This is a genomic window from Marinobacterium sp. xm-a-152 (assembly GCF_013282965.1).
Classification (GTDB): Bacteria; Pseudomonadota; Gammaproteobacteria; order Pseudomonadales; family Balneatricaceae; genus Marinobacterium_E.
In genome coordinates this window covers 57,672-115,342 of the sequence record NZ_WBYI01000006.1, presented here as the reverse complement: position 1 = coordinate 115,342, position 57,671 = coordinate 57,672, and the positions used below count along the sequence as shown (strand labels likewise).

The following is a 57,671-nucleotide window of genomic DNA, read 5'->3' as shown; positions in this document are numbered from 1 at the left end:
CCTACCCACTCGATCAGGGTGAGACAGAGGGTAAGACCCATCATGTCATTGGTTGGTTGACCAAACCGTCGATCGATCTTAAGGCAGAGCTTGAGGGGCAACTTCTGTCACGCGTTCTGTTGGATAATTCCAGTTCACCCCTGCGAGCCGCTCTAGAGTCAACAGATTTAGGAGCTGCACCTTCACCGCTTTGTGGTATCGAGGACTCTAATCGCGAAATGTCATTCCTCTGTGGTATCGAGGGGAGTGAGCCTGAGCGAGCGGCGCAGTTTGAGCAGCTGGTGTTGGATACGCTGCAAGAGGTGGTTGATCAGGGTGTTGATCCATCCGTTGTGGCCGCCCAACTGCACCAGTTGGAGCTTCAACAACGAGAAATTACTGGTGATCACTACCCCTTTGGTATGTCGCTAATCCTAGCCTCCCTATCAAATGCGATTCACCGTGGTGATGCCATTGCGAGCCTCAATATTGACTCTGTTCTGGATCAACTACGAGAGGAGATTAAAGACCCTCAGTTCATTCCGAATCTAGTAAAAACTTGGTTGCTCGATAACCCGCACCGTGTGCTACTCACTCTAAGGCCTGATACCGAATTGAGTCAGCGTAAAGATCAGGCTGAGGCGGATCGTCTGGCCCAATACAAACAGAGTTTGAGTCGTGAAGCGTTAGAGTCGATCGATGCGCTCGCTAAACAGCTCGAAGAGCGTCAAACCCAAGCCGATGACCCTTCACTGCTGCCAAAAGTGACCTTAGAGGATGTTCCTGTTGAATGTCACTTCCCGGTAGGTGATCAGGTCAATGATTCCACTACTTGGTTTACAGCCGGCACCAATGGCATCGTCTACCAACAGCTGCTGTTTGATCTGCCAGAACTAACGGCAAGGCAGCAGACCCTTCTACCACTCTACACTCAGTGTCTAACGGAATTGGGTAGTGCTGGCCGAACCTACAAAGAGCACCAGGCATTGGAGAGTGCCATCAGTGGTGGAATCTCAGCTTCTATCAATGCGCGAGCGGCGACCGATGATGCGACGCAACTGCGCGCTATCCTGATCTTATCCGGCAAAGGGTTGGTTGTTAATCAAGCGGCACTCTCTGAGTTGATGGCCGATATGTTGGTTTCAGCACCTTTTAATGAGACGGCTCGTATTGCTGAGTTGCTAAACCAGAACGCGTCTCGAAAAGAGCAGTCTGTTACTGGGCAGGGTCACTCGTTAGCGATTTTGGCCGCCAGTGCAGGTCTAGCACCTGGGGCCGGTTTCTCACACGCCTCTAGAGGTTTGCCATCGATTAAATTGGCCCGTGAGTTGGCTGATCAATCCAGTGATGAAAGCCAGTTGAACGCCCTGGCTGAAGAGCTTAGAGGCATTCACCAAGCAATAATGGCCTCTAGCCCTAAAGCGCTGTTAGTGGCTGATTCAGAGCATAAAGAGAGCTGTCTGCGCCAGTTTGAAAAAGAGTTCGCGCGTCTATCCTCTGGTTCGGTCGATAAGCCTTTCCAAGTATCGGCTGAAGCGCCAGTGAAGCAGCAGGCTTGGATTGTTAATACACAGGTAAACTTCTGTGCCAAGGTCTTCAGGACCGTTACTGTTGCGCATCCAGATGCCGCCGCGTTGACCGTTGCTGGTGAGATTCTCCGCAACGGTTACCTGCATCGTGCCATTCGAGAGCAGGGTGGTGCTTACGGTTCGGGTGCTAGCCAAGACAGTGGTGACGGGCTATTCCGTTTCTACAGCTACCGTGATCCCAACAGCATCGAGACGATCAACCATTTCGATCAATCAGTGGCTTGGTTGCTTGACGGTGGTGCGGATTCTGAAAAGTTGGAAGAGGCAATCTTGGGTGTGATCAGTTCGATCGATAAACCGGGTTCACCGGCTGGCGAAGCTAAAGCGACTCACCTGAATGCGCTCTTTGGCCGTACACCGGAACAACGCATGGAGTATCGCTCAAGAGTGTTAGCTGTCACCTTAGGTGATATTGAGCGCGTCGTTAATCAGTATCTATCAAACCCTGAAGAGGGCTATGAAGCGATTGTGACCAGCGCTAAAACGGCAGAGACTCTCTCTGACGACTACCAGCGATTCTCGTTGTGAGTGAGCAGGGGGCGAACCAGCTCTTAAAAGGAGTTCTGTTAGTTATTTTTGCAGAAGCTGTCTTGGTGGCTACCGGTGTGTTAATTCGAACCGTTGCTGAGTCGCTCTCGGTTGCACAGTTGGTCTTCTTACGAAACGCCTTTGGTCTGCTCATTATGCTACCACTGGTGTTGGGTGCGAAGGGGATCTCGCTGAAAACCTCACGCATCAACCTTCATTTGGGTAGGGCTCTGGTTGGTGTCTCTGCTATGTCCTGTCTCTACTATGGCTGGACCCATCTTCCTCTGGGTACGGCAGCCCTATTAAAACAGACGGCACCGCTGTTCATGCCACTGCTGGCGCTCTGGTTCTTGAAAGAGAAGATCCACCCCATTCTTTTTTGGTCCCTACCGATCGGGTTTGTTGGGGTAGCACTAGTCCTTAATCCGGCCAATGCCGGTTTGCAACTGGCAGTATTGATAGGCCTTGCTGGTGCTGTGCTGGGGGCTCAAGCAAAAATTTTCGTGCGTAAAATGAAAGATACAGAACCCTCTCGCAGGGTGGTCTTCTACTTCTCGCTATTTGCGTCACTATTCAGTGCACCCTTTGCACTGCAGGGGTGGGTGGCACTGGGCTGGTTTGAGTTAGCGGGTGTTATTGGAATCGCTGCGCTATCGACCTTGGCGCAACTCTCAATGACTAAGGCATACCATAGCGCCCCCGCTGGTTATCTTGGGCCATTCACCTACAGCTCAGTCATCATAGCCAGTCTGGTCGGTTGGTTGTTGTGGGATGAGACTCTAGCAACCTTAACGATTGCCGGTATGGGGTTAATTGTGTTGGGTGGGGTGATGACGTTGAAAGCGAAAGCGTAGGATTGGCAGTATGCCGGTGACTGGTATTCAGCCTGTCACCCGCTCTTTTAGTTTACTGCCAAGCTCTGCACGTAATTTAAAAGCGGATGACAGGCTTCAGCCTGTCACCAGTACGTTGGAGCCTTATCGAAGATGAGGCGATCTTTTTCGCGACCTTTTCAAGATCGCTCCAACAAAAAAACCGCGGCAAGCCGCGGTTTTTTTATTCACGCTAACCCTTAGGCATCGATGATGCTGTTTAGAGTCTCACTTGGGCGCATAACCTTAGTTACAACGTCTAGCGGTGCATGGTAGTAACCCTGAAGATCCGCTGGGTTGCCTTGAACGGCTGCTAGCTCTTCTAGGATTTTCGCTTCGTTAGCGCTTAGGTCTTCAGCAACTTTAGCGAAGGTTGCTGCTAGCTCTTTATCTTCTTCCTGCTGTGCAAGTTCCTGTGCCCAGTAAAGGCCTAGGTAGAAGTGGCTTCCGCGGTTGTCCAGTTCACCAGTACGACGAGAAGGTGACTTACCACGCTCAAGTAGTGTTTCAGTTGCACGATCGAGTGCTGCTGCAAGAACTTTAGCACGTGGTTTGTTCTCTTTGATGCCTAGCTCTTCTAGTGAGACACCGATTGCAAGGAATTCACCTAATGAGTCCCAACGTAGGTGGTTCTCTTCGACAACCTGCTGTACGTGCTTAGGTGCAGAACCACCAGCGCCTGTTTCGTACATACCGCCGCCCGCAAGCATTGGAACAACGGATAGCATCTTAGCAGAAGTGCCTAGCTCCATGATTGGGAATAGGTCGGTTAGGTAGTCACGAAGTACGTTACCGGTAACAGAGATGGTATCCATGCCACGGATTAGACGCTCACAAGTAGAGCGCATCGCGCGTACGTAAGACATGATGCGAAGATCTAGACCTTCAGTGTCGTGTTCTTGTAGGTAGAGTTCTACCTTCTTACGAAGTTCACGGTCGTGGGCACGTTCAGCGTCTAGCCAGAAGATCGCAGGAGTGTCTGATTGACGTGAACGAGTCACAGCCAATTTAACCCAGTCACGGATCGCAGCATCTTTGGTCTGACACGCACGCCAGATATCACCTTTCTCAACTTTGTGGCCCATCAATACAGTGCCGTCTTCAGCAACGACGCGCATGATGCCATCCTCTTCCATTTCGAAGGTCTTATCGTGCGAACCGTACTCTTCCGCTTTCATCGCCATTAGACCGACGTTTGGAACGGTACCCATAGTCGTTGGATCGAATGCACCGTGAGTCTTACAGAAGTTGATCATCTCCTGGTAGATACGAGCGTAAGTCGATTCAGGCATGACCGCTTTAGTGTCTTTAGTCTTGCCGTCAGGGCCCCACATCTTACCTGAGTTACGGATCATCGCAGGCATAGAGGCGTCGACGATAACGTCTGAAGGTACGTGAAGGTTAGTGATGCCTTTAACGGAATCAACCATCGCCATTTCTGGGCGGTGCAGTGCAGCTGCGTGGATATCTTCTAGGATCTCTTCACGCTTAGAGTTAGGCAGTGTTTCAAGCTTATCAAGAATGTTACCCATACCGTTGTTAGGGTTAACACCTAGCTCTTCAAACAGCTCGCCCCACTTGTCCCATACCTCTTTGTAGAAGACAGTCACAGCGTGACCAAATACGATAGGGTGAGAGACTTTCATCATGGTCGCTTTTACGTGAAGTGACCACATAACGCCAGACTCTTTACAGTCTTGTAGAGTCTCTTCGAAGAAATTGCGAAGCGCTTTAGCGCTCATGAACATGCCGTCAAGCACTTCACCTTTCTGAAGGTCTAGCTCTTTCTTAACGGTGATGTTGCCATCGCCACAGATGAACTCGATACGGACCTTAGTGTCCTTCTCCATCGTTACAGACTGTTCGCTTGAGAAGAAGTCGCCGCCGTTCATGTAGTCAGCGTGTGTACGTGATGCTTTGCTCCACTGACCCATGCTGTGTGGGTGCTTGCGTGCAAAGGCTTTAACAGCCGCTGGAGCACGACGGTCTGAGTTACCCTGACGTAGTACAGGGTTAACAGCGGAACCTAGAATCTTAGAGTAACGATCACGGATCTCGATCTCTTTGTCGTTACGTGGCTCATCTGGGAATTCAGGTACGTGGTAGCCCTGGCCCTGAAGTTCAGCAATTGCAGCTTTCAACTGAGGTACAGAGGCTGAGATGTTTGGTAGTTTGATCAGGTTAAGGTTTGGATCAGAGGTCATGTTACCTAGTTGTGCTAGACCGTCTTCAACCTTCTGTTGATCGTTAAGGTACTCGGGGAAAGAGGAGAGGATACGTCCTGCTAGTGAGATGTCGCAGAGTTCAACATTAATGTCTGCGGTTTTAGCAAACTTACGTACGATCGGTAGTAGTGATGCTGTCGCAAGTGCTGGTGCTTCGTCAGTGAGTGTGTAGACGATGGTACTTGGTTTTTTAGCCATTCTAGTCCCCAAATGTTAACGGTAGGATTCCATCAAATTGAAGTTTGTGACCTCAATTTATTTCCTTCGGAATCTGCGGTGATAGTTTCGCAGCGCGCATTATACTGGGGTGTGTAGTTATTTTACAGAGCGGGACTAAGACTTAAGGTGTAGGAGTGCTAGGTCGATTTGGATCAAGTTAAGTCGGGAAAGTTATAAGGTGGATTGGCGTGGTTTATCCAGAGGTTTTGCTAAGACCGGGTGACTGGCTTTAGCCTGTCATCCGCTGTCTGGTGTTCGCAGAGGTTCTGGAAAACGCTGGTGATGCCGATGACAGGCTAAAGCCAGTCACGGGCACTGCGTTGTTAGGTCATTACAACGGTGACAGGCCTTCAGCCTGTCACCGCATTCAAATCACGTGCTTTTACAACGACTCCGGCTCATACCCTAGATTCGGTGCCAACCAGCGCTCAGCTTCTGACAACTCCATCCCTTTACGATGAGCGTAGTCCTCTACCTGGTCTTCGCTGATCTTGGCAACACCAAAGTACTTCGCCTCAGGGTGGCTGAAGTACCATCCGCTGACAGCGGCGGTGGGTAGCATGGCAAAGCTATCAGTCAGCGTCATGCCGACCTGCTGCTCGACATCCAGAAGCTCCCACAGTAACCCTTTTTCGGTGTGGTCAGGGCAGGCTGGGTAGCCAGGTGCTGGGCGAATGCCAACATACTCTTCGCGAATCAACGCTTCGTTATCGAGAGACTCTTCAGAAGCATAGCCCCAATAATCCCTGCGGACATCTGCGTGCAGTTTCTCGGCAAGCGCTTCGGCAAGACGGTCAGCTAGGGCTTTAACCATAATCGACTGGTAGTCGTCATGGTCTTTTTCGAACTCGGCCACCATCTCGTCAACACCAATGCCCGCCGTGACGGCAAAGGCGCCTAGATAGTCCGGTGTACCACTCTCTTTACTCGTAATGTAGTCCGACAGACAGTGGTTGTATCGACCTTCAATCTTTTGCGTCTGCTGACGTAAGTGGTGAACCGTCGTTAATAGCTCAGTCCGACTCTCGTCCTTGTAGAGTTCGATGTCATCACCGACGCGGTTAGCTGGGAATAGCCCAACGACAGCGCGTGCCTCTAACAGTTTTTCCGAAACAATCTTATTTAGCATCGATTTGGCATCTTCAAACAGTTTAGTTGCCTGTTCGCCAACAATCTCATCGGTCAGGATGCGAGGGTATTTGCCGGCCAGCTCCCAAGATTGGAAGAAGGGTGTCCAGTCAATGAACTCAAGCAGTGATTCCAGTGGAATATTATTGAGGGTGTGGATGCCAGGTTTGTTGGGTACTGGCGGTAGGTAGCCTTCCCAGTTTACCGGTTCTGCATTCGCACGAGCCGCATCGATGTTGACGCGACGCTGCTCATTTTGACGGGCCAGGTGACGCTCACGAACCGCCTGGTACTCTTCACGAGTGTCGGCAATGAACTGCTCTTTACGCTCTTTCGAGAGTAGGGCAGAGGCAACACCGACCGAACGTGATGCGTTGGTTACGTGCACCACTTGGTTGTTCTGGTAGCTAGGTTCAATCTTAACTGCAGTGTGTGCTTTTGACGTGGTTGCACCGCCGATCAACAGCGGTATGTCAAAGCCTTGGCGCTGCATCTCTTTAGCAACATGCACCATCTCATCCAGTGACGGTGTGATCAGTCCAGACAGACCTATAATGTCGGCGTTCTCTTCGCGGGCTGTTTTCAGAATAGTCTCTGCGGGGACCATGACACCGAGGTCGATGATCTCGAAGTTGTTACACTGCAGTACCACCCCAACGATATTCTTGCCGATGTCGTGCACGTCACCTTTGACGGTCGCCATGATCACTTTGCCGGCTGAACTCGACTCGCTGCCATCTTTCTCCGCCTCAATGTAAGGCATCAGATAGGCAACCGCTTTCTTCATAACGCGGGCCGATTTCACCACCTGAGGCAGGAACATCTTACCGGCGCCAAACAGATCACCTACAACGCCCATACCATCCATTAATGGACCTTCGATGACGTGCAGTGGACGATCGTACAGGTGACGACACTCTTCGGTATCTTCATCGATGTAATCGGCAATGCCTTTGACTAGGGCGTGCGATAGGCGCTCTTGGACAGGCAGTTCACGCCATGCCAAATCAGCCCCGTTCGCTTGAGTGGCCGCATCACCTCGATACTGTTCAGCGTGCTCGAGCATTCGCTCGGTACCGTCTTCGCGACGGTTAAGTACGATATCTTCAACATGCTCACGCAGCGCTTCAGGTAGGTCGTCATAGATCGCCAACTGACCCGCATTGACGATACCCATGTCCATGCCCTGTTTGATGGCGTGGTAGAGGAATACACAGTGGATCGCTTCGCGGACCTTGTCGTTACCACGGAACGAGAACGAGACGTTGGAGACACCGCCCGAGATCATAGCGTGCGGTAGGTTCTTTTTGATCCAACCAGTCGCCTCAATAAAGTCGACTGCGTAGTTGTCGTGCTCTTCGATGCCGGTAGCAATGGCAAAGATGTTCGGATCAAAAATGATATCTTCAGGTGGGAAGCCTACGGTATCGACCAGCACGCGATAAGAGCGCTCACAGATCTCAATCTTGCGCTCATAGGTGTCGGCTTGACCCACTTCATCAAAGGCCATCACGACCACCGCAGCACCGTAGCGACGAATCAGCTTGGCTTGAGCTATGAACTTCTCTTCACCCTCTTTGAGTGAGATGGAGTTAACAACGCCTTTACCTTGTATGCGTTTTAGACCCTCTTCGATGATCTCCCATTTTGAGGAGTCGAGCATGATCGGCACGCGAGAAATGTCTGGCTCAGATGCAATCAGATTGAGGAAGCGGATCATGGCCGCTTCGGCATCCAGCATCCCCTCATCCATATTGATGTCGATGATCTGTGCACCGTTATCTACCTGCTGACGAGCGACCTCGAGTGCTGTCTCGTAGTCACCCTCTTTGATGAGTCGGCGGAAACGAGCAGAGCCGGTAACGTTGGTCCGTTCACCGACGTTAACGAATAGAGTCTCTGGCCCAATGTTAAGAGGCTCTAGGCCGGCTAGGCGACACTCAATCGGTAGATCTGGAATCTGACGTGGCGCTTTAGAGATGATCCCTTCGCGAATGACACGGATATGATCCGGGGTTGTGCCACAACAGCCACCCACGACATTGACGAAGCCAGAGTCGACCCATTCAGCAATTTCGCTCAGCATCTCTTCAGGCGATTCATCATATTCACCAAAGGCGTTAGGTAGACCCGCGTTAGGGTGAACAGAGACAAAAGTATCCGCTATACGCGAGAGCTCCTCTACGTACTGGCGTAACTCTTTAGGGCCTAGGGCACAGTTCAAACCGATGGTGAGTGGTTTAGCGTGACGCAGAGAGTTCCAGAACGCCTCGGTTGTTTGGCCAGAGAGCGTGCGGCCTGAAGCGTCAGTGATGGTGCCACTGATCATCAATGGGAGCCTTAAATTGTGATCGTCAAAGTACTGTTCACAGGCAAAAACGGCCGCTTTAGCGTTCAGGGTATCGAAGATGGTCTCGATCAGAATCAGGTCTGCACCACCGGTGATCAAACCATCAAGCGACTCGGTGTACGCTTCAACCAGTTGATCAAAGGTGATGTTACGAAAACCGGGATCGTTTACATCGGGTGAAATGGTAGCGGTGCGGTTGGTCGGGCCTAGCACGCCTGCAACAAAACGAGGGCGGTCCGGTGTCTCGGCCGTCATGCGATCCGCAGCACGACGTGCCACTTTAGCCGCTTCGACATTGATCTCGTGGTTGATCGATTCCATCTCATAGTCGGCCATTGCGATGGTGGTCGCGTTGAATGAGTTGGTTTCAATAATGTCGGCGCCCGCTTTGAGGTACTCGTAGTGAATATCTTCGATGATCTTGGGTTGCGTTAACACCAATAGATCATTGTTACCTTTGACGTCACAGTGCCAATCTGCAAAGCGCTCACCACGGTAGTCGGCTTCTTCTAGCTTGTACCCCTGGATCATCGTACCCATGCCACCATCCAGAATAAGGATGCGCTCTTTGAGTAGCTGTTTTAGTAGTTGATCTGTTGCAGAATAGTCACGCACGCTGTCACGCCTTTTATCTAAACGAATTTTGAGGCGCATATTCTATAACAAGTTGATTGGAATGGTTTTGATTGCATTTCATCTTTGACTGAAATCAGCTCATGTTTAACCTGAATTGACGTTGAATATTGTTAGAACGATTACGCAGGTGCAAAATTTAGATGATAAGAGTAAAATCGCGACCTCGTTCGACTCAGGGATAGAATCCCCAACCAATTCATGGGTTATAGATATGCTACAAACTTTCTTAAAAGCGAAGCTGCACCGCGTGACAGCCACTCATGCTGAACTGCACTACGAAGGCTCTTGCGCCATTGATCAGGACCTTCTAGATGCTTCAGGTATTCATGAGTATGAGAAAATTGAGATCTATAACATCAATAACGGCGAACGTTTTTCGACCTACGTTATCAGTGCTGAGCGTGGCAGCGGTGTAATCTCTGTGAACGGTGCTGCGGCTCATAAAGCGAACAAGGGCGACCTGCTTATTATTGCCGCTTACGTCCAGCTAGATAGTTCAGAACTGGATGGCTTCCAACCAACGCTCTGCTATTTCGAAGGCGCTAAGTTTGATGAGGTAGACGGAGTCTCCGATGAAGAGATCCGCGCTCGTAACAAGTTGACCGGTGTGAAAAAAGCGATTCCTGTTCAGCCTGCTTCAATGTAAGTCGTTTCTAGAAGTAAAAAAAACCCGCCAAGTAGCGGGTTTTTTTGTGTTCAATGTTGGTGTTACTTGTTGGCGTAAGTGCCCGGAAGCGCTCGAGCGACTGCACCTGTTACGACCGCTGCAAGAACGACCTTCACTGCGTCACCTGGAATGTAGACCCACATGATCATCAGTGACTCAAGCCATGTACGTCCAGTGACCAGTTTGAATCCAGCAATACCAAAGAGGTACATCACGACAATGCCGCCAACCAGAGCACCAATGCCTGCTGCAATGGTGAGGGAGAATTTACCTGACAGTGAGCGTGTCAGAAGGCCTGCTGTGAACGCAGCAAATGGGAAAGCAAATAGGAAGCCAGCAGTAGGGCCTGCAAAGACGCCAAGACCGCCACGACCACCAGCCAAAAGGTTAGCACCTAGAGCCACGACGACTAGGAACAGAATCATCGATAGAGCACCATTACGTGCGCCCAAAATCGTGCCCGCTAGCATAACGCCCAGCGATTGAGCTGAGATAGGAACACCCGTCGCAAATGGGATTGGCGGGATAAAGCCCAGTGCTGCTAGCAGCGCCGCGAAGATTGCAATTTGAACAACCTGTTTGTCTTTCGTTATTTCACTCACAGTGACTCCTTTTGAGTTGCTTGAAGCCGAAATGGCTCTCTAGTTTTTAATTTTTGGTATGCCGCCACGAGCGGCGACCGCTTCAGCCACCTGGTCAGACATTCTAAGTGCCTGTACCACTAATGGGGCTATAATTTGCCAATAGCGACGTTGTCCACCACGTGCTCGCCATGCCGCTAACAGGGCATGCATAAACGAGACCAACACAGGAACAAACCGTATCAGTAAAGAGAGTGCAAACGCGATTCGTTGGGTCTGAACACCCAGCCATCGAAGTGGCGTTAGCAAAAATTGAAAAACCGCGTTCATCTCATCCATGCGTGTAGTCATGCTGATGGCATTAGCCAGCAGGATAAGCACCAACATGCGACCCAGTAGTATCCAAGCCTCGGCAAGCCCCATGGTCCAATACTGCAAGGCAAAGATTGCCAGCATCATCCAGAACAGCGGTTTCAATAGTTTCAGTTGCGCCAAGCCAGATCTGCCCAAGCTGACGTAAATCCCTAGCGTTACAGCAACGGCTAATGAGATGATTCCTACCTCTTTTACAGGATAGAGCAGTACCGTGGCGATGGCTAAACAGAGGAGCTTTAGCCCGGCCGGCAGACGGTGCAGCCAGGATATTTGTGCAAGGTAGAGACTCATCATGACTCAGCGGTCTTAACAGCATGCTGTTTATAGTCAGTGATCACCTCTTCAGTGGGACCGTCTTTTACGACCCCTTGATCACCTAGCCATACCAGTCGATCAAACCCGTCAAAACCGTCTAGCTCGTGACTGATCATAATGACCTGCTGGGACAGAGTGCTGATCACTTTCTGAAGCTGATATCGAGTGGGTAGATCAAGTGCAGAGAAGGGTTCATCGAAGACAATAACTTTAGGCTTCAATAGGAGTACCGAGAAAATACAGATCAACTGCTTTTGTCCTTCAGAGAGGCTGTGGACCGGAAGATCTTTCCAATCCAGTCGATCGTGCTCTTTTAATAGTGCGAGTGCTTCGGCTTCTGACTCTGACTTATCTTTGCCCTGGTTTTGCAGACCAAAGATCAACTCCTCAAGCACGGTAGGGAAGATCAGTTGGTGATCTGGATTTTGAAATACAAAACCGACTTCAGTCGACATGGCGGCAGGCCCTTTCGATGGGTCTTTGCCGTTGATGCTGATGGTGCCGCTGTCGGCGGTAAGTAAACCGTTAAGCAGGCGAATCAGGCTGCTTTTGCCACTGCCATTAAACCCGATAATACCAATGCGTGACTCATTAAGTGACAGCGTCAGATCATCGAAGATGGTGCGTCCCTCTCTAGTCAGAGTGACGTGACTTAACTCTATGGATGGGGTGTGCATTAATAAAAGGGTATGTAACTTTTCAAAATGTGGACGCAGAGTAGCCTATGCTTTCGAACAAATCCAACCCAAATAGGGCTGTAGTAGAACTACATGCTGGCGATAAAAGTGCCTTAAATCCATTTATCTGGTTATAAGGATGGATAGGATTGTCGACAATATCGCCATAAGTCGTAAATAAATCCCCAATCTTTTCCGGTAAAGTGTCGACAATCTTATTTTAGAAAAGTGCTCATATCGAGCGTCTAAAAATAATCACATCTCGTCAGTTAATGAGGAATGAGTATGTCTTACCTAAGCGAATACACTAAGTCGATTGAGCAACCAGAAGCGTTTTGGGCTGAGAAAGCGGCGGATCTGCCATGGTTTAAAGCACCAAAAACGATTCTTTCGAAAGATGAGAATGGCATCGATCGTTGGTTTGCTGATGGTGAGATGAACACCTCTTACATGGCTGTTGACTACCATGTCGAACAGGGTCGCGGTGATCAAGCGGCTCTACTCTATGATTCACCAGTAACTAACACTAAACGCACTGTGACCTACTCTGAACTGAAAGATCAGGTGTCACGCTTTGCGGGTGTTTTGAAATCTAAAGGGGTCGAGAAGGGCGATCGTGTCGTTATCTACATGCCAATGATTCCTGAAGCCGTGGTTGCCATGCTGGCGGTTGCACGCTTAGGTGCCATCCACTCAGTTGTATTTGGTGGCTTTGCGCCTAACGAGCTTGCTGTACGTATCGATGATGCACAACCTAAGGCGATTGTGACGGCTTCTTGCGGTGTCGAAGTTGCCAAGGTACTTCCTTACAAGCCGATGGTAGATGAAGGGATTAACCTGTCTGAGCATAAGCCGGAGTCTGTTATTGTCTTCCAGCGTGAAGAGGTGACGGCCGAGCTAACGGCTCCACGTGATTGTGACTGGGCTGAAGAGATGGCTAACGCGACGCCAGCAGAGCCAGTGGCGGTTAAAGGTACAGATCCTCTATACATTCTTTACACCTCAGGTACTACGGGCAAACCTAAGGGTGTCGTTCGTGATAATGGTGGTCATGCGACCGCACTGAACTACTCAATGAAAGCGATCTACAACGTGAAAGCGGGTGATGTTTACTGGGCCGCTTCGGATGTAGGTTGGGTTGTTGGTCACTCTTATATTGTTTACGGACCACTTCTGGCTGGCTGTAGTACGATTGTTTATGAAGGTAAGCCGGTTCGTACACCGGACGCTGGCGCTTTCTGGCGTGTCTGTGAAGAGTACAAAGCTAAGATTCTATTTGCTGCACCGACCGCTTTTCGTGCGATTAAGAAGGAAGACCCCGAAGCTCAGGAAGTGGGTAAATACGACCTGTCTGAACTGCAAACTATCTTCATGGCGGGTGAGCGTCTCGATCCACCAACCTATGATTGGACCGTTGAGAAAACCGGTAAACCCGTTATTGATCACTGGTGGCAGACGGAGACCGGTTGGGCGATCTGTGGCAACTTGATGGGTGTCGAGCCGATGCCACCAAAAGCCGGATCAGCAACGCTGCCAAGCCCAGGCTTTAATGTGCAGATTGTTGACGAAGCGGGTAATGAATTACCAGCAGGTCAGCAGGGATCTATCGCTATCAAACTGCCACTACCACCAAGCTGTTTGCCAACCGTTTGGGGTGATTTCGATCGCTTCAAGTCGGGTTACCTGTCAGATGTCGAAGGTTTCTACACCTCGGGCGACGGTGGCTATAAAGATGAAGATGGCTATGTCTTCATCATGGGTCGTACCGATGATGTGATTAACGTTGCCGGTCACCGTCTATCGACGGGTGAGATGGAAGAGATCGTAGCTGCGCACCCAGCCGTTGCAGAGTGTGCCGTAATCGGTATTTCTGAGCAGCTAAAAGGTCAGGAGCCTGTTGGTCTTGTCATTCTGAAAGACGGAGCTGATATCTCAGATGAGCAACTTTCAGCGGAATTGGTTGCTAACATTCGTAAAGAGATTGGCCCAATCGCCTGTTACAAGCGCACGGCAGTGGTTAAACGTCTGCCTAAAACTCGTTCAGGCAAAATCCTACGTAAGCTACTGCGTCAGATCGCTGATGGCCAAGAGTACACAGTACCATCAACCATCGATGATCCAGCCAGCTTGCCAGAGATCGAAGGCATCATGCGTGAGAATGGAATGATTGCTGGGTAATTGAATTTACCTTGTGAATGAAAAGCGAGCCTCAGGCTCGCTTTTTTGTTTATTGAGCGCAGGTGAATAGTTGGAGCGATCTTGAAAAGGTCGCGATGATGGATCGCCTCATCTTCGATAAGGCTCCTACAGTTCTTCTACCTTTTGTTGAACTAAACTCACCTATTCTGTGAAAAAGCCTCTCTTGCTGACTAATACCTTGGTCGAATATATTAGCGCCAACTTAATTAAACAGTGGAGGATGACCTCATGTCACAGATCCTTGATCAAAAAACACTTCTAGAACTTCTAGACAGCAACGACCTAAGCGAGTCAGAAAAGATCGCTCTGGTTGAGTGGAATGCAAAACAGATTCGTCGCTCTGAATTGGCAGCGCTTGTTGTTCAGGCTCAGAAAAAAGCGTCTAAAGTAGCTGCGCAGGTTGTTAATCATCGTGCTATCCAGCAGGTGTTCAGCTCACCGTTGATGCGTACACAGCACTAATAACTGTCTTGTGCTAGACAATAAAAAACCCCGCTACAGCGGGGTTTTTTTATGGGGCGCTATTAGCGATTAAGCGCGTGGGTGCTTGCGCTTAGGCGCACCAGTATAAAGCTGGCGTGGACGACCGATCTTGTTCGGGCTTGAGTGGAACTCGTTCCAGTGTGAGATCCAGCCGATCGTTCGTGACAGAGCGAAAATAACGGTAAACATAGAGGTAGGGATACCGATAGCTTTCAGGATGATGCCTGAGTAGAAGTCAACGTTAGGGTAGAGTTTACGGCTAACGAAGTATTCATCTTCTAGCGCGATGCGCTCAAGCTCTTTAGCGATGTCTAGCATTGGATCATCCGTGATGCCCAGTTCAGCCAATACTTCATCACAGGTCTGTTTCATAACGCGTGAGCGTGGGTCAAAGTTGCGGTATACGCGGTGACCGAAGCCCATTAGACGGAATGGATCGTTTGGATCTTTTGCTTTCTCGATGAACGCAGGGATGTTCTCAACAGAACCGATCTCAGCAAGCATCTTCAATACAGCTTCATTTGCTCCACCGTGAGCCGGACCCCAAAGTGCTGCGATACCCGCTGCAATACAGGCAAATGGGTTAGCACCTGATGAACCAGCAAGGCGAACAGTTGAGGTAGACGCGTTCTGTTCGTGGTCTGCGTGAAGTGTGAAGATCTTATCCATCGCGCGTGAAAGCACTGGATTGATTTTGTAATCTTCACAAGGTGTCGCAAACATCATGCGTAGGAAGTTATCAGCGTAGCCAAGATCATTACGTGGGTAGATGAATGGCTGACCGATTGAGAATTTGTAACACATCGCCGCTAGCGTAGGCATTTTAGCGATGAGACGGTATGCACAGACTTCGCGGTGGTGAGGATCATTAATGTCCAGTGAGTCGTGGTAGAAAGCGGATAGCGCACCTACGACACCACACATGATCGCCATAGGGTGAGCGTCACGGCGGAAACCGTTGTAGAAAGAGCGAAGCTGCTCATGAACCATAGTGTGTTGGTTCACAGTGTAGTCAAATTTAGCTTTCTGCTCTGGAGTAGGGAGTTCACCATTTAGAAGGAGGTAACACACTTCTAGGTAGTCTGAGTGCTCGGCCAGTTCTTCGATTGGGTAACCGCGGTGAAGAAGAACACCATTAGCGCCGTCAATGTATGTGATTTTTGATTCACAAGAGGCTGTTGATACAAAACCTGGGTCGTAAGTAAACAGGCCTTCACCTGTTAGTGGGCGAACGTCAACAACATCTGGACCTTCTGTGCCGTGATAAACCGGCAGTTCGATCTCTTTATCTACACCGTCTACTACGAGACGAGCTTTCTTATCAGCCATGGTTGGCTCCTATCTATTTCCGTTACTGCTTAATATGGGTATTTAAGCATCTTAGAGCTCTTCTGAGGTTGGCTCAGAACTCTTTAAGGCCTGATCACTATAGTGAGCCCAAAGTGATTGTCAATCGTCAATTGTTGCAGTGCAAAAGCTATAAAGTAAGGACAAAAAGCTATAAGTCGAATTTATGCGCTCTGGCGTATGAATCGCGTCGGAACTGTACATGGCCCTATTAAACCATTGGCTAATAGGGCCTTAGATTGATTGTCAAAAGCCTATCAATTGTTATAATCAGCCTCCGAAAATTGCGCGCTGCAATATGTGAATATTCATATGAATATTTGTCATAAACGTGCAGTTTTAATCGTCGTCCTGAGTAGTTGACTCTGTCACTACCGAATCAGGTACTTACTAGTAAACGAGGCCCCGGAGAGGGCACATAAGTGTGAACTAGAGCCGTGAACAAAAAACGACCTGTAAATCTCGATTTGAGAACCATTAAGCAGCCTCTACCGGCTGTGACTTCAATTCTGCACCGTGTCACTGGTCTGATTCTATTTGTCGGTACCATTTTCATGATGTACGCACTGAGCCTTTCTCTTGAGTCTCAAGAGGGTTTTGATGCAGCAGCTGCACTTCTAACAGAATCATTCATTGCCAAGTTCATCGCTTGGGGTCTGTTGTCTGCACTTCTGTACCACTTCTTCGCAGGTATCAAGCACCTTGTTATGGATGCGGGTTACTGTGAAGAGATTGAATCTGGCAATGCGGCTGCGAAAGCAACGCTTGCGATTTCAGCTATCTCCATTGTGCTAGCAGGAGTTTGGGTATGGTAACTTCGGTAACAAGCTTTGGCCGTAGCGGCCTTTACGATTGGATGATGCAGCGCGTAACTGCGGTTGTCCTTGCAGCTTACACGATCTTCATGATCGGCTACATGCTGCTTAACCCTGAACTAGATTACAACCAGTGGTCAGCACTGTTTGAAGGTACTGCAATGCGTATCTTCACACTGTTAACACTGCTTTCATTGGTTGCGCATGCTTGGATCGGTATGTGGTCAATTTCTACCGACTACATTAAACCAACTGGCATTCGTTTCGTATTCCAATCTGCCTGTGGCCTGCTCGCGTTTGTTTACGTGGTGTGGGGTATTCAGATTCTTTGGGGGGTTTAATAGATGTCTAAGCTACGTACGCTTACATTTGATGCAATTGTTGTCGGCGGTGGCGGTGCAGGTATGCGCGCAGCCCTTCAACTTGCACAGTCAGGTTTAAACACTGCGTGTGTTACAAAAGTATTCCCAACACGTTCACACACAGTATCTGCACAGGGTGGTATTACTTGTGCAATCGCGAGTGCGGATCCAAACGACGATTGGCGCTGGCACATGTACGATACCGTTAAAGGTTCTGACTACATCGGTGACCAAGACGCGATCGAATACATGTGTTCTGTAGGTCCACGTGCGGTATTCGAACTTGACCACATGGGTCTTCCTTTCTCTCGCACAGAGACAGGTCGTATCTACCAGCGTCCATTTGGTGGTCAATCTAAGAACTTCGGTGAAGGTGGTCAGGCTGCTCGTACTTGTGCTGCGGCAGACCGTACAGGTCACGCACTGCTTCACACGCTATACCAAGCAAACATGAAGTCAGGTACAACTTTCCTAAACGAGTGGTTTGCAGTCGATCTTGTTAAAAATGCAGACGGCGCGGTTGTCGGTTGTATTGCGATCTGTATCGAAACAGGTGAAACCGTTTACATTAAAGCGAAAGCGACTGTATTGGCTACTGGCGGTGCAGGTCGTATCTACGCATCGACTACCAACGCATTGATCAACACTGGTGACGGCATGGGTATGGCACTTCGTGCCGGCATTGCTGCGCAAGACATGGAGATGTGGCAGTTCCACCCAACCGGTATTGCGGGTGCAGGTACGCTGGTAACTGAAGGTTGTCGTGGTGAAGGTGGCTACCTAGTTAATAAAGACGGCGAGCGCTTCATGGAGCGTTACGCTCCTAATGCGAAAGACCTTGCCGGTCGTGACGTTGTTGCGCGCTCAATGATCCTAGAGATCCTTGAAGGCCGTGGCTGTGGTCCAGACGGCGATCACGTCTACTTGAAGCTTGATCACCTAGGTGAAGAGGTTCTTCACTCACGTCTACCAGGTATCTGTGAGCTTTCAATGACATTCGCAGCAGCTGATCCTGTGAAAGAGCCAATTCCAGTGGTGCCAACCTGTCACTACATGATGGGTGGTGTGACCACTAACATCGGTGGTCAGGTGATTAACCCAGATCCTGAATCAGGTGAAGATAAGATCGTTGAAGGTCTATTCGCTTGTGGTGAGGTTGCTTGTGTATCGGTACACGGTGCTAACCGTCTAGGTGGTAACTCACTACTAGACTTGGTTGTCTTCGGTCGTGCTGCAGGTCTTCAGATCGAACAGCAGATGCGCGAAGGCTACGAAGTTAAAGACGCTACTGAAGAAGAGATCGAGGCAGCAATGGCTCGTCTAAACCGTCTAAATAACTCGACTGGCGGTGAGAAGGTTGCGGATATTCGTAAAGATCTTCAGCAGTGCATGCAGCTCTACTTCGGTGTATTCCGCGACGGCGATGCGATGCAGGAAGGTTTGACTAAGCTTAAGGCAATCCGTGAGCGTGTAGCGAACGTATATCTTGAAGATAAGACTGGGTCATTCAACACTGCACGTCTTGAAGCGCTTGAGCTTGAGAACCTAATGGAAGTGGCTGAGGCAACTGCCATTGCTGCATACGAGCGTAAAGAGTCTCGTGGTGCGCATGCTCGTAACGACTTTACTGAGCGTGATGATGAAAACTGGTTGTGTCACTCAGTTTACTACCCACAAACGAAAACGCTGGGCAAACGTGCCGTGAACTTCGCTCCGAAGACCATGGAAGCGTTCCCACCTAAAGTTCGTACATATTAAGGAGTCGTTACGATGCTAGTAAGTGTTTATCGTTACAACCCTGAGATTGATGATGCTCCCTTCATGCAGGATATCCAGATCGATATCCCTGGTGGCAAGGACATCATGGTGTTGGATCTTCTACACCTTCTCAAAGAGAAAGATACATCAATGACATTCCGTCGTTCTTGTCGTGAGGGCGTATGTGGCTCTGACGGTTTGAACATGAACGGTAAGAATGGTCTTGCGTGTATTACCCCTCTTTCTGAAGTGGTTAAGAACGACAAGCTGGTTCTTCGTCCACTTCCAGGTCTTCCGGTTATCCGTGACTTGGTTGTCGATATGGGTCAGTTCTACAAGCAGTACGAGAAGATCAAACCATTCTTGATCAACGATACTCCGGCTCCAGCGATCGAGCGCCTGCAGACTCCTGAAGAGCGTGCAGAGCTAGATGGTCTATACGAGTGTATCCTCTGTGCTTGTTGTTCAACCTCTTGTCCGTCGTTCTGGTGGAACCCAGATAAGTTTGTCGGCCCATCAGGCCTTCTACAGGCTTACCGTTTCCTAGCGGACAGCCGCGATACAGCGACTAACGAGCGTCTTGCAGAGCTAGATGATCCATTCAGCGTATTCCGCTGCCACGGCATCATGAACTGTGTGAATGTATGTCCTAAAGGTCTAAACCCAACCAAAGCGATTGGTAAGATCCGTAACATGCTGATATCACGCGCAACCTAAGATTAGGTTGAAGCTCAAAAAAAACCCGCCTTGGCGGGTTTTTTGTTTTCTGGAAATCGCTGTAAGGGTGGATGACAGGCTGAAGCCAGTCACCGTCACTCCGTAGCGAAAATAATACATTGGTGACTGGCTTCAGCCTGTCAGCCGCTATCCAGTCACGGCAGCTCCGTAGCTAGAATAATGCATTGGTGGCTGGCTTCAGCCTGTCAACCGCAATTCAATTACACTCCAAACTCCTCGTACAACACTCCAAAACATGCATTACGACTAAAGTGCAAAAAAAACGTTTAAAAAGCTCTTACTTAATAGCCTAAAAGAACTAAAAACGGCTGTTAAAAGCCCGTAGAATTAACTTATTCCAAAACGCGATAAAACATTGATTACTTTAGTATTAAATCGCTAAAACTGCGGTGTTCAGGGTTGAATAAAAGGCGTAAACTACGCGAGTTTTATTTGGTTGCAACACCGAATAATGCGCTGAAAAATGGAAATTAGAAGCATAAGGGCGATGGATGAAGAGGCTTCACAAGAGCTTCGGAGGTCCCGTACCCCACAACGAGGGTAAATATATAATGCAAGACGGTCTGATGGAGCAGCTGTGGAAGAATGCTCATCTATACGGCGGCAACCTCTCTTACGTAGAACAGCTATACGAAACGTACCTTTTAGATCCAAACTCCGTTCCCCCAGAGTGGCGTGAAGAGTTTGATAAACTCCCTAAAGTCGGTGAAAACATTACTCCTGATGTTCCTCTTGCACCGATTCGTGAACATTTCCAATACATTGCTAAGAATCAAAAACGTGCACAGCCTGCAGCGGTATCTTCTGTCAGCTCTGAACACGAGCGTAAGCAAGTTCGCGCGCTGGCCCTTTTTGATGCTTACCGCATGCGTGGACACCAGATCGCTAAGATCGACCCACTGAATCTGCTAGAACGTGCAGAAGTGGCCGACCTTAATCTGCGCTACCACGAACTTTCAGAAGCGGATTTTGATACAACTTTCCAACTCGGTAGTCTGCAGTTTGGTCGCGAAGAGGCGACACTGCGTGAGATCCTTCAGGATCTTCAAGAGACGTACTGCAGTTCGGTAGGTTCTGAGTACATGCACATTGTGAACACTGAAGAGCGTCTATGGCTTCAGTCTCGCATTGAGCCAACCCGTGCACACCCAACGGTTGAGCCTGAGAAGAAACTCATGGTCCTAGAGCGCCTGACGGCAGCTGAAGGTCTAGAAAAGTACCTTGGCTCCCGCTTTGCTGGTGCTAAACGATTTGGTCTTGAGGGTGGTGAATCTCTGATCGTCTCTTTGAATACTCTGATCCAGCGTGCTGGTAAGCAGGGTGCTAAAGAGGTTGTGATCGGCATGGCACACCGCGGTCGTCTTAATACACTGGTTAACATCTTCGGTAAAAACCCGGCTGACCTGTTCGGTGAGTTCGAAGGTAAGAAGCTGGTTGATTCATCGGGTGACGTTAAATACCACCAGGGCTTCTCATCTAACGTCAATACTGACGGTGGTGAGGTGCACATTGCGATGGCATTCAACCCATCTCACCTTGAGATCGTAGCGCCAGTGGTTGAAGGTTCGGTTCGTGCCCGTCAGGATCGTCGTGAAGATCCAGTCGGTAACACCGTTGTCCCTGTCAACATCCACGGTGATGCAGCCTTCGCGGGTCAGGGTGTTGTCATGGAGACATTCCAGATGTCTCAGACACGCGCTTATAAGACAGGCGGCACGATCCACATCGTGATCAACAACCAAGTTGGTTTCACGACCTCTAAGCAAGAAGATGCTCGCTCTACAGATTACTGTACCGACGTTGCTAAGATGATCGAAGCACCAATCTTCCACGTCAACGGTGACGACCCAGAAGCGGTTCGTTTCGTGACTCAGTTGGCGGTTGATTACCGTAGCGAATTTAAGAAAGACGTTGTTATCGATCTAGTCTGTTACCGCCGTCGCGGTCACAACGAGGCGGATGAGCCAAGCGGTACTCAACCGTTGATGTACGATGTCATCAAAAAGCAGAAGACCACACGCGATCTATACGCAACTAAGCTGATCGAAGAGGGTGTGATCACTGCTGAACAGAGCAAAGAGATGGAAAAAGCTTACCGTGCGGCGCTAGAAAATGGCGAACACGTTGCTCACTCTCTTGTGCTTGAACCAAACACTAAGATGTTTGTCGATTGGGCGTCTTACCTTGGTCACCAATGGTCGTTTGAGTGTGATACTCGTGTCGACATCAAAGTGCTTCAAGAGCTTGCGGCGAACATTGCTGAAACCCCTGAGCACTTCAGCGTGCAGCGTCAGGTTTCTAAGATCTATGACGACCGTAAGCGTATGGCAGCCGGTGCAATGGCCGCTAACTGGGGCTTTGCAGAGACATTGGCCTACGCGTCAATTCTTGCAGAGGGTCACCCAGTCCGTTTGACCGGTCAGGATGTCGGTCGTGGTACCTTCTCGCACCGTCACGCGGTTCTGCACGATCAGAAAGATGCGACGACTTACGTACCCCTCCAGAACATGGATAAGGATCAACCAAAATTCACGATCCACGATTCATACCTGTCTGAAGAGGCGGTGTTAGCTTTTGAATACGGTTACTCAACCACAACGCCAAACTCGTTGGTGATCTGGGAAGCGCAGTTCGGTGATTTCGCCAACGGTGCTCAGGTTGTGATCGATCAATTCATCACATCAGGCGAAACGAAATGGCAGCGTCTATGTGGTCTGACTATGCTGTTGCCACACGGCTTCGAAGGTCAAGGTCCAGAGCACTCATCTGCTCGTTTGGAACGCTACCTACAGCTCTGTGCTGAGCACAACATTCAGGTTGTCGTCCCTACAACTCCATCGCAGATCTTCCACCTACTGCGTCGTCAGGTGGTTCGCCCACTTCGCAAACCTTTGGTGGTCATGACGCCGAAATCTCTGCTTCGTCACAAGCAGGCGATCTCTACTCTAGAAGAGCTAGCGGATGGCACCTTCCAACCGGTTATTGGTGAAGTGGATCAGCTTGATAAGTCGAAAGTGAATCGTGTTGTGATGTGTAGCGGTAAGGTTTACTACGACCTATACAACCGTCGCGAAGAGCTAGAGAAGCAGAATGTTGCGATCGTTCGTATTGAGCAACTCTACCCATTCCCAGAGGCGGATCTGGTAGATGAGTTGAGCCAATACCCTAATCTTGAATCGGTTGTTTGGTGTCAGGAAGAGCCAATGAACCAGGGCGCGTGGTACTGCAGTCAGCACCACATGCGCAACGCTCTACGTAAAGTGAAGCCAGAGATTCACCTAGATGGTGTGGGTCGTCCACACGCTGCAGCGCCTGCAGTAGGTTACATCTCTGTTCACGTTGAGCAGCAAGAGAAATTGGTTAACGACGCCCTAAACGGTTAATAAAGAATTCGTTCGTACGACGAGCAGAAGGCAAGAAAGGAAAAATCATGTCAATCGAAATTAAAGCACCTACGTTTCCAGAATCAGTAGCAGACGGAACTGTTGCAACTTGGCACAAGCAGCCAGGTGAAGCGGTTTCTGCCGATGAACTTATTGTCGACATCGAAACCGATAAAGTGGTTCTTGAAGTTGTCGCTCCAGCCGACGGTGTGATCACTGAAGTCCTAAAAGGCGAAGGTGAAACAGTTCTTAGCGAAGAGATTCTTGCTAAGTTTGAAGCGGGTGCAGCCGGTGCGGCAGCTCCAGCAGCAGAAGCAGCGACTGAAGCGGCTCCAGCAGGTGACGCTGAAAAAGTAGGCCCAGCCGCTCGTAAACTGATTGATGAGAACGGTCTTGATGCTAGCCAGATCCCTGGTACAGGTAAAAACGGTGGCATCACTAAAGAAGACGTTATGAACTTCATGGCGAACAAGCCGGCTTCCGCTCCTGCGGCAACAGCACCTGCATCCGCTCCTGCTGCAGCCCAGCCAGCGGTATCAGTCAACGTACCAGCAGGTGAGCGTGTTGAGAAACGCGTTCCAATGACTCGTCTACGTGCAACCATCGCTAAGCGTCTAGTTGAAGCGCAACAGAATGCTGCGATGCTAACAACGTACAACGAAGTGAACATGAAGCCTGTCATGGAGCTTCGTAAACAGTACAAAGATCTGTTCGAGAAGACTCACAACGGTACACGGCTTGGCTTTATGTCATTCTTCGTTAAAGCGGCGACTGAAGCACTAAAACGCTTCCCAGCGGTAAACGCATCGATCGACGGTAACGATATGGTTTACCACGGTTACCAGGATATCGGTGTCGCTGTATCGACTGACCGTGGCCTAATGGTGCCAGTATTGCGCGATACGGATGCGATGAGCCTTGCAGAAGTAGAAGGCACTATTGCAGACTTCGGTAAGCGCGGTCGTGAAGGTAAGCTAGGCATGGAAGACATGCAGGGCGGTACATTCACAATCACTAACGGCGGTGTGTTCGGCTCATTGATGTCGACCCCCATCCTTAACCCACCACAGACAGCTATCTTGGGTATGCACAAGATCCAAGAGCGTCCAATGGCGGTGAATGGTCAGGTTGAGATCCTACCAATGATGTACCTAGCACTCTCTTACGATCACCGTATGATCGATGGTAAAGAGGCGGTACAGTTCCTTGTAACAATTAAGGACCTGCTGGAAGATCCAGCGCGCATGCTCCTAGACGTTTAATGCGAATCGCATTCTAGGAATCTTTAAAAAGTTACTAAGATAGGAAAGAGTAATGTCTGATAAGTTTGACGTAATTGTAATCGGTGCTGGCCCTGGCGGTTACGTAGCAGCGATTCGTGCAGCACAGCTTGGTTTGAAAACAGCCTGTGTTGAGAAGTGGATTGATGAGAAGGGCGGTACTGTCCTAGGTGGTACCTGTCTAAACGTAGGTTGTATCCCATCGAAAGCGATGCTTGAGACAACCCACAAACTTCACGAAGCACAACACGGCTTCGCGGCTCAGGGTATCGTTGCTGAAAACGTATCGATCGACCCTAAAGCGATGGTTGCTCGTAAGAATGGCATCGTTAAGAACCTAACTGGCGGTATCGCAGGTCTGTTCAAAGCGAACGGTGTCACAACCCTTGCGGGTACAGGTAAACTGCTAGCGGGTAAGCAGGTTGAAGTAACCGCTGCTGACGGCTCTGTCTCTACTTACCAAGCTGACAACGTGATCCTTGCATCAGGTTCAGTTCCTGTAGAGATCCCACCAGCACCTCTTACAGAGGGTCTAATCCTAGACAACGCAGGTGCGCTGGATATCGATGAAACCCCTGAGCACCTTGGTATCATCGGTGCCGGTGTTATCGGTCTAGAGATGGGTTCTATCTGGGCTCGTTGTGGCTCTAAAGTGACCGTTCTAGAAGCGATGGATGACTTCCTAGCCCTAGCGGACCAAGACCTAGCGAAAGAGGCTAAAAAGCTTCTAACCAAACAGGGTCTAGACATCAAACTGGGTGCACGTTGTACTGGCACTGAGATCGTTGATGGTAAAGCAGTAAAAGTTAAATACACCGATTCTGAAGGCGATAAAGAGCTTGTTGTAGATAAGCTGATTGTTGCTGTCGGCCGTCGTCCACAAACCAACGGTCTTCTAGCAGAAGATTCAGGTGTCTCTCTGGATGAGCGCGGCTTCATCTTCGTTGACGAGAACTGTCGTACCGGTGCACCAGGCGTTTACGCCATTGGTGACTCAGTACGTGGCCCGATGCTTGCACACAAAGCATCAGAAGAGGGTATCATGGTTGCAGATATCATTGCGGGTCACAAAGCAGCAATGAACTACGACTGCATTCCTAACATCATCTACACTTTCCCTGAGTTGGCTTGGGTCGGTAAGACCGAACAGCAGCTTAAGGCGGAAGGTATCAAATACAAGAGTGGCAAATTCCCATTCGCAGCGTCTGGCCGTGCCATGGCAGCGAATGCGACAGAGGGCTTCGTTAAGATGCTCGCTGATGAAGCTACCGACCGTATTCTTGGTGTGCACATCGTTGGTGGTATCGCCTCTGAGCTGATCGCTCAGGGTGTTATCGCAATGGAATTTGCATCAAGCGCGGAAGATCTGCAGTTGACCGTATTTGCTCACCCAACCGTGAGTGAAGCGATCCACGAAGCAGCTCTAGCTGTGGATAATCACGCTATCCACATTGCGAATCGCAAAAAGCGTTAATCGCAGAACAGGGAGCGCTTCAGGTCAAAAGCTTGAAGCGCTTTTGTTCAGATCGATGGCACGGGTAACCCCGTGTTCGTTTAACCGACCTAAATAACGGACTATAGAATGAATCTTCACGAGTATCAGGGCAAGCAGCTGTTTGCACAGTACGGTCTGCCAGTGTCACAAGGCATTGCAGTCGATACACCGGAAGCAGCCGCAGAAGCAGCCAAACAAATTGGCGGTGATAAGTGGGTTGTTAAAGCACAGGTACACGCAGGTGGCCGCGGTAAAGCGGGCGGCGTTAAACTAGTAGACTCTCCAGAAGAAGCAGCAGCTTTCGCAAAAGATAAGCTAGGCACTAATCTGGTAACTTACCAAACGGACGCGAACGGTCAGCCAGTCTCTAAAATTCTTGTTGAGACCTGCACCGACATCGCAAACGAACTATACCTGGGTGCGGTTGTTGACCGTTCATCACGTCGCATTGTCTTCATGGCATCGACTGAAGGCGGTGTAGAGATCGAGAAAGTCGCTCACGAAACACCTGAGAAGATTCTTAAAGCAACCATCGACCCTTTGACTGGCGCACAGCCATACCAGGGTCGTGAGCTAGCGTTCAAGTTGGGTCTTGAAGGCGTTCAGATCAAACAGTTCGTCGCGATCTTCATGGGTCTTGCGAAGATGTTTGAAGAGAAAGATCTAGCTCTTCTAGAGATCAACCCACTGGTTATCACTGACGAGGGCAACCTACACTGTCTAGATGCGAAAGTCGTTATCGATGGCAACTCGGTTTACCGTCACAAAGATATCCAAGCAATGGAAGATCCATCACAGGAAGACGAGCGTGAAGCACGCGCGGCTGAGTGGGATCTTAACTACGTAGCCCTAACTGGCAACATCGGTTGTATGGTTAACGGTGCTGGCCTTGCAATGGGTACTATGGATATCGTCTCTCTACACGGCGGCTTCCCAGCTAACTTCCTTGACGTAGGTGGCGGCGCGACGAAAGAGCGTGTAACCGAAGCGTTCAAGATCATCCTTGAAGACAGCAAAGTTAAAGCGGTATTGGTTAACATCTTCGGTGGTATCGTACGTTGTGACCTAATCGCAGAAGGCATCATCGGTGCTGTTAAAGAAGTGGGTGTTGAAGTTCCAGTGGTTGTTCGCCTTGAAGGTAACAACGCAGACCTCGGCTCTAAACTGCTATCTGAATCTGGTTTGGATATCATCGCGGCTACCAGCTTGACTGACGCTGCACAGCAAGCAGTTAAAGCAGCAGGAGGCAACTAATCATGTCAGTACTAATTAACAAAGACACCAAAGTAATCTGTCAGGGTTTCACTGGTGGTCAGGGTACTTTCCACTCTGAACAAGCGATCGCCTACGGCACTAAAATGGTTGGCGGTGTGACTCCAGGTAAGGGTGGCACAACTCACCTAGGTCTACCTGTATTCAACACTGTTGCTGAAGCAGTAGAGCAGACTGGCGCAGAAGCATCAGTTATCTACGTACCAGCGGCGTTCTGTAAAGATTCGATCCTTGAAGCGGCTAATGCAGGCATCAAGCTAATCGTTTGTATCACAGAGCACATCCCAGTGATGGACATGCTTCAGTGTAAAGTGAAGTGTGACGAGCTAGGCGTACGTCTAATCGGTCCTAACTGTCCAGGTGTTATCACACCGGGCGAATGTAAGATCGGTATCATGCCAGGTCACATCCACCTACCAGGTAAAGTCGGTATCGTTTCACGCTCTGGTACGCTAACGTACGAAGCGGTTAAACAGACAACTGACGCAGGCTTCGGTCAGTCTACTTGTGTTGGTATCGGTGGTGACCCAATCCCTGGTTCTAACTTCATCGATATCCTAGAGATGTTCCAGAACGACCCACAGACTGAAGCGATTGTTATGATCGGTGAGATCGGTGGTTCAGCAGAAGAAGAAGCGGCTGCTTACATCAAAGCAAACGTAACTAAACCTGTTGTATCGTACATCGCGGGTGTAACAGCGCCTCCAGGCAAACGCATGGGCCACGCTGGTGCCATCATCTCTGGCGGTAAAGGCACTGCAGACGAGAAGTTCGCAGCACTAGAAGACGCAGGCGTTAAGACTGTACGTTCACTAGCAGATATCGGCGTAGCCCTATCTGAAGTAACTGGCTGGGCAATGAAGTAATTCGTTTCTCGCGTTAAAGAAAAGCGACCCTTGGGTCGCTTTTGTGTTTTCTGGAAGACGGGGATAGGGCGGATGACAGGCTGAAGGCCAGTCACCGCAGCTCCGTAGTTAATTAAGTATTCCGGTGACTGGCTTCAGCCTGTCATCCGCTATCGCAGTTGGCAGCGACTCTGGAAGAAGCTGCCAAGCAGTCTTGCTCCAATCTCTGGAAGTCGCTTTGTAGAGCTGATGACAGTCTAAAGACAGTCACCGCAGCTCCGTAGTTGGATCAGCACACCGGTGACTGGCTTCAGCCTGTCATCCGCTGTCAATGTAAACTCCCAACCATGATCTATACTCCAAAGAAAAAGGAGTTTAACCATGGCAAGGAAGCCAAGATTATGTCCAGCAGGTGTGCCCCAGCACATTATTCACCGCGGCCACAACCGACAATACATCTTTAAAGCCAGTGCCGACTTTGAAATGTACCTCAGTAAACTTGAGTATTGGTCAGAGGTATACGAAGTTCAACTGCATGCTTGGGTACTGATGAGCAACCACATTCACTTTTTATTAACGCCTAGTTCTGATGATGGCATTTCAGAGATGATGAAACGTATCGCAGGAAGTTACGGTCGTTACTTCAATAAGCGTTATGGATTGACTGGAACGATCTGGGAAGGGCGATTTAGGAATATTCCTGTTACAAACCAGAGCCACCTAGAGCAGATCAAAGCATATATCGAACAAAATCCAGTGCGGGCTGGGATTTGTGGAATGCCTTCGGAGTATCGGTGGTCTAGCGGGAACTCTGGAAAACGCTGATGGGGCTGATGACAGGCTGAAGGACAGTCACCGCGACTCCGTAGCAGGCTTTACACACCGGTGACTGGCTTCAGCCTGTCATCCGCTGTCACAGTTGGCAGAGACTCTGGAAAATGCTGCTAAGAAGCCTTGCTCGATTCACTGGAAGTCGACTGATAAAGCCGATGACAGTCTAAAGACAGTCACGGCGGCTGCGTAGTTGGTTCAGCGCTCCGGTGGCAGTAATTTGCTCCTGCAATGACTCCATACAGGCCATCCATGGCCTTAACTGGCTTCAGCCTGTCATCCACTCTTTACTCCCGCTCCAATACCCAGCGAATTGCCCGATCAACATCCTCCGATCGAAACCGCGTATGTTCTCGATCCTCAAACCCCATAAACAGCTTCGGCTCTTCAGCAGCTTCAAAAAGCGTTACACCTTGCTCGTAGGGAATGGTGTCATCATCGGCGGAGTGCATAATTACTACTGGCTCATCGACATTTTGAATCTTATCAATCGAATCAAATCGGTGTTTAAGCAGTAAGTTAACCGGTAACCAGGGGTAGTCATCTGCCGCCATCTGGGCAATGGAGGTATAGGGCGCGGCCAGAATAACCCCTTTAAAATCGCGTTCAGTGGCCAGTTGAACCGCCACGCCAGTGCCCAGTGATTCGCCGTAGATGATCAGGTCTGATGAATTTAGATTGTGCTCTTTAGCTAACCAATCAAACACCGCACGTGCGTCGTCATAAAAGCTAACCTCGCTTGGTGTACCTCTGCTTTGCCCAAACCCGCTCCAGCTGAAGATTAATAGTCCCCGTTCATTCTCTGACAAGATATTGATCAGTCGCCCACGCGTGCTCAGGTTGCGAGCATTGCCGTGCAGATAGACTAGCGTCTCTTGCCCAGTTTTAGCTGGCTTATACCAAGTCTGAAGGCGGTTGCCTTGCGGAGTATTAATAAAGAGCTCGCTAGCACCGGGGAATATCGTCTCAACCGACTCTGTTTCGTAGGTCGGTTTAAAAATCAAAGAGTCTTGCGCAAAGTACATGTACCCGCAAGCGGATAGGTAGGTGAGAGTTAGCAGGACTGCAGTGCGTTTAAATAATTTCATTATTTAGTCTATCCATAGATGACAGGCTGAAGCCAGTCACCGCGACTAGGCCACTCTCTGGAAGTCGACTAGTAGAGCCGATGACAGTCTAAAGACAGTCACGGTAGCTCCGTAGTTGGTTCCGTACACTTGATTATGATAGAGCGGATGACAGGCTGAAGCCGGTCACTGCCGCTCCGATGATGGTCGAGTACTCTGGTGACAGTAATTTGCTCCTGCAATTACTGCATACAGGCCATCCATGGCCCTAACTAGCTTCAGCCTGTCATCCGCTCTAAAATATCTATCGCGTTATCAATTTAATAAAACCAAAGCACCAAGTTAACACTAAACGCGTATTTCCATTAAATTTATAAGAAAAAAGACAAACATGAACCTAGTATCCCGCTTTTACAAACAGGTTGATCGCTTCCAAGATCGCACATTCCTTGGCTATAAATCTGAAGGCGAGTGGAAGACGCTCTCTTGGCAAGAGACAGCCGATCAAATATCTACACTCAGTCACTATTTAACCCAGTACGGCGTCGGTAAAGAGGATCGCGTATTAATTCTCTCTGAAAACCGTCCTGAATGGGCCGTCAGTGACTTAGCGATCATGTCTGTGGGGGCTTATGTGGTTCCAGCTTATACAGCGCATACGGTTGACGATCTTCGCCATATTCTCTCTTTGACCAGTCCTAAATTTGCCATCGTCTCTTCTCAGGTGTTGGCAGATAGAGTGTTAGAGGCCAACATCAGCCACGAATGCGTCACTCATATGGTTGTGATCGACCAGGGTGAGCATGATAAACCCGATTGGCATACCGAGATTTTACCTTGGCCTGAGGTTCAACAAGGTGTCAATCGTCCAGATCTGTCCGCCATAGAAACAGACGATGTCTGTACCCTGATTTTTACCTCTGGCACAGGTGGTCACCCTAAAGCGGCGATGCTGACCCATAAGAACATTATTCATAACGTCGAAGCTGCTGCGCGAGTGTTGGATACCATTCCGGTTAATGAAGAGGATCGATTTCTCTCTTTCTTGCCACTCGCTCATGCGTACGAGCATACAGCTGGACTGCATATGCCGATTACACAAGGGGCTGAGATCTTCTATTGTGAATCAACGGATAAGTTGGCTCAGTACTTAGGTGAGGTTTCACCCACAGTTGCAACGGCGGTTCCGCGTCTCTACGACATGCTCTATGCGCGTATAAAGTCGGGTGTAGATCGCGCCAGTGGATTTAGAAAAGGCCTCTTCTACAAAGCTTTGTCTATTGGCACGAAAAAGCTTAATGATGAAAAACTATCGCTACTAGAAGCCATTCTTGATCCTCTATTAGAGAAGTTGGTTCGCAAAAAATTGCGTGATCGTTTTGGTGGCAAGATTAAGTATTTCGTTTCAGGAGGTGCACCCCTAAACCCAGAGATCGGAAACTTCTTTGCTGCTCTAGGGATTGGCATTATTCAAGGCTATGGTCAGACAGAGGCATCGCCACTGATCACCGTGAACCGCCCAGGTAACATCCGTATGTCTACCGTCGGTTTGCCACTAGATTGTGAGTTGAAGCTAGCGGATGATGGTGAACTGCTCGTCCGTGGTGACAACGTCATGAAAGGGTACTGGCAGAATGAGTCAGCCACGGCAGTCACTATTATCGATGGCTGGTTACATACCGGTGACCTAGCCGAAATCGACGAAGAGGGCTTTGTTTCCATCGTCGGACGTTCTAAGGATCTAATCGTCACCTCAGGTGGTGATAACGTTGCGCCTGCCAAGCTAGAAGCGAAGCTGACGCTGGAAGAGGAGGTGGATCAAGCCGTGGTACTTGGCGATGCAAAACCTTGGTTGTCCGCCATTATTGTGCCGTCTGAGGATCTGCAAAAAGCGACAGACTCCGATGAAGAGCTAGAAAAGATCATTTCTAAAGCGGTCAAACGAGTTAACCAAGAGCTTAACGGTACCGAACGTATCCGTAAGTTCATTGTACAACGGGAACTCTTCTCGATTGAGAATGGATACGTAACACCCACACAGAAGATCAAACGCTCTAAGGTGATTGAAGATAACCAAGTAGCGATTGATCGGTTGTATGGGAAGTAACTGCTAGTGCGGATGACAGGCTGAAAGCCAGTCACCGGTGTGATAAACAGGCTACGGAGTCACGGTGACTGGCTTCAGCCTGTCAACCGCTTTGAAATTACGGAAAAGGCTCTGGAAAAGTATGCCTGGCAGTCTTGCTCGAATCCATGGGAGATAGCTTAAAGATCCGATGGTCGAAAATTGCTCCTGCATTTTCGGCATACATGCCATCCATGGAATAAACAGGCTGAAGGCCTGTCACGGTCAAATCTACGATTTGACGTGCTTCCGAACCAACGCCATCAACCCTTGCGTCGATTGGTCATACCCCTGCGTCGATTCACCAATCTGTTGGCTGATCTCATTGGCTAGGCGTTTACCGAGCTGAACACCCCACTGGTCAAACGAGTTGATGTTCCATATAGCGCCTTGTACAAATACCTTATGCTCATAAAGCGCAATGAGCGCGCCTAGGTTGCGTGGGCTGATGCGATCCATTAACAAAACGTTACTTGGGCGGTTACCTTGGCAGCTCTGATACTCCAATAGACCATCAGAATCATCACCGTTCATAAAAGCATTGGCTTGGGCAAGCATATTGGTCAGCAGAGCGAAGTGGTGCTCTTCTGTCTGTTCATCAGCCTCAAGCGAGGCGATAAAGTCGATCGGGACGAATCGCGTGCCTTGGTGCAATAGCTGGAAGAAGGCGTGTTGGCCATTGGAGCCTGTCTGCCCCCAGACGATAGGTCCCGTTGCGTAATCAACTGGGTCGCCATTGATATCGACCGACTTACCGTTTGACTCCATATCCAGCTGCTGTAAAAACGCCGGTAACTGATGCAGTGCCTGGTCGTAAGGAATCACTGCTTGAGTTTCGGCACCCAAGAAGTTGATGTACCAGATACCGATCAGCGCCATGATGACCGGCATGTTCTGATCCATTGGCGCTTCCACAAAGTGACGATCCATCTCGTAGGCGCCTTCCAGCATATCAATGAAGTTGTCATAGCCAATCGACAGTGCAATCGGCAGACCGATTGCAGACCAGAGCGAGTAACGACCGCCCACCCAAGCCCAGAACTCAAAGATGTTCTCTTGTGCAATACCAAACTCCATTGCGGCTGCTTGGTTAGTCGATACCGCCACAAAATGCTGGCTGATATCTTCGTGGCCGCCGGTCTGTTCGCGGAACCAGCGACGAGCCGTTTTAGCATTCAGTAGTGTCTCTTGAGTAGAGAAGGTCTTAGTCGAGACAACAAACAGTGTCGATTTGGCATCCAAGTTTTTCAGCGTCTTCTTAATATGCTGGCCGTCGACATTAGAGATGAAGTGAAACTTAATATCTGGGTGGCGGAATTGCAGTAGGGCGCGAACCACCATGTTAGGTCCAAGATCCGAACCCCCAATGCCAATATTAACCACATCCGTGATGCGGTTGCCTTTATAACCTTTCCAATCGCCGTTTCGAACCTGTTCGCTGAATAGCTTTAATTTATTCAAGCTGGAACGAATCTCTGGCATCACGTCTACACCATCGACAATCACCGGCTCATCGCCGCGGTTACGCAGTGCGGTATGGAGCACAGGTCTTTTCTCAGTAACGTTAATGATGTCACCCGAAAACATCTGAGCGCGACGCTGGCGCAAAGAAGAGTGCTCTACCAGATCGATTAGCGCTTTGAAGACATCGTCGTTAATCTTATTCTTAGAGAAGTCCAAAAATAGCTCGCCCAGACGTACACTCATCTTGTCGAATCGTTTAGCGTCCTCTTTAAAGTAGTCGCTTATACGGTCCTCGCTAGTCTCTTGCGCGAGCTGTTCCAGCTTTTTCCAAGTCACAGATGAGGTAAGAAGATTCATTTTTGGCCTCTAAATAAGGATTTTTGTTTAAGTTACGTCAATTCTACGGGAATAAAGAGATTAAATGAATATATTTACGTAATTTTACTACATACTTTATTGCTTACTTAAAGATGGTGACAGGATTCATCCTGTCATCCGCTGTTGCAAGTGGCAGAGATTCTGGAAAACGCTGTTGGACAGTCTTGCCCAAATCTCTGGAAGTCGCTTGGTAGAGCCGATGACAGGCTGAAGGCCAGTCACGGGAGCTCCGTAGTTGAGTTCAGCATGCTGATGACCCACTCCGTTGGTGACAGGATTCATCCTGTCATCCGCTTTTACAGCTAACTCCCCAATTTTGTTACATATTCCAAAACAGAAGGTTGCATATAACAAAATCATCTCAAAATTAACGAAACCTGAACGCTCACTTTAAGTTATTGAAATTAAATGATTTTATATATCATTGAGTTTTCTGAACAAAAGATTAACGAAAAAAAAGTTAAAAACAGGGAACTTTTTGAAAAATTAGAGTTGACCCCTGTTGTAGTGGGGGATAGAGTGCATTCTGTCCAAAGCCGAACGGGTTTGGTGTATTCGTACAACAAATGATGAGTTGGCCGGATATTTGAGGCTTAAATAAATAATTCTGGAGATTTCCAAAATGAAAAAAATTCTAGCGATCGCAGTTGCAACTGCAATCTCAGCGCCAGCAATGGCTGACATGACTATCAGCGGTTCTACTACTTTTGGTTGGATCGGTGATTCACTAAATGGTGAAGGTTTTGGTACTGATGGTTCTTCAATTTCAGTATCTGGTTCTGAAGCTTTAGAAAATGGTCTTACTTTCTCTGGCGCTTTCGGTTTCGAAAACGGTGCTAAAGGTCAAGAGGTAGCTGGTACTGGTTCTAACATGGCCGTAGCAGGTGATTTTGGTACTGTGAAGATTGTCAATGGTACATACGATCCATACACAGAGTCTTTCGGTACTGACAACTTCGCAGGCGAGTTCGGTGTTGAGTCTGATCCATTGACTGTTATCTCATACACAGCACCAGCTATGGGTCCTGTAACTCTTGTTGTTGATACTTCTGAAGGTGGAGTTGATGCTGGTGCTGGCGCTGGTGCATACGATGTCCAGGTTACTGCTCTAGTTAAAGCTGGTGCTTTCTCTGGTCGAGTAGCATACAAAAACTACGATTCTGCTGACAATCGTGTACGTGTAGGTGGTTCTTACGACCTTGGTGTCGCTAAAGTTGGTGCATCTTTCCAGATGCAGGACAATGCTTATGACTACACTTCATACGGTGTTTCAGTTCCTATGGGTGCAACTACTATCGGTCTTTCTGCTTCTAAGAAAGAAGATACAACTGCAACTCCTGCAGCAGACATGTCTGGTACATCATTAAATGTTTCTCACGCTCTAAGCAGTAATGTTACTGCTGCTGTTCAGTACGACAAGTACGATACAGCTACTGGTGAAAACACTCGTACTAAGGCGCTAGTCACACTAGCATTCTAATTTAGCGCTGAGCTAGTCTCAGCTGCTTATTAGATAGAAGAGGGGTTTTTAGCCCCTCTTTTTTTATGTCTAGAGTTTGGTGTTTTTGTTATAGTTTTGAGTTTGGCTGTGGTGATTCTTATCAGTTGTGCAGCCGCTAGTAAGGCGGATGACAGGCTGAAGGTCAGTCACCGGTGTATTTCCCAAACTACGAAGTGACGGTGACTGGCCTTCAGCCTGTCATCCGCTTTCTCGGATACTAATGAACTTCATCGAACGCTATTCACTCTGGCTGTTAATTACCTTCCAAATCCTTGTTTGGGGCTTCATTGCACCTGCCTTCCACACTGCACTGCCTTTGGATGTTGCTGAACTAATGACTCTCAGTGGTGAAGTTGTCATCGCTAACTACAAACACCCAAATCTACCGGGTTTGTTGCTTGATCTTTTTATCGGTATCACGGGGAAAGTTGAGGTTGTCTATCTTCTCTCTCAGCTCTCCATTGTTGCTGCATACATAGCGATCTACCTATTAAGCAGAGAATTTATCGGTAAACAGAAAGCCCTCGTCGCTACGTTTTTGACTAGCTCTATCTTCTACTACCACTGGCCGACCCCTGAATTTAACCACAACGTATTACAGATTCCGTTATGGGCTTTAGCTACTCTTTTTTCCTGGCGTGCTGTAGCTCGTCAAAAGTTAGTCTATTGGTCAGCTTTAGGCGTGATTGCCGGTGCCATGGTTTGGACTAAATACTCGGCGGGTATTTTGCTTTTATGGTTATTCGTCTGGTTACTAGTGACTCCTTGTGGGCGTAGTTCATTTAAAAGTAAAGGACCTTGGTTAACGGGAGTTCTCTTTATAGTGATTGCTTGGCCGCAGGCCTCGTACTTAATCGATTCCGAATTTCTTCCTATTTACTATGCACAAGACCGGGCTAGTAGCGGTGGTTTCTCAGATAGCGTCTCGTTTTTAGGTGCACAGCTGGCAGACCATCTCTTCTTTATCATTTTGATTATGGTTGGTGGTTTGTTGGGGCGCGGTGCATTATCGACAAAACTGGATCGTCCATCTGATAAAACGACCTTCCTATGGTTGGTAGTTATCGCTCCAATTTTAATGGTTACTCTATTGCCGGTCATTGCGGGTATGGGTCTTAAGCCTATGTGGGGCACACCCATGTTTAATTTTAGTAGCTTGGTGTTGCTCTACTTCATGGGTGGTCGTTTAACCGATGCTCGAGCGCGTCGTATCATGTTGGGTGGTCTACTTCTACTGCCTTTGGTAGGTGCCCTTTATGCAGTTCAACACATCTATCGCGCGGATTTGAGCGGTAAGCCGATGCGTACTCTGTGGCCCCGGGCTGAAATCGCTCTTGAACTAAGATCTGCGTATCAGGCTGAGACTGGTTCACCAATCAAAATCGTTGCTGCTAGTTACTGGTTAGGTGGACTGGTTGCGGCCAGTGCAGATGATCCACTTCGCGTCAGAGTTGATGGTGATCCAATTAAATCGCCATGGGTAACAGATAAAGATATTTCGAAAGAGGGAGTACTGGTTGCTTGGTTGGCAGGACAGGCGTTATCTGCTTCCATGACTGATTTTATAGAATCTAAGGGTTTTAAGCCTTTGGATGCAAAACGCCGATCATTCATTTGGCACCCTTCAAAAGCTGACAAACCGATTCAAATTGAATACATTGCTATATCACCATCCAATAATAAGTGACCTTGCGTGTGAGCACTACTCCATCATCTCCTTATCTCTCGATTGTTGTTCCTGTCTTTAATGAGTCAGAGAGTCTTACTCCCTTTTTTGAGCGTATTACGCCAATTCTGAAATCGACTGGCTTGGATTACGAGATTGTCTGTGTCAATGATGGAAGTCGTGATGCGACCTATGCGCAGCTTTGTGAGATGCGTACTGATTACCAAAACATCAAGGTAATAGATCTATCACGTAACTTCGGCAAAGAGCCCGCTTTAACGGCTGGATTGGAGTTATGCAGTGGCGATATCGTCATTCCGATGGATGTCGATTTGCAAGATCCACCAGAACTAATTCCAGATATGATCGCTAAGTGGCAAGAGGGTTTCGATGTCGTATTGGCTATTCGTTCAGATCGTTCAACCGATAGCTTCATGAAACGCTTTACCGCCAATAGCTTCTATAAGCTATTTAGTCGAGTCAGTGATGTTGATCTGCCCGACAATGCAGGTGACTTCCGTTTGATGGATAGGCGAGTCGTAGAGGCGCTTAAAACTCTCCCAGAGCGTACACGGTTTATGAAAGGATTGTTTGCTTGGCTCGGCTTTAAAACTACTCAACTCTACTTCAAACGTGAAGAGCGTTTTGCGGGTGAAGGTAAGTGGAGCAGTTGGAAATTATGGAACTTTGCCTTAGACGGTATTTTTTCGTTTAGCACTACGCCACTGCGTATCTGGACTTATTTAGGTTTTAGTCTCTCAGCACTCTCTGCTATGTATCTGCTTTATGTAGTAACTGATACAGTGTTATACGGTAACGATGTGGCGGGTTATCCATCGCTCGTTGCCATTATGCTCTTCTTTAATGGCGCTATTTTGATGGGGCTCGGTGTGGTTGGAGAGTATGTCGGTCGAATCTTCCTTGAGACCAAACGTCGTCCAATCTATCTGATTCGTGAGAAAGTTGGGTTTGATGAAGAGTCCGGCCGCTAACGTCTATTAATTATGAAAAATCTGATTCAGCAGCTATCCAAGTTTGCTTCGGTTGGTGTTATAGCGACAGGTGTTCATGCCTTGGTTTATGGTGTTGTTGGTAGTTTGTTAGTGCCGATGTTGGCTAACCTAATTGCTTTTCTTGTCGCTTTTTTGTTCTCGTATATAGGTCACTTTCTCTGGACCTTTCGAGCTCAAACAGAAGGGCAATCAGTGTATAAAGCCTTTGCATTTCAGCTCAGGTTTTTGATCGTCGCATTGTCGGGATTGTTGCTCAATTCATTGGCTGTTTGGGTGGTGACCGAGTGGCTCAAGATGGATTACCTATACGCTGTTGTGCCGATGGTATTTGTAGTTCCATTGGTAACTTTTGCTTTGGCTAAGGTTTGGGCGTTTAAGTAAGGGTAGGAGCGTCCTTGAAAAGGTCGCGATAGGGTCACCGGTGTCTGGCTTCAGCCTGACATCCACTCTCTAAGCTTTTTCTAGATATTTTGAAAAGTCTCCCAGCAGATGACAGGCTGAAGGCCAGTCACTGATCGCCTCATCTACGATAAAGCTCCTACAGTCTTACGGGCAAGAGTCGCCGATCAGCAGCTCCGTCGGCATTACCACATCCTCACTCATACGATTCTCTATAAGCAGCTTTGCCGCCATACGGCCTTTTTCGAACGAGTGCTGTTGTATGGTGGTGATCGCTTTGGGCATGGCTTGAGCTTCGGGGATACCATCAAAACCGGTAATTCTTAACTCTTCTGGGAATTCGATACCCATTTGAAGTGCGGCTCGCATTGCAGCGATGGCCATAACATCGGATTGGCATAGCAGCAGGTCAGGGCAGTTGGGTTGGTTTAGTACTTGGTAAGCGAGTTTGAACGCTTCGTCGTAATCGTTGACGTGAAGGTTCCAGATTTGATCCATGGGGCGTTCGATTCCCACTTCATCAAACGCATCAAAGTAGCCGTTTAGACGATCCAAAGAGAGGCGCAAGCCAACGGTTTTTAGGGTCTCTTCATTGGCTTGGCTAATACCATCATCGGAGGTGATGCGCAGCGCAAGAATCGCTGGGTTCTTCGGTGTCTGCTGAAGTGCATGTTTAGCGATCTGGTAGCTCGCTTCGCGGTTGTCGATGTTAACCGACCCATAGCCCTCTATCTTATGATCCACAACAATCAGGCGCTTCTGCTGACGTTTTAGGTGTTCTAGCGTTGGGCCAGGTGGGATAAAGCCGTAGACAATAAAACCATCAACCATCGATTCATGCAAACGTTGACGGTTGGCGTGATCTAAATCTCTGGCCGAGAGCAGCAGCATATTGAGATGCGCCTTATCGAACTCATCGGCTAAGCCGGAGAGAAAGTGGCTAGCGACGTAGTCGTTCATGGAGTAAGCGAGACGATCGGTTAGCACAATACCCACTACACCCGAGCGACCCGTGCGTAGATAGCGCCCAGCCGCGCTAGGGCCGACGTAACCCAACTCTTGGCACTGAGCCAGGATTTTGGTGCGAAGCGCTTCAGAGAGCTGATCAGGGCGGTTAAAGGCGTTTGAGATGGTAGCCGTAGAGACACCGATCGCTTTCGCCACCTCTTTTATGGTCATTTTTTTCATTATTATCTCTACCTGTTGGAGCCTTATCGTCTCTACCCGTTGGAGCCTTATCGAAGATGAGGCGATCCCATTTAAGTTAAAAGCATCGCGACCTTTTTAAGGACGCTCCAACAGTCTGTTAAGAGCACATCCACGTTATTCAAACCTCCGCAAACAACGCCTGATAGGGCGGCAGTACCATCGCACCATTCTCGTATCGTCCGCTAAAACCGTGCCCAGTTAACACTGATTTGAGCGTTCCGCTGTAAGGTACTGTTAACTCTGTACCGGTCATATTGATCGCAACCAACAGTGACTGCTCATCAGATTGACGCGTGAATACAAACGCTTCGCCTGTCTCTTCAACCAACTCCATATCGCCTTTAATCAGTGCAGGCTGTTGCTGTCGCCATTGAATGAACTGACGCATTTTATGAAGCATCGAGTCGTTCTGCTGTTCTTGCGTCTTAACTGACAGTGCTAGATGTCTTGGATCAACTGGCAGCCATGGCTTAGCGTTGGAGAAACCCGCTTGCTCGCTGCTATCCCAAACCATTGGGGTACGACAGCCGTCACGGCCTTTGTACTCGGGCCAGAACTCAATACCGTATGGGTCTTGTAGAGCTTCAAAAGGGACATCCGCTTCTGGTAGCCCTAGCTCTTCGCCTTGATAGAGACAGACGCTACCGCGCAGGCTCATCAGCATGGCCATGGAAACGAGCGGGAATTGCTTTGGATCCTCTTGCTCACCCCAGCGTGTCGCGCTGCGCTTGACGTCATGGTTTGATGCCGCCCAGCAGGGCCAAGCATCACCCGCGTTCGTTTTAAAGGTGGTCATCACTTGACGGAAGTAGTCCGCACTGTGCTCGGGTGACAACAGGTCAAAGGTGTAAGCCATGTGCAGTTTGTCACCACCGGCTGTGTACTCCGCCATGCGCTGCAGTGGATCGGTATGGTCCACGCCGATCTCACCGACCATGCTGCGATCATCATATTCATTCAGCAGATCACGCATCGCCTTAAGGAAGTTGAGGTTTTCCGGTTGGCTGAGATCGTACTGGTGAGTTTGGCGAACATAAGGGTTCGAAGCGTCAACGCTGTTGATGTACGGCATACCTTCTGGATGAGGTGGGTTATCCTCTAGCCCAGCGCTATGGTAGTAGAGGTTCACGGTGTCTAGACGGAAGCCATCGACTCCCAAGTCTAACCAGAAGCGCATGTTGTCCAAGTTCGCTTGGAACACCTCTGGGTTGTGGAAATTAAGGTCCGGTTGGCTCGTTAAAAAGTTGTGCAGGTAGTACTGCTGACGTTGGGTATCCCACTGCCATGAAGAACCGCCAAAGATCGATAGCCAGTTATTGGGCGGTGTGCCATCCGGTTTTGGATCGGCCCAGACATACCAGTCGGCTTTCGGATTGGTTCTATTAGATCGACTTTCGGTAAACCAGGGGTGTTGATCCGAGGTGTGTGATAGCACCTGATCGATCATCACTTTTAAGCCCAATTCATGTGCTCGAGCAACCAGCGCTTTGAAGTCATCCAGTGTGCCAAACATAGGGTCGACATCGCAGTAGTCAGAGACGTCGTAGCCAAAGTCTTTCATCGGTGACTTGAAGAAAGGGGAGAGCCAGATGGCATCAACGCCTAGTGAAGCGATGTAATCCAGCTTGGATGTAATACCGGGGAGATCACCAATCCCATCGCCGTTGGAGTCCATGTAACTGCGAGGATAGATTTGGTAGATGATACCGCCTTTCCACCAGGGGGTGTTGCTCATAGTGTTGTCTCTACTGTTTTCTATTATTGCGGATGACAGGCTGAAGCCAGTCACCGGTGTTTCTTTTCGGGTGACTGGCCTTCAGCCTGTCACCCAGCTTTTGTTGGAGCCTTATCGAAGATGAGGCGATCCCAGATCTGTTTAAAGCTTCGCGACCTTTTTAAGGACGCTCCAACACTCTTTTAAGGTCGCTCCGGAAGCGATCTCTGCGTAATACTCATTAACCCATCGGCCAGTAGCATCTCTAGCCCCGCTTCACTGAAGATCCACTCTACATTCAGCGGCCCGTTTACATTCAAATCCCGGCTGTATTGATGCGAAAAATGCCGGTTTAACTCGTCATCATCGGTATCAGCAGAGCGGCTAATACTTATCTGGTAACGGTCTTCTGTGCGCTTGATCTCAATTCGATGCGCTTCATCGTCTGAAGCAAAATAGGCAGATTCACCGACGTTCAAATTGAATTGAGTGCTCTGGTGTTTGCCCTTGTTCAACCTAATAGAGTCGGTTGGCTGAATGACCTCGGCTTCTGAACGACTCGCAAACTGTTGTGCGACTCTTAATCCATCAGCGCTCTCTATCAGTTTCAACTGACGAGGCAGTGTCATCTGGCCATTGGTGATCGAGCAGGGTAGTTCATTGGCGTAGCGCCAGTTGCTAAACCAAGAGATGGCCAGTCGTTCATTATTGGGTGCGTCTGACCAGCTCTGTGTCGCATAGTAGTCGCGCCCCTCATCTAACAGTAAAACCCTGTCGGCTGAGTTGCGGTTAGTAAACTGTATTCCGTCAAAGTCACCGATAAAGTATTGGGTGTACGAACCGTAGTGAATATCCGGTGTCATACCAATTCCCACTACCAATACCCAAGCGGTTTGACCATCCTCGGTGGTCAGTTCGAATAGATCAGGGCACTCCCAAGGGTGCCATTCGTGTGCCCCTTGGCCTTCACCAAACTCTGAGCAGAAGCTCCAATCGAGTAGATTTTTGGAGCGGTAGAAAGAGATGGTTTGACGCGTTGCCAGACACAGAATCCAGTGCTGACTCTCTTCGTGCCAAAAGACTTTAGGATCGCGGAAGTCAGAAAAACCAGGATTGCTCAAAACAGGGTTGTTTGAATATTTGGTCCAGGTCTCACCACTGTCGCTAGAGTAGGCGATGCATTGATCTTGCTCATAGCCGCGATCAAACCCCTCTTTGTCACGGTGAGCGGTATAGAAAGCGATAAGACCCGCTTGGCCATCAAATAGGCCCGAATCATCCTTCCAGTCGACAATGGCACTGCCAGAGAAGCACATTCCCTGCTCGTCAGGCTCTAAAGCAATGGGTTTGTGCTGCCACTGATTCAAATCAGAGCTTACAGCATGGCCCCAGTGCATAGGGCCCCAAGTCAGACCGTCTGGGTAGTGCTGGTAGAAGAGGTGGTAACGACCGTCACAATAGACCAAGCCGTTTGGATCGTTGATCCAACCGCGCGGAGCTTTGAAGTGCTCGGGTAGTGTTTGGTCTTGTTTGTTGGTCATGTTTTATTCGCTGTTTTGGTGACAGGCTGAAGCCAGTCACCTTTGTTTTTTTAATTCACCAGTGACAGGCTAAAGCCAGTCACCTAATTCAGTTCATATCAACAGTGACTGGCTTTAGCCTGTCATCTGCTTTCTCAGTGATTTCCATACAGTGGATGACAGGCTGAAAGCCAGTCACCGCCAAAGGCTGGCTTAGCCTTTCACTGAACCTGCTACCAAGCCGCGGACAAAGAATCGTTGCAGGGCAAAGAAGACGAGCAGCGGCAAGATAATGCTGATGAAGGCGCCTGAGGTTAGGACTTCCCAGTTTGAACCGCGGGTACCCAGTAGGGCACGCAGTTGAGCCGTCAGTACTATCTGATCTTCGCCCTGTCCTAGGAACACCAACGCAACCAGAAGATCGTTCCATACCCATAGGAATTGGAAAATCGTGAAGCTGGCCAGAGCCGGTAGAGAGAGCGGCAGAATGATTCTGGTAAAGACCTGGAAGTGACTTGCGCCATCGACACGTGCACTCTCAATCAGATCGCCTGGTAGGCTCTTCATGTAGTTGCGCATTAGGTAGATCGCAAGTGGCAAACCGAAGCCGGTATGTGCCATCCAGACACCCGGGTAGCCTTTGCTCTCAAAGCCGAACATCTGGCCTAGATCTGAATAGAGGCGCAGTAGTGGTACCAGAGAAGTTTGTAGTGGCACGACCAATAGGCCAATGACCACGGCAAACAGCCACTCACGACCTGCAAACTGCATCCAGCTGAACGCGTAGGCTGCGAAAGCTGCAATCAGAACCGGAATCACCGTCGCAGGGATGGTTACGGCCAGTGTATTAAGAAACGCCTGACCGATTTTGCCTTTATCCAAGACATTGTCGTAGTTCTCTAGCGTAAAGCGTGGCGGTTGACCGTAGGCGAAGAAGATACGCTTGCCACGGCTGCCGGTAATCTCTTTGTCCTGGACATAGGTGTAGCTACCGTCACTGTTCACCGTTAGCTGCGCACCATTTTTTAGCGTTGCTGTCTCACCGGCTGGAACCTCTTCTGGATCCCGTGAGCTGCTGCCGAACGCTAAGATGTTTGTGAATGCAGTGCCATCGTCAGCCGTCAGTTGACCGCTTAAGACAAACTGACCATCAATCTGCTGTTGTGTCTCAGGTAGATCGGTCCGGGCAAAGGTGACCTGTTTTGACTCATTAAACGAGGTCCACCAGCCCGATGCCGCCAACTGATCTTTGTCACGGATAGAGCTGACAAACAGACCCAGTGTTGGGACTAGCCAAAGAATAACCAGGGCGGTTAGTGCGGTGCCGTTAAAGAACCTTGGCAAGAAAGAAGATTGTGTACTCATTAGCGTCCTGCCTCATCTTTACGGAAACGGTAGATGTTCCAAGCCATGATTGGTGTCACTGACAACATGATAATGATGGCAATGGCACTGCCTCGGCCAAAGTCACCGGCACCGCGGAACATCCAGTCATACATTAGGTTGGCCAATACTTGGGTTTCCCACTGGCCATTGGTCATCGCTAAGACGATGTCGAATACTTTCAAAACCAGAATGGCGATGGTGGTCCAAACCACGATGACGGTTGGCATGATCTGGGGTAGTGTGATTCGGAAGAATAGCTGACGACGGTTAGCGCCATCGATGATCGCTGCTTCTAGTGTCTCTTCAGGAACACTGCGAAGTGCAGCACCTAAAATCACCATCGCAAAACCGGTCTGAATCCAAATGAGGATGACCATCAGCAGTACAGAGTTCCAGATCTCCATCGATAACCAGAACTGCGGTTCGCCACCGAACGCCACCACTATGGCGTTAAGAATGCCGATTTGAGTATCGCCTTCACCGTTGTAGTGGTAGACAAACTTCCAGATAACCGAGGCACCAACAAATGAGATCGCCATCGGCATGAAAATAATTGATTTGGCGATGGTGCCGAACTTGGCACGATCGGCTAACACAGCTACTGCGAGACCAAAAACAGTAGAGAGTGTAGGCACAATGATCAGCCAAAGTAGGTTGTTGCGCAGCGTAATATGGAACTGTCCGTCATTAAACAGCCATGCGTAGTTGGACCAGCCAACAAACTCTGTGGAGTCGGAGTTTTGGAACGACAGCCACAGGGTTTCGAAAACAGGGTAGACAAGGTAGAGCGTCAAGAAGAAGAGTGCCGGCCCCGCAAATAGCCATGGGCGGATTTTCTCGCGAAGTACCTCTTTGTTAGCGCGTGATGATTTTGAAATCAGCGCATCTAGAATCCAGTTGCTGCCCCAGAAGTAGATAATAACCGCGGATACACCAATAAGGATCGCGATTAGGGCAGAGTAGATCTGTTCAGTCATAGTGGTCTCAATATGAGTCGATCAGAGAGTGGGATCAGACCTTGAGTCTGATCCCTCTTTTGAATCGCGACCTCTGCGAGATCGCTCCTACAAGAGTGTAGGAGCTTTATCGCAGATGAAGCGAAGGTGGGCGCTATTACTTGATAGCATCCCAAGCTTTTTGGATGTCGGTAGTGACTTCTTCAGCCGATTTGCCTGAAGTGAAGTCAACCATACCTGTCCAGAATGCACCGGCACCGATAGCACCTGGCATTAGGTCAGACGCATCGAAGCGGAAGGTTGTTGCATTCAAGAAGATCTCACCTTGCTTACGTAGCGTGTCGCTTGAGTAAGCTTCAAGCTTCGCGCCTTTGTGTGGTGTTAGGAAGCCTTGGCCAGCCATCCACAACTCGTGTGCGATTGGTGAAGTCAGGTAGTCCATGAAGACTTGTGATTCTGGTGAGTCCTTCATCATCGTGATCAACGTACCACCGCCAAGAACAGGGTTACCTAGATCTTTGCTTTCGTACGATGGGAAGTAGAAGAAGTCAGAATCTGTACCGATAGTCTCTTTGTACTGATCTGGGAAGAATGCAGGGATGAACGACGCCTGACGGTGCATGTAACACTTAGGTGGTGTATCGAACAAACCTTTTGGTGAGTCACCGAAGAAGATCGAAGCAACAGCAGAAGATGAACCATCCACGTAGTCGTCGTTCAGCACGAACTGACCGAAGGTGTTCATGACTTCAATCACTTTAGGATCGTTGAATGGCATCTCGTTTGAAACCCACTGATCGTAGACAGAAGGTGGCTGAGTGCGAAGCATTAGATCTTCCATCCAGTCCGTACCAACCCAACCGGTTGCACCGCCAGACTCCATGCCGATACACCAAGGTGTGCCGCCATCTTTTACAATCTGATCAGATAGAGCAATAAGCTCTTCCATCGATTGTGGGATTTCGTAACCCATCTCTTCAAAGTTCTCTGGTACGTACCAAACGAGTGACTTCAAGTTAACGTTGTATGGAAGACCAAACATCGCCTCTTTGCCGTCAGCGCCTTTGTAAGTACCTAGATCAACCCAGCTTTGGCCTGCTGCGTAGTTAGTTGCTACCGCTTGCTCAACACTGTCAGATAGAGCGACTAGGTTACCCTGTGATGCTAGCTCAGACACGGTACCAGGTTGTGGCCATGCTGCTAGGTTGGGTGGGTTGCCCGCTTTCATATCAACTAGAACAAGCTGTTCGAAGTCGTTAGAGCCGTTGTATTCAACAGTCGCGCCGGTCGCTTCTTCGAAGTAGGCAATCACTGTGCGAAGGTTAGCTTCGTCACCATCGATCCATGGGCCGTCAAAGCGAATTGTTTTGCCATTTAGATCCATCTTTTGGAATTTTGACAGTGAATCCCAAGAGAAACGGTTGTCTGCTTTATCGAACTTTAGACCTTCAGCTGCCGCTGTGCCTGAAAGAGTAGCAAGTGCGATTGCTACCGAAAGAGTCTTACGTAGAGTCATCAGGGTAAACCTCTGTTTTGATTTTATTGTGTGAGCGGCTTGCACTATGCCGGGTGCTCAACCCGTGAAAATCATGCCGAATGCACGAAACTCAAATTCTTATTCAACCGGAAGCACACGCTGATCGTTCTGATCAAACAGGTGACAACGTTCAACCGGAATGCCGAGCTTTAATGTTTGGCCGCTCTTTGCAGTGACATCGCCATCAGCGACAACAACAACGGGTGATTCCAAACCTTCCAAATCCATATATATCATGCACTGGTCACCAAGATGCTCGACATGGCTGACGGTGCTCTCAATAAAGAGATCGCCGCTACCATCTACTGTTAGGTGTTCTGGGCGAATGCCAAGTGCGGCTTTATCGCAGGCAAAAGCATCAGTTTGGCGCTCTAGCGTCAGAGAGTGACCATCAAGAGAGATCGTGATCTTATTTTTCTCGACTGCATCGACACTCACTTCTAGGAAGTTCATCTTCGGTGAGCCAATGAAACCAGCGACAAAACGGTTAGCAGGGCGGTGGTACAGTTCCAGTGGCGCACCCACCTGCTCAATGCGGCCTGCGCTTAGAACGACGATTTTGTCTGCAAGCGTCATCGCTTCGATCTGATCGTGAGTCACGTAGATCATAGTGTTCTTTAGCGTACCGTGAAGACGAGCAATTTCGATACGCATCTGAACACGTAGTGCCGCATCTAAATTAGAAAGAGGCTCGTCGAAAAGGAAGACTTTAGGCTCACGAACTATGGCGCGACCTATAGCAACACGTTGGCGCTGGCCACCTGATAGAGCTTTAGGCTTACGATCCAGTAGATGATCCAGTTGCAGAGTCTTAGCCACTTCAGTTACGCGGCTGCGGATCTCATCCTTAGGCATGCCAGAGAGTTCAAGACCAAACGCCATGTTGTGGTAGACGGACATGTGCGGATAGAGCGCATATGACTGAAAGACCATGCCGATGCCACGCTCTTTAGGTGTGTGATCGTTGACGCGCTCACCAGCGATATTCAGGTCGCCTGAAGAGATCTCTTCAAGTCCTGCAATACAACGAAGTAGGGTTGATTTACCACAGCCTGAAGGCCCAACGAATACCACAAACTCACCGTCGGTGATGTCGAGATTAACATCATGAAGAATGTGGACCGGCGTTTTGCTTTTTTCGCCGTAAATTTTGTTTAGGTTGCTCAGATTGACCGATGCCACCAAAAACCTCCAGTTGCTTATTATTAATACTGCTTCCTGCAGTTATAAGATTATGCAAAACAGACGCTTTACTTAATCGATTTAGTAGCTACGTAATTTAGTCAGGGAACGATTAAGAAGCAAGTCAAAAATACCTCTTAACGGCTTCTTAAATTTTTTGCAGTGCGTTAAGAATGGGGTGTCTGGAAGACGCTGATAAGGCAGATGACAGGCTGAAGCCAGTCACTGTCACTTCGTAAGGTAGATAAACAGGTGACGGGTTGAAGCCAGTCACTGCTAGTTCATAAGAGGGGATATACCGGTGACAGGCATTCAGCCTGTCATCCGCAGTGAGTTTGTAAGATTTACTTAATATTCGGTCCGACGCGAACGATCTTCATGGTGTTGGTACCACCCTGAGCGTTGACGTAGTCGCCCTTAGTAATCAAGACGATATCACCCTCTTTTACTACCTTACGACGCTGTAGCTCTTCGACAGCACGTTGGTTGATCTCTTCGTTGGGAACCGCTTCTGAATCAAACGGAACGGTTTTAACGCCACGGTAGAGTGCCACGCGGGTCTGTGTCTTTGGATTCTTCGAGAAGGCGAAGATCGGTAGGCCAGAGCGAATGCGCGACATCAGAAGGGGTGTAGCCCCTGATTCAGTCATAGAAATAATCGCAGTGACACCCTCTAAGTGGTTAGCCGTATACATAGCCGCCAAGGCGATCGATTCATCGATTTTGTGGAACCGCTCGTTCATACGGTGCTTAGAGACTTGAGATTGACGGTTCTTCTCGGCGCCTATAATGACGCGAGACATCGCCTCAACGGTCTCAATTGGGAACTCACCAGCAGCCGTTTCAGCTGAGAGCATGACGGCATCGGTTCCATCTAGAACAGCGTTGGCTACGTCAAAAACCTCTGCACGAGTCGGCATGGGGCTGGAGATCATTGACTCCATCATCTGCGTTGCTGTGATTACGGTGCGATCCAGTGTGCGTGCACGATCGATGATCAATTTCTGAATGCCGATCAGTTCTGCATCGCCGATCTCTACGCCTAAGTCGCCACGAGCAACCATAACGCTGTCGGATGCCAGAATGATCTCATCGATATTTTCGACACAGCTAACCGTCTCTGCACGTTCGATCTTAGCAACAATCCCTGCGTCACCACCGGCCGCATTCATCAGTTCGCGTGCTTCTGTGATGTCAGCACCCGAGCGAGGGAAGGAGACCGCTAGGTAGTCCACATTGATCTCTGCCGCGGTAATGATGTCCGCTTTATCTTTTTCAGTCAGAGCAGCAGCTGAAAGGCCACCGCCCTGTAGGTTGATGCCCTTATTGTTTGAAAGTGGGCCGCCAACGGTCACTTCACACTCCAAGCGGTTTGGCTTCTTCTCAACAACGCGCATCTGTACACGACCGTCATCAAGCAGTAGCACATCACCTGGTTTACAATCTTCTACCAGTTGCTCGTAGTCGATACCCACAGCCTCTTGTGTGCCGGCTGTTTTGTCCATGCTCGAGTCCAGAGCAAAACGATCACCCACTTTGAGATGGATCTTAGTGTCTGTGAATCGCGCAATACGAATTTTAGGGCCTTGTAAGTCCCCTAAGATCGCAACGAATCGACCCGCTTTTGCGGCAGCTTCACGAACCATGGCTGCGCGCTTCTTGTGATCATCCGCCTCGCCGTGCGAGAAGTTTAGTCGGACAACGTTCACACCCGCTTGAACGAGGCGTTCAAGTACCTCTGGTGAATCGGTTGCTGGGCCAAGGGTAGCGACAATTTTGGTTCTGCGTTGCATCTTAAATCCTTAAGCGGTTTGCTTTCGGTGGGTAAGCAGGGCTAACTAGTGTTAGCCCTCAGTTGTAGAGAGTTGTAGAAAGTTATACCACGATTAGATGGCGTTTGTGTGAAATGGTTGTTCAGTTTTATTGAGCAACGACTTTAGCAAAACGAAGCATGTTACAGGTGTAGCCATACTCGTTGTCATACCAAGCGACCACTTTCACAAAGGTGTCATCCAATTGGATGCCAGCCTTGCAGTCGAAGATCGATGACTTGTTACAACCACGGAAATCCGTTGCAACAACGGCATCATCAGTAAAGCCTAGCGTTTCACCCAGAGCGCCTGTCTCTGAAGCTTCACGCATTGCACAGCAGATATCTTCGTAGCTCGCTTCACTATTTAGCTCAACGGTTAGGTCAACGACCGATACGTCTGTAGTTGGTACACGGAAAGCCATACCGGTAAGTTTGCCGTTGAGTTCAGGAAGTACTACTCCCACCGCTTTAGCGGCACCAGTAGAGGAGGGGATGATGTTCTCTAGAATACCACGACCGCCGCGCCAATCTTTTGCCGATGGGCCGTCAACGGTTTTTTGAGTCGCTGTAGCGGCGTGAACGGTTGTCATTAGACCGCGTTTCACACCCCATTTGTCGTTTAGGACTTTAGCCACGGGTGCAAGACAGTTGGTTGTACAAGAGGCTGCAGAGACGATCGCTTGGCCTGCGTAGGTTTCATGGTTTACGCCATAAACGAACATCGGAGTGCCGTCTTTTGATGGAGCCGACATGACGACTTTCTTAGCGCCTGCTTCAATATGTTTTTGACAACCCTCTTCGGTTAGGAAGAAGCCAGTACACTCAAGGACGAGATCGACATCGATATCACCCCAAGCAAGATCAGCAGGATCGCGCTCAGCGGTTAGGCGGATGGTTTTGCCGTTCACAATTAGGTTGCCGTTGTCGGTTTGGATATCGCCTTTAAATTGACCGTGCACTGAGTCGTATTTCAGCATGTAAGCCAGGTATTCAGACCCAAGCAGGTCGTTAATACCAACCACCTCAATATCACCATTGAACTCTTGGTAGATTGCACGGAACGCCATGCGGCCGATACGGCCAAAACCGTTAATGCCAACGCGAATTGTCATTTCAAAACCCTCGTAACTAATTTTATTATCAGTTTATGTTGTAAATTTACGTACAGTTTTGCCGACTTTCGTCTAAAGTTCAATCGTATGGGTTATAAAATCCCTATTCTTTTTTGCAATAATGACCCTATTTATAGCGTATATAGCCAATTTTCATAGGGTTTACGCTATTTAAGGCTACTCTCATAAAAGTTATTAACTTACGTAATTTCTTTTAATTCGTAAGTTTTTTACTAACCTTTGGTGTGTTAAAGTAACTTAATTAGATTTCGATGAAATTTGTTGAGGTAGCTAATGCCATCTAACATCATGCAGCAGATCAGTGCAGAGCTTGAGTCGCTGAATCGTTCCGAGCGTAAAGTCGCTGAAGTCATTCTTGCAGACCCGCAGGCGGCGACAAGATCCTCTATTGCCGTATTAGCTCGCGCTGCTCAGGTGAGTGAGCCGACGGTTAATCGTTTTTGTAAACGTTTCAATACAGCCGGTTTCCCAGATTTTAAACTGCATCTAGCTCAGGCGTTAGCACACGGTGTTCCCTATGTTAGTCGCAGTGTCGAACCTGATGACGACTCAGAGAGCTACACCAACAAGATCATCGACGCGACCATCGCTGCGTTGGTCACTGCTAAGAAGACCGTTGATCCACAGATGATCAATCTAGCGGTGGATCAGTTGATTCAGGCTAAGCAGATCATGTTTTTTGGCTTGGGTGCCTCTTGGCCTGTTGCGCAAGATGCTCAGCACAAGTTCTTCCGCTTTAACATCCCAGTCGTCGCTTACGACGACGTACTGATGCAGCGTATGACTGCGGCTGCTTCTTCTACAGGCGATGTTATTGTCATTATCAGTTACACCGGTCGTACTCGTGAGTTAGTTGATATTGCTGAGCTAGCCCGTGCGAGTGGTGCCACCGTGGTTGGCATTACCGCACCGAATTCACCACTGGCACAGCACTGTTCTATTGTTGTTGAGGTTGATGCACCAGAAGATACCGATGTCTACATGCCAATGACCTCTCGTATTATGCACCTGACCGTAATCGATATACTGGCGACGGGTGTCACGTTACGTCGCGGACCGGACTTCCTTAAGCACCTCAAAAACATCAAAGACTCATTAAAAGAGACACGTTACCCAGCAAAATAGGTATGAGTGTGAACAACTTCTCTCTGATTGCCGATATCGGTGGCACCAACGCGCGTTTTGCAATGGTTGAAACGGGTTCTATTAATCCGACTAATATTCGTAATTTAGCAGTCGATGACTTTGCTTCGATTGATCTGGCGATTAAACAGTACCTTAGTGATCTTGGAAGTGATGTTCCCGATCGTTGCTGTATTGCCATTGCTTGTCCTACCCACAACGATAGGATTTCGATGACCAACAACGGTTGGGTATTTTCAAAGCGAGATCTGCAGAACCATTTTGGTATTGAACAGCTATCTGTCATTAATGATTACGCTGCGATGGCTTATGCCGCGGCTAATCTGACGGGTAATCAACTGATTCAGGTGGGTCGTGGAGAGCCTCTGGACGATTTTCCGATTGCTGTGTTGGGTGCAGGCACGGGTTTAGGTGTGTCAGGTTTGGTTCGCTCGGGTGGTGCATCCATTCCTCTGGTGACTGAGGGCGGGCATGTCGATTTTGCACCGACCACAGAACAGGAGGTAGCGATTCTGCGTTGGTTGTTAAAACGTTATGAACGTGTCTCAGCAGAACGTCTTGTATCGGGTATGGGGATTCAAAACATCTACCAAGCCCTAGCGGAACTGCGCGGCTCTCCGGTTGAGCGAATCTCACCAGCCGAGATCAGTCGCTTAGCATTTGAAGAGCGAGATCAGTTCGCGTTAGAGACGCTGGAGCAGTTCTGCAAAATCTATGGCAGTGTTGCAGGTAACTTGGCTCTCTCTTATGGAGCGCAGGGTGGTGTATTCGTCACCGGTGGTATCGTTCCTAAGATGCTCGACTTCTTTATCGAGAGCGGATTTAGACAGCGTTTTGAAGCCAAAGGGCGTTTCGATCAGTACATGTCGACCATTCCGACCTATGTTATGACGGCTGAAGAGCCGGGTTTGATTGGGGCTGCAGCGGCGTTGGTATAGGGCTCTGGAAGTCTGCTGGTAGTGCCGATGACAGGCTGAAGGCCAGTCACGGCGGCTCCGTAGCGTAATTTGTACACTGGTGACTGGCATTCAGCCTGTCACCCGCTCTCTACGTCAAACTGATGTCTTTTTCGAAACGCCATGGGTGTTTCACCAAGCTCTCGTTTAACGAATCGCGTGAAATACCCCGGATCACTGAACCCTAACTCATCCGATATCAGTGCTATTGATCGCTGAGTGAAGGCTAACCGTCGTTTGATCTCAATGGCTAAACGCTGATTGATTGTCTGTAGAGCACTTTTTCCAAAGTGTTTTTTACACAGACGGTTGAGGGTACTTGTTGAAACTCCGCACTGCGATGCGTAATCATCAATATCCCATCGGTTCTCTAAACTGCTTTCGATCAGTTGAGAAAACTGTTTCAACGCATCGGGTAGCTTCTCACTCAATGTTAACGCGGTATCCACTCTTTTGATCATTGCGAACAGTGTGTGGATCAGTTGCAGTGAAACGCTCTGTTGATCGGTAGGTTGTTGCTGCTCTTCTATTAAAAGTTCTGCGATGGTCAGTATCTGTTTCGTCGCTTCCTCTTTATCCCCCAGAAGAAGAATAGAGGCGCTGCTGGTCACAATATCGATGTCTTGCTGAATAATCGGCAGAGCGATGCTTAAAATGACTCCTCTTATACCGTTGTGAAAGTGAAAACCGTGCCTATTATCTGGCGGCAGCGTAACGATAACGGGTTCGTTAATTGAAACTTGATCATCCTCCAGTTGAATCTCAGCTTCACCTTGTTCAATGATTAAGACCTGAAATAGATCGCTATGCTTATGCGGTTTGATAATGCCGCGGTAGGGTCTGCTACTCTCTTGAACTGTCTCAATATGAACAAACCCTGCTTGAGCGTCACTCTGGCTGTCACCGTAGAGTGCATAGTTGGGTGTCATAGATGACTTTGTAGATCTCTGCATGACGAAAAAAGTAAATCCATAGATAGTATTTGCCTATAATCTCTATTATTTGATCGAAAAGTGCAATTAATTGGCGTTTTTTTGAGTTGGGAGTTCTTAAGCCAATTGCGATACTGAGTTCATAAAATTAAAAGGAGTTCGTCATGCATATTCAAAACGCCTGGTACGTCGCAGCTATGTCGTCTGAAGTGACCGATAAACCACTCGGTCGCACCATCTGTAACCACAACTTGGTTATGTACCGTGGTAAAGGTGATGCCATCGCATGTATTGAAGACTTTTGTCCTCACCGCGGCGCGGCCATGTCGTTGGGGTATGTAGAAGAGGGTGAGTTGGTCTGTGGCTATCATGGCCTGCGTATGGGTCCAGATGGTCAGACGATCTCGATGCCAAAACAGCGTACCGATCGATTCCCTTGCACGCGCTCGTTCCCAGTGATGGAGAAGTACGGGTTCATCTGGGTGTGGCCCGGCGATAGAGCACTAGCGGATGAGTCTAAATTGCCTAAGTTCCATTGGGCTGAGAATGCTGGTTGGGCTTATGGTGGAGGCCTGTTCCACATCAAGTGTGACTACCGTTTGATGATTGATAACCTGATGGACCTGACTCACGAAACCTACGTTCACTCGACCAGTATTGGTCAAAAAGAGATCGATGAAGCGCCGGTGAAAACGCGTATGGAGGGTGATCAGGTCATTACTGAGCGCTTTATGCCAGAGGTTAAAGCCCCTCCGTTTTGGCAAATGGCGATGGAGTTTCAGGGGTTAGACCCTAATGCGACCGTCGACCGCTGGCAGATCTGCCGATTTAATGCACCGAGTCACATCATGATTGACGTGGGTGTGGCGCTTGCGGGTAACGGCGGTATTGATGCGCCGCTTGAGAAGCGTGCTAGCAGTGTGGTGGTCGATTTTATTACCCCTGAGACGGATTCAACAATGCACTACTTCTGGGGTATGGCGCGAAACTTCCAGCCTGAGGATACCGCGCTAACCGATAAGATTCGTGAAGGGCAGGGTGGTATCTTTACTGAAGATCTTGAAGTACTGGAAGCGCAGCAGAAGAACTTGGATCGCTACCCAGATCGTGACCTGCTTAAATTGGATATTGATGCCGGCGGTGTTCAGGCGCGGCGTATGATTGAGCGTGCGATTAAGTTAGAACGGGAGGCGGGTAATGCTTAAGCTGCGGGTTGCGAGTAAAGCCCTTCTCACCGATCAGATTGTGAGCCTGACGTTGGAATCTGCATCAGGCGAGCCATTGCCAAAAGTCAGTGCAGGAGCGCATATCAATTTGCACCTGGGTACCGGTTTGAGTCGTCAGTACTCTATCTGTAATCCCGGTACCTCAACTACATATTATGAACTAGCTGTGTTGATTGAAGCTGAATCACGCGGAGGTTCTAAAGCCGTCGCAGCGCTAGAAGTCGGCGATATCATTGAGGCGGATGAGTCGCAAAATCACTTTGGCTTGAAAACAGCGTCCAATCACCGTCTTTTTGCAGCAGGCATTGGTATAACACCGATGCTTGCGATGGCGCGTGAACTGAATGCACGTGGCAGTCAATTTGATCTTCTCTACCGAGCAAAGTCACCTGAGAGAGCAGCCTATTACTCTCAACTGCAGCAGTGTGATTTTTCAGCGGCTTGCCGTTTCTCTTTCTCTAGTGATGGCGGACTTGACCTGGCAGTTGAGTTGGCAAATCCTCAGGCCGATGAGCAGCTCTATGTGTGTGGCCCTCAGCGTTTTATTGATGCGTTATTGGATGCTGCTAAAGAGACTGGCTGGCGCACGGATCAGATCAATCGAGAGTATTTCAATGCGGCCGTTCCCGAAGTGGAAGAGGGGGATCAACCATTTACTGTGAAGTTGAAATCGACCGGTGATGAGTATCTGGTACCGGTTGATCAAACCATTGCTGAAGTTCTAGAGGATGCAGGCGTCTTTGTTCCTCTCTCTTGTGAATCGGGTGTTTGTGGTACCTGTCTGGTTGATGTTGTTTCCGGTGAGCCGGATCACCGAGATCTGTATCAAAGCGAAGAGGAGCAGGCCTCAAATCGACAAATGACGGTCTGCTGTTCACGCAGTAAAACGCCTGTGATCGAGATTGATTTGTAGAACGAATGCAGCGCGTTTGGCGACGAGGCCCTCCCCGAAATCTGGGTCACAACCCTGGGTTTAATGAGATTCGCAATTTCTTCGATTTTCGTTCGGTGCGCATTGGTGGGTGGGTCACCGCTAAAGAGCAGGCGATGCGGGCTGAAGAGTTCTTTATTGCCCTGTTAGATCTTCAGGAGATACTCGGTCTTCCTAATTTTGCGCTGTCACTTCGTGGCGAACTATCACTCCATTATGGCACCGGTGGACGTCCCGGTGTCTGTGCGCACTATCAACCCTCAGCTCGAACCCTTGCCCTGGCTAAAAAAGCCGGAATTGGCAGTTTGGCTCATGAGTGGGCGCACGCTTTAGACCACTATCTGGCTAAAACCTCTTTCGAAGAGGATGTTGGCGCACGTTTCGCAACGACAGCATGGTTGGCTGACTTTACCCACAAAGTGCATCCACTTAATGATGCCTTAGACCGGCTTTACACGGCGCTCTACCTTTCCAACGATAAACAGAGTCCAAGTGACTATGTCACTCGATCCGTTGTCTTAGATAAGCAAGCAGGATCGCTCTATTGGAGCCTGCCCGAAGAGTTGTTTGCTCGTGCATTTGAGGCTTGGATATCGAGAGCGGAGATAAAGAATAGCTTACTGATAAACCCTAAAGATATCGTTCGGGATACAAAAGGGCTCTATCCGTTGGAGGGGGAGGCGGTTGTTATAGATAAGGCGTTTGAGGATTACTTTGGGTTGTTGGGGTATGCGCTTTCTAGGTAGTTTCTGAAACGCTGTTGGTGCCGATGACAGGCTAAAGCCAGTCACGGGAGCTCCGTTAGGTGACAAGCTAAAGCCAGTCACGTCAGTATTACCAAGGTGACTGGCTTTCAGCCTGTCATCCGCTGTTGAGTGAACGGCAAGCTACTCAATCACATGCCTCCTAAGAATGGCTCGATTATGCATCTGAACCTCTGGCCGTTCACGCCAACTCCAAAACAGCTCTCTGGCTTCAGCAGCTGAATGTTTTAGATCGACAATTGGATCTGGATAGCTCTGCTCACTCTCCAGCATCTGTTTCTCAAGTCCACCCATCGCCCAAGGGGAGTGTCTGAGCTCTTTGGGTAGTTCCGCTAGTTCAGGTACCCATTTCGCGATGAAGTGACCCTCTGGATCATGCTCCTCGGCCTGTAGGGTGGGGTTGTAGATTCTTAACGTATTAATACCCGTTGTACCTGCTTGCATCTGTAACTGTGGGAAGTGAATGCCCGGTTCAAAATCGAGAAACTGTCGAGCTAAGTGAGGTGAGCCGAGGCGCCAATCAATCTTTAGGTAGTGGCATAGAAAGCTTACAAGCATCGCTCGCATTCTAAAGTTGATGTAACCGGTACGATTGAGTGCTCGCATGCAGGCATCAACCAGAGGCACGCCTGTCATACCACTCTCCCACGCCTTTAGATCTTCTTCGACTTTTTTATCTGTTCGCCACGGAAATTGGTTGTAGCCGG

The 57,671-nt window shown here is 49.0% G+C and carries 45 protein-coding genes (2 of these 45 cut by a window edge); 25 read left to right on the top strand and 20 right to left on the bottom strand.

All coding sequences use genetic code 11. The features are described 5' to 3' along the window. Both XMA152_RS07285 and XMA152_RS07280 read left to right on the top strand, forming a co-directional pair. Nucleotides 1-2,096, top strand: partial view of an insulinase family protein gene (locus tag XMA152_RS07285; protein ID WP_371813295.1) — the 3' portion only. 811 nt of this gene lie to the left of the window's left edge; the window shows 2,096 of its 2,907 coding nt (coding positions 812-2,907); its start codon lies beyond the left edge, outside the window; the stop codon is at nt 2,094-2,096. Then, complete coding sequence (locus XMA152_RS07280) at nt 2,093-2,950, top strand: DMT family transporter (protein WP_173483194.1); 858 nt, start codon at nt 2,093-2,095, stop codon at nt 2,948-2,950. Before XMA152_RS07285 ends, XMA152_RS07280 begins: the two co-directional genes overlap by 4 nt. 218 nt (nt 2,951-3,168) lie before the next feature. Here XMA152_RS07280 and XMA152_RS07275 read toward each other — a convergent pair whose 3' ends face one another. Beyond that, the gene (locus XMA152_RS07275) at nt 3,169-5,391 is read right to left on the bottom strand and encodes an NADP-dependent isocitrate dehydrogenase (RefSeq protein WP_173481586.1); all 2,223 of its coding nucleotides are present in this window, start codon (nt 5,389-5,391) and stop codon (nt 3,169-3,171) included. Between the two features lie 403 nt (nt 5,392-5,794). Then, nucleotides 5,795-9,505 carry a methionine synthase gene (metH, locus tag XMA152_RS07270; protein ID WP_371813294.1) on the bottom strand — a complete coding sequence of 1,237 codons (3,711 nt, stop codon included), beginning with the start codon at nt 9,503-9,505 and terminating at the stop codon, nt 5,795-5,797. A gap of 232 nt (nt 9,506-9,737) precedes the next feature. On the opposite strand from metH, the gene panD reads away from it, so the two are divergent. Continuing rightward, a complete protein-coding gene (panD, locus tag XMA152_RS07265) occupies nt 9,738-10,172 on the top strand; it encodes an aspartate 1-decarboxylase (RefSeq protein WP_173481584.1) in 435 nt (144 codons plus the stop codon). A 62-nt stretch (nt 10,173-10,234) separates the two neighbouring features. Here the strand turns inward: panD and XMA152_RS07260 are convergent, their stop codons facing one another. From XMA152_RS07260 to XMA152_RS07250, 3 genes are read right to left on the bottom strand one after another with little or no spacing between them, the layout of a single operon-like run. Next, nucleotides 10,235-10,795, bottom strand: a complete 561-nt coding sequence (locus XMA152_RS07260; RefSeq protein ID WP_371731723.1) for a biotin transporter BioY — start codon at nt 10,793-10,795, stop codon at nt 10,235-10,237. 39 nt (nt 10,796-10,834) lie between these two features. After that, entirely contained in the window at nt 10,835-11,443 is a 609-nt protein-coding gene (locus XMA152_RS07255) for an energy-coupling factor transporter transmembrane protein EcfT (RefSeq protein ID WP_173483192.1), read from the bottom strand. Further along, nucleotides 11,440-12,141 carry an energy-coupling factor ABC transporter ATP-binding protein gene (locus tag XMA152_RS07250; protein ID WP_173483191.1) on the bottom strand — a complete coding sequence of 234 codons (702 nt, stop codon included), beginning with the start codon at nt 12,139-12,141 and terminating at the stop codon, nt 11,440-11,442. Before XMA152_RS07250 ends, XMA152_RS07255 begins: the two co-directional genes overlap by 4 nt. Nucleotides 12,142-12,426: 285 nt before the next feature. On the opposite strand from XMA152_RS07250, the gene XMA152_RS07245 reads away from it, so the two are divergent. Continuing rightward, nucleotides 12,427-14,319: a propionyl-CoA synthetase gene (locus tag XMA152_RS07245; protein ID WP_173483190.1), complete on the top strand. Its 1,893-nt coding sequence runs from the start codon at nt 12,427-12,429 to the stop codon at nt 14,317-14,319. A 249-nt stretch (nt 14,320-14,568) separates the two neighbouring features. Further along, nucleotides 14,569-14,802, top strand: coding sequence for a hypothetical protein (locus XMA152_RS07240; RefSeq protein ID WP_173481580.1), 234 nt, complete (start codon nt 14,569-14,571; stop codon nt 14,800-14,802). Nucleotides 14,803-14,871: 69 nt separating this feature from the next. Here XMA152_RS07240 and gltA read toward each other — a convergent pair whose 3' ends face one another. Next, nucleotides 14,872-16,152, bottom strand: coding sequence for a citrate synthase (gltA, locus tag XMA152_RS07235; RefSeq protein ID WP_173481579.1), 1,281 nt, complete (start codon nt 16,150-16,152; stop codon nt 14,872-14,874). Between the two features lie 455 nt (nt 16,153-16,607). Here gltA and sdhC point away from each other — a divergent pair, with 455 nt between their 5' ends. The 10 genes from sdhC to XMA152_RS07185 all read left to right on the top strand — a co-directional run bounded on the left by sdhC (nt 16,608) and on the right by XMA152_RS07185 (nt 28,943). Next, nucleotides 16,608-16,985: a succinate dehydrogenase, cytochrome b556 subunit gene (gene sdhC, locus XMA152_RS07230; RefSeq protein WP_173481578.1), complete on the top strand. Its 378-nt coding sequence runs from the start codon at nt 16,608-16,610 to the stop codon at nt 16,983-16,985. Beyond that, complete coding sequence (sdhD, locus tag XMA152_RS07225) at nt 16,979-17,326, top strand: succinate dehydrogenase, hydrophobic membrane anchor protein (RefSeq protein WP_173481577.1); 348 nt, start codon at nt 16,979-16,981, stop codon at nt 17,324-17,326. Before sdhC ends, sdhD begins: the two co-directional genes overlap by 7 nt. A 3-nt stretch (nt 17,327-17,329) precedes the next feature. After that, nucleotides 17,330-19,105 (top strand): succinate dehydrogenase flavoprotein subunit, encoded by a 1,776-nt coding sequence (gene sdhA / locus XMA152_RS07220; protein ID WP_173481576.1) that lies wholly within the window; start codon nt 17,330-17,332, stop codon nt 19,103-19,105. A gap of 12 nt (nt 19,106-19,117) precedes the next feature. Continuing rightward, complete coding sequence (locus tag XMA152_RS07215; protein WP_173483189.1) at nt 19,118-19,822, top strand: succinate dehydrogenase iron-sulfur subunit; 705 nt, start codon at nt 19,118-19,120, stop codon at nt 19,820-19,822. Between the two features lie 572 nt (nt 19,823-20,394). Continuing rightward, nucleotides 20,395-23,226: a 2-oxoglutarate dehydrogenase E1 component gene (locus tag XMA152_RS07210; protein ID WP_173483188.1), complete on the top strand. Its 2,832-nt coding sequence runs from the start codon at nt 20,395-20,397 to the stop codon at nt 23,224-23,226. Nucleotides 23,227-23,273: 47 nt separating this feature from the next. Then, the gene (odhB, locus tag XMA152_RS07205; protein WP_173483187.1) at nt 23,274-24,488 is read left to right on the top strand and encodes a 2-oxoglutarate dehydrogenase complex dihydrolipoyllysine-residue succinyltransferase; all 1,215 of its coding nucleotides are present in this window, start codon (nt 23,274-23,276) and stop codon (nt 24,486-24,488) included. Nucleotides 24,489-24,540: 52 nt separating this feature from the next. Then, on the top strand, nt 24,541-25,980 hold the full coding sequence (lpdA, locus tag XMA152_RS07200; protein ID WP_173483186.1) for a dihydrolipoyl dehydrogenase: 1,440 nt from the start codon (nt 24,541-24,543) through the stop codon (nt 25,978-25,980). Between the two features lie 108 nt (nt 25,981-26,088). Beyond that, nucleotides 26,089-27,255: an ADP-forming succinate--CoA ligase subunit beta gene (gene sucC, locus XMA152_RS07195; protein WP_173481571.1), complete on the top strand. Its 1,167-nt coding sequence runs from the start codon at nt 26,089-26,091 to the stop codon at nt 27,253-27,255. A gap of 2 nt (nt 27,256-27,257) precedes the next feature. Further along, nucleotides 27,258-28,139, top strand: coding sequence for a succinate--CoA ligase subunit alpha (gene sucD, locus XMA152_RS07190; protein ID WP_173481570.1), 882 nt, complete (start codon nt 27,258-27,260; stop codon nt 28,137-28,139). A gap of 360 nt (nt 28,140-28,499) precedes the next feature. Beyond that, nucleotides 28,500-28,943 carry a transposase gene (locus XMA152_RS07185; protein WP_173481569.1) on the top strand — a complete coding sequence of 148 codons (444 nt, stop codon included), beginning with the start codon at nt 28,500-28,502 and terminating at the stop codon, nt 28,941-28,943. A gap of 293 nt (nt 28,944-29,236) precedes the next feature. Here XMA152_RS07185 and XMA152_RS07180 read toward each other — a convergent pair whose 3' ends face one another. Further along, nucleotides 29,237-30,037, bottom strand: coding sequence for an alpha/beta hydrolase (locus tag XMA152_RS07180; RefSeq protein ID WP_173483185.1), 801 nt, complete (start codon nt 30,035-30,037; stop codon nt 29,237-29,239). Between the two features lie 370 nt (nt 30,038-30,407). On the opposite strand from XMA152_RS07180, the gene XMA152_RS07175 reads away from it, so the two are divergent. Next, a complete protein-coding gene (locus XMA152_RS07175; RefSeq protein ID WP_173483184.1) occupies nt 30,408-32,123 on the top strand; it encodes a long-chain fatty acid--CoA ligase in 1,716 nt (571 codons plus the stop codon). 249 nt (nt 32,124-32,372) lie between these two features. Here XMA152_RS07175 and pgi read toward each other — a convergent pair whose 3' ends face one another. Beyond that, nucleotides 32,373-33,962: a glucose-6-phosphate isomerase gene (pgi, locus tag XMA152_RS07170; RefSeq protein ID WP_173483183.1), complete on the bottom strand. Its 1,590-nt coding sequence runs from the start codon at nt 33,960-33,962 to the stop codon at nt 32,373-32,375. Nucleotides 33,963-34,088: 126 nt separating this feature from the next. Further along, on the bottom strand, nt 34,089-34,265 hold the full coding sequence (locus tag XMA152_RS07165; RefSeq protein ID WP_173483182.1) for a hypothetical protein: 177 nt from the start codon (nt 34,263-34,265) through the stop codon (nt 34,089-34,091). 340 nt (nt 34,266-34,605) lie between these two features. Between XMA152_RS07165 and XMA152_RS07160 the strand changes: the two genes are divergently transcribed. From XMA152_RS07160 to XMA152_RS07145, 4 genes are all read left to right on the top strand, one after another. After that, nucleotides 34,606-35,463, top strand: a complete 858-nt coding sequence (locus tag XMA152_RS07160; protein WP_173483181.1) for a porin — start codon at nt 34,606-34,608, stop codon at nt 35,461-35,463. A 241-nt stretch (nt 35,464-35,704) separates the two neighbouring features. After that, nucleotides 35,705-37,171 carry a glycosyltransferase family 39 protein gene (locus tag XMA152_RS07155; RefSeq protein WP_173483180.1) on the top strand — a complete coding sequence of 489 codons (1,467 nt, stop codon included), beginning with the start codon at nt 35,705-35,707 and terminating at the stop codon, nt 37,169-37,171. Between the two features lie 8 nt (nt 37,172-37,179). Next, nucleotides 37,180-38,142 (top strand): glycosyltransferase family 2 protein, encoded by a 963-nt coding sequence (locus XMA152_RS07150; RefSeq protein WP_173483179.1) that lies wholly within the window; start codon nt 37,180-37,182, stop codon nt 38,140-38,142. Between the two features lie 12 nt (nt 38,143-38,154). Further along, complete coding sequence (locus XMA152_RS07145) at nt 38,155-38,544, top strand: GtrA family protein (RefSeq protein WP_173483178.1); 390 nt, start codon at nt 38,155-38,157, stop codon at nt 38,542-38,544. A 165-nt stretch (nt 38,545-38,709) separates the two neighbouring features. Here the strand turns inward: XMA152_RS07145 and XMA152_RS07140 are convergent, their stop codons facing one another. From XMA152_RS07140 to gap, 9 genes are all read right to left on the bottom strand, one after another. Next, a complete protein-coding gene (locus XMA152_RS07140) occupies nt 38,710-39,750 on the bottom strand; it encodes a LacI family DNA-binding transcriptional regulator (protein WP_173483177.1) in 1,041 nt (346 codons plus the stop codon). Between the two features lie 139 nt (nt 39,751-39,889). Further along, the gene (locus XMA152_RS07135; protein ID WP_173483176.1) at nt 39,890-41,506 is read right to left on the bottom strand and encodes an alpha-glucosidase; all 1,617 of its coding nucleotides are present in this window, start codon (nt 41,504-41,506) and stop codon (nt 39,890-39,892) included. A 182-nt stretch (nt 41,507-41,688) separates the two neighbouring features. Further along, nucleotides 41,689-43,026 (bottom strand): glycoside hydrolase family 32 protein, encoded by a 1,338-nt coding sequence (locus XMA152_RS07130; RefSeq protein ID WP_173483175.1) that lies wholly within the window; start codon nt 43,024-43,026, stop codon nt 41,689-41,691. 192 nt (nt 43,027-43,218) lie between these two features. Further along, on the bottom strand, nt 43,219-44,370 hold the full coding sequence (locus XMA152_RS07125) for a carbohydrate ABC transporter permease (RefSeq protein WP_173483174.1): 1,152 nt from the start codon (nt 44,368-44,370) through the stop codon (nt 43,219-43,221). Beyond that, the gene (locus XMA152_RS07120) at nt 44,370-45,368 is read right to left on the bottom strand and encodes a carbohydrate ABC transporter permease (RefSeq protein WP_173483173.1); all 999 of its coding nucleotides are present in this window, start codon (nt 45,366-45,368) and stop codon (nt 44,370-44,372) included. The genes XMA152_RS07125 and XMA152_RS07120 overlap by 1 nt, the downstream gene beginning before the upstream one ends. A gap of 136 nt (nt 45,369-45,504) precedes the next feature. Continuing rightward, the gene (locus XMA152_RS07115; RefSeq protein ID WP_173483172.1) at nt 45,505-46,863 is read right to left on the bottom strand and encodes an ABC transporter substrate-binding protein; all 1,359 of its coding nucleotides are present in this window, start codon (nt 46,861-46,863) and stop codon (nt 45,505-45,507) included. 99 nt (nt 46,864-46,962) lie between these two features. Further along, complete coding sequence (locus tag XMA152_RS07110) at nt 46,963-48,066, bottom strand: sn-glycerol-3-phosphate ABC transporter ATP-binding protein UgpC (RefSeq protein ID WP_173483171.1); 1,104 nt, start codon at nt 48,064-48,066, stop codon at nt 46,963-46,965. Nucleotides 48,067-48,410: 344 nt separating this feature from the next. Continuing rightward, nucleotides 48,411-49,859: a pyruvate kinase gene (gene pyk / locus XMA152_RS07105; protein ID WP_173481557.1), complete on the bottom strand. Its 1,449-nt coding sequence runs from the start codon at nt 49,857-49,859 to the stop codon at nt 48,411-48,413. Between the two features lie 127 nt (nt 49,860-49,986). Further along, the gene (gap, locus tag XMA152_RS07100) at nt 49,987-50,991 is read right to left on the bottom strand and encodes a type I glyceraldehyde-3-phosphate dehydrogenase (protein WP_173481556.1); all 1,005 of its coding nucleotides are present in this window, start codon (nt 50,989-50,991) and stop codon (nt 49,987-49,989) included. 294 nt (nt 50,992-51,285) lie between these two features. Here gap and XMA152_RS07095 point away from each other — a divergent pair, with 294 nt between their 5' ends. Then, the gene (locus XMA152_RS07095) at nt 51,286-52,137 is read left to right on the top strand and encodes a MurR/RpiR family transcriptional regulator (protein WP_173481555.1); all 852 of its coding nucleotides are present in this window, start codon (nt 51,286-51,288) and stop codon (nt 52,135-52,137) included. Between the two features lie 2 nt (nt 52,138-52,139). Next, on the top strand, nt 52,140-53,093 hold the full coding sequence (glk, locus tag XMA152_RS07090; RefSeq protein WP_173481554.1) for a glucokinase: 954 nt from the start codon (nt 52,140-52,142) through the stop codon (nt 53,091-53,093). 98 nt (nt 53,094-53,191) lie between these two features. Here the strand turns inward: glk and XMA152_RS07085 are convergent, their stop codons facing one another. Next, entirely contained in the window at nt 53,192-54,064 is an 873-nt protein-coding gene (locus XMA152_RS07085) for a helix-turn-helix domain-containing protein (RefSeq protein WP_173481553.1), read from the bottom strand. Nucleotides 54,065-54,207: 143 nt separating this feature from the next. Between XMA152_RS07085 and XMA152_RS07080 the strand changes: the two genes are divergently transcribed. Genes XMA152_RS07080 through XMA152_RS07070 form a run of 3 tightly spaced genes read left to right on the top strand, consistent with a single transcriptional unit; the run spans nt 54,208 to nt 56,946 of the window. Further along, nucleotides 54,208-55,248: an aromatic ring-hydroxylating dioxygenase subunit alpha gene (locus XMA152_RS07080; RefSeq protein WP_173483170.1), complete on the top strand. Its 1,041-nt coding sequence runs from the start codon at nt 54,208-54,210 to the stop codon at nt 55,246-55,248. Next, complete coding sequence (locus tag XMA152_RS07075) at nt 55,241-56,182, top strand: PDR/VanB family oxidoreductase (protein WP_173483169.1); 942 nt, start codon at nt 55,241-55,243, stop codon at nt 56,180-56,182. Before XMA152_RS07080 ends, XMA152_RS07075 begins: the two co-directional genes overlap by 8 nt. Nucleotides 56,183-56,187: 5 nt before the next feature. Further along, complete coding sequence (locus XMA152_RS07070) at nt 56,188-56,946, top strand: CLCA_X family protein (RefSeq protein WP_173481550.1); 759 nt, start codon at nt 56,188-56,190, stop codon at nt 56,944-56,946. Between the two features lie 141 nt (nt 56,947-57,087). Here the strand turns inward: XMA152_RS07070 and XMA152_RS07065 are convergent, their stop codons facing one another. After that, nucleotides 57,088-57,671, bottom strand: the end of a protein-coding gene (locus tag XMA152_RS07065; protein ID WP_173483168.1) for a deoxyribodipyrimidine photo-lyase. The gene runs 874 nt beyond the window's last position; only the last 584 of its 1,458 coding nucleotides appear in the window; the start codon falls outside the window, past its right edge — the gene reads right to left on this strand; the stop codon is at nt 57,088-57,090.

Coding starts and splice junctions, on each gene's coding strand:
- XMA152_RS07275 (WP_173481586.1), bottom strand. CDS start 5,391: ATGGCTAAAAAACCAAGTACCATCGTCTACACACTCACTGACGAAGCA.
- panD (WP_173481584.1), top strand. CDS start 9,738: ATGCTACAAACTTTCTTAAAAGCGAAGCTGCACCGCGTGACAGCCACT.
- XMA152_RS07255 (WP_173483192.1), bottom strand. CDS start 11,443: ATGATGAGTCTCTACCTTGCACAAATATCCTGGCTGCACCGTCTGCCG.
- XMA152_RS07250 (WP_173483191.1), bottom strand. CDS start 12,141: ATGCACACCCCATCCATAGAGTTAAGTCACGTCACTCTGACTAGAGAG.
- XMA152_RS07245 (WP_173483190.1), top strand. CDS start 12,427: ATGTCTTACCTAAGCGAATACACTAAGTCGATTGAGCAACCAGAAGCG.
- XMA152_RS07240 (WP_173481580.1), top strand. CDS start 14,569: ATGTCACAGATCCTTGATCAAAAAACACTTCTAGAACTTCTAGACAGC.
- gltA (WP_173481579.1), bottom strand. CDS start 16,152: ATGGCTGATAAGAAAGCTCGTCTCGTAGTAGACGGTGTAGATAAAGAG.
- sdhD (WP_173481577.1), top strand. CDS start 16,979: ATGGTAACTTCGGTAACAAGCTTTGGCCGTAGCGGCCTTTACGATTGG.
- sdhA (WP_173481576.1), top strand. CDS start 17,330: ATGTCTAAGCTACGTACGCTTACATTTGATGCAATTGTTGTCGGCGGT.
- XMA152_RS07215 (WP_173483189.1), top strand. CDS start 19,118: ATGCTAGTAAGTGTTTATCGTTACAACCCTGAGATTGATGATGCTCCC.
- XMA152_RS07210 (WP_173483188.1), top strand. CDS start 20,395: ATGCAAGACGGTCTGATGGAGCAGCTGTGGAAGAATGCTCATCTATAC.
- odhB (WP_173483187.1), top strand. CDS start 23,274: ATGTCAATCGAAATTAAAGCACCTACGTTTCCAGAATCAGTAGCAGAC.
- lpdA (WP_173483186.1), top strand. CDS start 24,541: ATGTCTGATAAGTTTGACGTAATTGTAATCGGTGCTGGCCCTGGCGGT.
- sucC (WP_173481571.1), top strand. CDS start 26,089: ATGAATCTTCACGAGTATCAGGGCAAGCAGCTGTTTGCACAGTACGGT.
- sucD (WP_173481570.1), top strand. CDS start 27,258: ATGTCAGTACTAATTAACAAAGACACCAAAGTAATCTGTCAGGGTTTC.
- XMA152_RS07185 (WP_173481569.1), top strand. CDS start 28,500: ATGGCAAGGAAGCCAAGATTATGTCCAGCAGGTGTGCCCCAGCACATT.
- XMA152_RS07180 (WP_173483185.1), bottom strand. CDS start 30,037: ATGAAATTATTTAAACGCACTGCAGTCCTGCTAACTCTCACCTACCTA.
- XMA152_RS07175 (WP_173483184.1), top strand. CDS start 30,408: ATGAACCTAGTATCCCGCTTTTACAAACAGGTTGATCGCTTCCAAGAT.
- pgi (WP_173483183.1), bottom strand. CDS start 33,962: ATGAATCTTCTTACCTCATCTGTGACTTGGAAAAAGCTGGAACAGCTC.
- XMA152_RS07165 (WP_173483182.1), bottom strand. CDS start 34,265: ATGAATCCTGTCACCAACGGAGTGGGTCATCAGCATGCTGAACTCAAC.
- XMA152_RS07160 (WP_173483181.1), top strand. CDS start 34,606: ATGAAAAAAATTCTAGCGATCGCAGTTGCAACTGCAATCTCAGCGCCA.
- XMA152_RS07155 (WP_173483180.1), top strand. CDS start 35,705: ATGAACTTCATCGAACGCTATTCACTCTGGCTGTTAATTACCTTCCAA.
- XMA152_RS07145 (WP_173483178.1), top strand. CDS start 38,155: ATGAAAAATCTGATTCAGCAGCTATCCAAGTTTGCTTCGGTTGGTGTT.
- XMA152_RS07140 (WP_173483177.1), bottom strand. CDS start 39,750: ATGAAAAAAATGACCATAAAAGAGGTGGCGAAAGCGATCGGTGTCTCT.
- XMA152_RS07135 (WP_173483176.1), bottom strand. CDS start 41,506: ATGAGCAACACCCCCTGGTGGAAAGGCGGTATCATCTACCAAATCTAT.
- XMA152_RS07130 (WP_173483175.1), bottom strand. CDS start 43,026: ATGACCAACAAACAAGACCAAACACTACCCGAGCACTTCAAAGCTCCG.
- XMA152_RS07125 (WP_173483174.1), bottom strand. CDS start 44,370: ATGAGTACACAATCTTCTTTCTTGCCAAGGTTCTTTAACGGCACCGCA.
- XMA152_RS07120 (WP_173483173.1), bottom strand. CDS start 45,368: ATGACTGAACAGATCTACTCTGCCCTAATCGCGATCCTTATTGGTGTA.
- XMA152_RS07115 (WP_173483172.1), bottom strand. CDS start 46,863: ATGACTCTACGTAAGACTCTTTCGGTAGCAATCGCACTTGCTACTCTT.
- pyk (WP_173481557.1), bottom strand. CDS start 49,859: ATGCAACGCAGAACCAAAATTGTCGCTACCCTTGGCCCAGCAACCGAT.
- gap (WP_173481556.1), bottom strand. CDS start 50,991: ATGACAATTCGCGTTGGCATTAACGGTTTTGGCCGTATCGGCCGCATG.
- XMA152_RS07095 (WP_173481555.1), top strand. CDS start 51,286: ATGCCATCTAACATCATGCAGCAGATCAGTGCAGAGCTTGAGTCGCTG.
- glk (WP_173481554.1), top strand. CDS start 52,140: ATGAGTGTGAACAACTTCTCTCTGATTGCCGATATCGGTGGCACCAAC.
- XMA152_RS07085 (WP_173481553.1), bottom strand. CDS start 54,064: ATGCAGAGATCTACAAAGTCATCTATGACACCCAACTATGCACTCTAC.
- XMA152_RS07080 (WP_173483170.1), top strand. CDS start 54,208: ATGCATATTCAAAACGCCTGGTACGTCGCAGCTATGTCGTCTGAAGTG.
- XMA152_RS07075 (WP_173483169.1), top strand. CDS start 55,241: ATGCTTAAGCTGCGGGTTGCGAGTAAAGCCCTTCTCACCGATCAGATT.
- XMA152_RS07070 (WP_173481550.1), top strand. CDS start 56,188: ATGCAGCGCGTTTGGCGACGAGGCCCTCCCCGAAATCTGGGTCACAAC.